Origin of the sequence: Vogesella indigofera, from assembly GCF_003633895.1 — a bacterium.
Lineage (GTDB): Bacteria > Pseudomonadota > Gammaproteobacteria > Burkholderiales > Chromobacteriaceae > Vogesella > Vogesella indigofera.
In genome coordinates, this window is the sequence record NZ_RBID01000011.1 from 335,721 (window position 1) to 393,391 (window position 57,671).

The 57,671-nt window shown below is 59.8% G+C and carries 41 protein-coding genes and 4 pseudogenes (2 of these 45 cut by a window edge); 20 read left to right on the forward strand and 25 right to left on the reverse strand.

Translation table 11 applies throughout. The features are described from left to right. The 7 genes from C8E02_RS03920 to prpB all read right to left on the reverse strand — a co-directional run. Window positions 1–288, reverse strand: the 5' portion of a protein-coding gene (locus tag C8E02_RS03920; protein ID WP_120809725.1) for a substrate-binding periplasmic protein. 435 nt of this gene lie to the left of the window's left edge; only the first 288 of its 723 coding nucleotides appear in the window; the start codon lies at window positions 286–288; the stop codon falls past the left edge of the window. Between the two features lie 207 nt (window positions 289–495). Further along, on the reverse strand, window positions 496–1,683 hold the full coding sequence (gene prpF / locus C8E02_RS03925) for a 2-methylaconitate cis-trans isomerase PrpF (protein WP_120809726.1): 1,188 nt from the start codon (window positions 1,681–1,683) through the stop codon (window positions 496–498). Between the two features lie 8 nt (window positions 1,684–1,691). Then, the gene (locus C8E02_RS03930) at window positions 1,692–2,093 is read right to left on the reverse strand and encodes a GFA family protein (protein WP_120809727.1); all 402 of its coding nucleotides are present in this window, start codon (window positions 2,091–2,093) and stop codon (window positions 1,692–1,694) included. A gap of 57 nt (window positions 2,094–2,150) precedes the next feature. Next, on the reverse strand, window positions 2,151–4,751 hold the full coding sequence (gene acnD / locus C8E02_RS03935; RefSeq protein ID WP_120809728.1) for a Fe/S-dependent 2-methylisocitrate dehydratase AcnD: 2,601 nt from the start codon (window positions 4,749–4,751) through the stop codon (window positions 2,151–2,153). A gap of 113 nt (window positions 4,752–4,864) precedes the next feature. Further along, a complete protein-coding gene (gene prpC / locus C8E02_RS03940) occupies window positions 4,865–6,016 on the reverse strand; it encodes a bifunctional 2-methylcitrate synthase/citrate synthase (protein ID WP_047966283.1) in 1,152 nt (383 codons plus the stop codon). 49 nt (window positions 6,017–6,065) lie between these two features. Next, window positions 6,066–6,392: a cupin domain-containing protein gene (locus tag C8E02_RS03945; protein WP_120809729.1), complete on the reverse strand. Its 327-nt coding sequence runs from the start codon at window positions 6,390–6,392 to the stop codon at window positions 6,066–6,068. A gap of 32 nt (window positions 6,393–6,424) precedes the next feature. Continuing rightward, window positions 6,425–7,297, reverse strand: coding sequence for a methylisocitrate lyase (gene prpB / locus C8E02_RS03950; protein ID WP_047966281.1), 873 nt, complete (start codon window positions 7,295–7,297; stop codon window positions 6,425–6,427). A gap of 266 nt (window positions 7,298–7,563) precedes the next feature. Here prpB and rpoE point away from each other — a divergent pair, with 266 nt between their 5' ends. From rpoE to nagZ, 16 genes are all read left to right on the forward strand, one after another. Beyond that, complete coding sequence (gene rpoE, locus C8E02_RS03955; protein ID WP_047966280.1) at window positions 7,564–8,163, forward strand: RNA polymerase sigma factor RpoE; 600 nt, start codon at window positions 7,564–7,566, stop codon at window positions 8,161–8,163. Between the two features lie 7 nt (window positions 8,164–8,170). After that, window positions 8,171–8,668: a sigma-E factor negative regulatory protein gene (locus tag C8E02_RS03960; RefSeq protein WP_120809730.1), complete on the forward strand. Its 498-nt coding sequence runs from the start codon at window positions 8,171–8,173 to the stop codon at window positions 8,666–8,668. Continuing rightward, window positions 8,668–9,615: a MucB/RseB C-terminal domain-containing protein gene (locus C8E02_RS03965; protein WP_120809731.1), complete on the forward strand. Its 948-nt coding sequence runs from the start codon at window positions 8,668–8,670 to the stop codon at window positions 9,613–9,615. The genes C8E02_RS03960 and C8E02_RS03965 overlap by 1 nt, the downstream gene beginning before the upstream one ends. A gap of 2 nt (window positions 9,616–9,617) precedes the next feature. After that, on the forward strand, window positions 9,618–10,091 hold the full coding sequence (locus C8E02_RS03970; protein ID WP_120809732.1) for a SoxR reducing system RseC family protein: 474 nt from the start codon (window positions 9,618–9,620) through the stop codon (window positions 10,089–10,091). Further along, window positions 10,073–11,488 carry a DegQ family serine endoprotease gene (locus C8E02_RS03975; RefSeq protein WP_120809733.1) on the forward strand — a complete coding sequence of 472 codons (1,416 nt, stop codon included), beginning with the start codon at window positions 10,073–10,075 and terminating at the stop codon, window positions 11,486–11,488. The genes C8E02_RS03970 and C8E02_RS03975 overlap by 19 nt, the downstream gene beginning before the upstream one ends. Next, window positions 11,485–11,739: a glutaredoxin family protein gene (locus C8E02_RS03980; RefSeq protein WP_047966275.1), complete on the forward strand. Its 255-nt coding sequence runs from the start codon at window positions 11,485–11,487 to the stop codon at window positions 11,737–11,739. The genes C8E02_RS03975 and C8E02_RS03980 overlap by 4 nt, the downstream gene beginning before the upstream one ends. Before the next feature lie 63 nt (window positions 11,740–11,802). Then, window positions 11,803–13,596: a translation elongation factor 4 gene (gene lepA / locus C8E02_RS03985; protein WP_047966274.1), complete on the forward strand. Its 1,794-nt coding sequence runs from the start codon at window positions 11,803–11,805 to the stop codon at window positions 13,594–13,596. Beyond that, window positions 13,597–14,559, forward strand: coding sequence for a signal peptidase I (gene lepB, locus C8E02_RS03990; RefSeq protein WP_047966273.1), 963 nt, complete (start codon window positions 13,597–13,599; stop codon window positions 14,557–14,559). A 20-nt stretch (window positions 14,560–14,579) separates the two neighbouring features. Continuing rightward, window positions 14,580–14,948, forward strand: coding sequence for a DUF4845 domain-containing protein (locus C8E02_RS03995; RefSeq protein WP_047966272.1), 369 nt, complete (start codon window positions 14,580–14,582; stop codon window positions 14,946–14,948). A gap of 5 nt (window positions 14,949–14,953) precedes the next feature. Continuing rightward, window positions 14,954–15,658 carry a ribonuclease III gene (gene rnc, locus C8E02_RS04000; protein WP_053068071.1) on the forward strand — a complete coding sequence of 235 codons (705 nt, stop codon included), beginning with the start codon at window positions 14,954–14,956 and terminating at the stop codon, window positions 15,656–15,658. Window positions 15,659–15,661: 3 nt separating this feature from the next. Next, entirely contained in the window at window positions 15,662–16,552 is an 891-nt protein-coding gene (era, locus tag C8E02_RS04005; protein WP_047966271.1) for a GTPase Era, read from the forward strand. Between the two features lie 21 nt (window positions 16,553–16,573). Next, window positions 16,574–16,930 carry an antibiotic biosynthesis monooxygenase family protein gene (locus C8E02_RS17595; protein ID WP_120809735.1) on the forward strand — a complete coding sequence of 119 codons (357 nt, stop codon included), beginning with the start codon at window positions 16,574–16,576 and terminating at the stop codon, window positions 16,928–16,930. After that, the gene (gene recO, locus C8E02_RS04015) at window positions 16,911–17,639 is read left to right on the forward strand and encodes a DNA repair protein RecO (RefSeq protein ID WP_245961057.1); all 729 of its coding nucleotides are present in this window, start codon (window positions 16,911–16,913) and stop codon (window positions 17,637–17,639) included. The genes C8E02_RS17595 and recO overlap by 20 nt, the downstream gene beginning before the upstream one ends. A 25-nt stretch (window positions 17,640–17,664) precedes the next feature. Further along, window positions 17,665–18,399, forward strand: a complete 735-nt coding sequence (pdxJ, locus tag C8E02_RS04020) for a pyridoxine 5'-phosphate synthase (protein WP_120809737.1) — start codon at window positions 17,665–17,667, stop codon at window positions 18,397–18,399. Next, window positions 18,399–18,794: a holo-ACP synthase gene (gene acpS / locus C8E02_RS04025; protein WP_047966267.1), complete on the forward strand. Its 396-nt coding sequence runs from the start codon at window positions 18,399–18,401 to the stop codon at window positions 18,792–18,794. The genes pdxJ and acpS overlap by 1 nt, the downstream gene beginning before the upstream one ends. Before the next feature lie 13 nt (window positions 18,795–18,807). After that, complete coding sequence (nagZ, locus tag C8E02_RS04030) at window positions 18,808–19,896, forward strand: beta-N-acetylhexosaminidase (RefSeq protein ID WP_170152093.1); 1,089 nt, start codon at window positions 18,808–18,810, stop codon at window positions 19,894–19,896. Between the two features lie 120 nt (window positions 19,897–20,016). On the opposite strand, the gene C8E02_RS04035 is transcribed toward nagZ, so the two are convergent. The 5 genes and pseudogenes from C8E02_RS04035 to dinG form a co-directional block, all read right to left on the reverse strand. Continuing rightward, complete coding sequence (locus C8E02_RS04035; protein ID WP_120809739.1) at window positions 20,017–21,684, reverse strand: SulP family inorganic anion transporter; 1,668 nt, start codon at window positions 21,682–21,684, stop codon at window positions 20,017–20,019. Window positions 21,685–21,798: 114 nt separating this feature from the next. Next, a complete protein-coding gene (locus C8E02_RS04040) occupies window positions 21,799–23,265 on the reverse strand; it encodes a hypothetical protein (RefSeq protein WP_147424428.1) in 1,467 nt (488 codons plus the stop codon). A gap of 176 nt (window positions 23,266–23,441) precedes the next feature. Further along, the gene (gene map, locus C8E02_RS04045) at window positions 23,442–24,239 is read right to left on the reverse strand and encodes a type I methionyl aminopeptidase (protein WP_047966263.1); all 798 of its coding nucleotides are present in this window, start codon (window positions 24,237–24,239) and stop codon (window positions 23,442–23,444) included. Between the two features lie 118 nt (window positions 24,240–24,357). Next, a pseudogene (locus C8E02_RS04050) lies at window positions 24,358–24,645 on the reverse strand (DUF3579 domain-containing protein); the annotation flags it as partial. Between the two features lie 180 nt (window positions 24,646–24,825). Further along, a complete protein-coding gene (gene dinG, locus C8E02_RS04055) occupies window positions 24,826–26,958 on the reverse strand; it encodes an ATP-dependent DNA helicase DinG (RefSeq protein ID WP_120809741.1) in 2,133 nt (710 codons plus the stop codon). A gap of 142 nt (window positions 26,959–27,100) precedes the next feature. Between dinG and C8E02_RS04060 the strand changes: the two genes are divergently transcribed. The 3 genes from C8E02_RS04060 to C8E02_RS04070 all read left to right on the forward strand — a co-directional run bounded on the left by C8E02_RS04060 (window position 27,101) and on the right by C8E02_RS04070 (window position 31,553). Then, a complete protein-coding gene (locus C8E02_RS04060; protein ID WP_120809742.1) occupies window positions 27,101–29,068 on the forward strand; it encodes an aminotransferase class I/II-fold pyridoxal phosphate-dependent enzyme in 1,968 nt (655 codons plus the stop codon). Between the two features lie 303 nt (window positions 29,069–29,371). Further along, on the forward strand, window positions 29,372–30,295 hold the full coding sequence (gene argF, locus C8E02_RS04065; protein ID WP_047966259.1) for an ornithine carbamoyltransferase: 924 nt from the start codon (window positions 29,372–29,374) through the stop codon (window positions 30,293–30,295). A 37-nt stretch (window positions 30,296–30,332) separates the two neighbouring features. Further along, window positions 30,333–31,553, forward strand: coding sequence for an argininosuccinate synthase (locus tag C8E02_RS04070; RefSeq protein ID WP_047966258.1), 1,221 nt, complete (start codon window positions 30,333–30,335; stop codon window positions 31,551–31,553). Window positions 31,554–32,005: 452 nt separating this feature from the next. Here the strand turns inward: C8E02_RS04070 and C8E02_RS04075 are convergent, their stop codons facing one another. The 3 genes and pseudogenes from C8E02_RS04075 to C8E02_RS04085 all read right to left on the reverse strand — a co-directional run bounded on the left by C8E02_RS04075 (window position 32,006) and on the right by C8E02_RS04085 (window position 35,530). Continuing rightward, window positions 32,006–33,439, reverse strand: coding sequence for an IS1182 family transposase (locus C8E02_RS04075; RefSeq protein ID WP_120809743.1), 1,434 nt, complete (start codon window positions 33,437–33,439; stop codon window positions 32,006–32,008). A gap of 588 nt (window positions 33,440–34,027) precedes the next feature. Then, window positions 34,028–34,932: pseudogene (locus C8E02_RS04080) on the reverse strand (IS3 family transposase); the annotation flags it as partial. A 388-nt stretch (window positions 34,933–35,320) separates the two neighbouring features. Then, on the reverse strand, window positions 35,321–35,530 hold the full coding sequence (locus C8E02_RS04085) for a hypothetical protein (protein ID WP_147424429.1): 210 nt from the start codon (window positions 35,528–35,530) through the stop codon (window positions 35,321–35,323). 417 nt (window positions 35,531–35,947) lie between these two features. Between C8E02_RS04085 and C8E02_RS04090 the strand changes: the two genes are divergently transcribed. Then, window positions 35,948–43,603: a CHC2 zinc finger domain-containing protein gene (locus tag C8E02_RS04090; RefSeq protein ID WP_170152094.1), complete on the forward strand. Its 7,656-nt coding sequence runs from the start codon at window positions 35,948–35,950 to the stop codon at window positions 43,601–43,603. 293 nt (window positions 43,604–43,896) lie between these two features. Here the strand turns inward: C8E02_RS04090 and avs1c are convergent, their stop codons facing one another. From avs1c to msrB, 10 genes and pseudogenes are all read right to left on the reverse strand, one after another. Next, a complete protein-coding gene (avs1c, locus tag C8E02_RS17820) occupies window positions 43,897–44,166 on the reverse strand; it encodes an AVAST type 1 anti-phage system protein Avs1c (RefSeq protein ID WP_120809746.1) in 270 nt (89 codons plus the stop codon). A 3-nt stretch (window positions 44,167–44,169) separates the two neighbouring features. Continuing rightward, window positions 44,170–49,299 (reverse strand): annotated as a pseudogene (gene avs1b, locus C8E02_RS04100) (AVAST type 1 anti-phage system protease Avs1b); the annotation flags it as partial. Window positions 49,300–49,612: 313 nt separating this feature from the next. Beyond that, entirely contained in the window at window positions 49,613–49,963 is a 351-nt protein-coding gene (locus tag C8E02_RS04105) for a S1 family peptidase (RefSeq protein ID WP_120809748.1), read from the reverse strand. A gap of 8 nt (window positions 49,964–49,971) precedes the next feature. Beyond that, window positions 49,972–51,144, reverse strand: a complete 1,173-nt coding sequence (avs1a, locus tag C8E02_RS04110; RefSeq protein WP_120809749.1) for an AVAST type 1 anti-phage system MBL fold metallo-hydrolase Avs1a — start codon at window positions 51,142–51,144, stop codon at window positions 49,972–49,974. Window positions 51,145–51,206: 62 nt separating this feature from the next. Then, window positions 51,207–52,547 carry a helix-turn-helix domain-containing protein gene (locus C8E02_RS04115; protein WP_245961058.1) on the reverse strand — a complete coding sequence of 447 codons (1,341 nt, stop codon included), beginning with the start codon at window positions 52,545–52,547 and terminating at the stop codon, window positions 51,207–51,209. A 186-nt stretch (window positions 52,548–52,733) separates the two neighbouring features. Beyond that, window positions 52,734–53,114, reverse strand: a pseudogene (locus C8E02_RS17825) (TniQ family protein); the annotation flags it as partial. Between the two features lie 50 nt (window positions 53,115–53,164). Next, on the reverse strand, window positions 53,165–54,133 hold the full coding sequence (locus C8E02_RS04120) for a TniB family NTP-binding protein (protein WP_170152095.1): 969 nt from the start codon (window positions 54,131–54,133) through the stop codon (window positions 53,165–53,167). Beyond that, on the reverse strand, window positions 54,126–55,580 hold the full coding sequence (locus C8E02_RS04125; RefSeq protein ID WP_170152096.1) for a Mu transposase C-terminal domain-containing protein: 1,455 nt from the start codon (window positions 55,578–55,580) through the stop codon (window positions 54,126–54,128). Before C8E02_RS04125 ends, C8E02_RS04120 begins: the two co-directional genes overlap by 8 nt. Window positions 55,581–55,933: 353 nt before the next feature. Then, the gene (locus C8E02_RS17145) at window positions 55,934–56,611 is read right to left on the reverse strand and encodes a hypothetical protein (protein WP_147424430.1); all 678 of its coding nucleotides are present in this window, start codon (window positions 56,609–56,611) and stop codon (window positions 55,934–55,936) included. A 783-nt stretch (window positions 56,612–57,394) separates the two neighbouring features. Further along, a protein-coding gene (gene msrB, locus C8E02_RS04135; RefSeq protein ID WP_120809754.1) for a peptide-methionine (R)-S-oxide reductase MsrB crosses the window boundary here: on the reverse strand, window positions 57,395–57,671 show its 3' portion. It continues 137 nt past the right edge of the window; the window shows 277 of its 414 coding nt (coding positions 138–414); the start codon falls outside the window, past its right edge — the gene reads right to left on this strand; its stop codon occupies window positions 57,395–57,397.

Here is a 57,671-nt window from a genome sequence, read left to right on the forward strand (position 1 = left end):
GCCGGGCAGCCACTCGGGCAGGTACAGGCACACCAGGTCGGCATCGCCGTTTTGCAGGCTGCTGCTGATCCGCTTGCGCGGCAATACCCGGAAACTGGCCTGCTTGCCCAGTTCGCTGGCCAGCGCCTGGCCCAGGTCAAGATGAATGCCGGCCAGCAGTGTGGCGCCTTGCAGGCTGGCCAGTGGCATCTCGGTGCTGTCATCGAGCAGGATCACCAGTTTGCCGGGGCTGGCGAGGGCCAGTGGTGCGGCCAGCAGCCAGCCGGCCATCCGTAGATGTTTTTTCATGGGTAATCGCTGCGGTTGTGCGCTGAGGTGCCGAATCTAACACGCCTGAATGGGCGCGAGAATGCTGCTGGCGTGCTATCCGCCAGTGGTCGTCGTGAACAAGACAGAGGCCGGCTCACTTGTGGGTGAGCCGGCCTGTTTCGGTCGTGCACTATCGGCAAGGTTGGCCGCAACGGTGTGGCCCGGGGCGTGACGGCTTGCCGCTGCTTACAGGATGTCGCCGGGCACGCGTACCCAGCCTTCCATCAGGATGCGGGCGCTGCGGCTCATGATGGCCTTGGTCACTTTCCATTGCCCGTTTTCCTGCACCGCTTCTGCGCCCACGCGCAGGGTGCCGGACGGATGGCCAAAGCGCACCGCGCTGCGTTCGCCGCCACCGGCCGCCAGGTTCACCAGCGTGCCGGGAATGGCGGCGGCGGTGCCGATGGCCACCGCGCAGGTACCCATCATCGCGTGGTGCAGCTTGCCCATGGACAGCGCGCGCACCAGCAGGTCGATGTCGGCGGCCTGAATCTGTTTGCCGCTGGAGGCGGTGTAGTCGGCCGGCGGTGCCACGAAGGCAATTTTTGGCGTGTGCTGGCGGGTGGCGGCTTCTTCCGCGGTCTTGATCAGGCCCATGCGCAGCGCGCCGGCCACGCGGATGGCCTCGAAGCGGGCCAGCGCCGCTGGGTCGCTGTTGATGGCCTCGCGCAGCTCGGTGCCGGTATAGCCGATATCGGCCGCGTTGACGAACACGGTGGGAATGCCGGCGCTGATCATGGTGGCCTTGAAGATACCGACGCCGGGGACTTCCAGCTCGTCCACCAGTTTGCCGGTGGGGAACATGGCGCTGCCGTCGTCGCCGTCATCCGACGGATCCATGAACTCCAGCACGATCTCGGCGGCCGGGAAGGTGACACCGTCCAGTTCGAAATCACCGGTTTCCTGTACCTGGCCATTGGTCACTGGCACGTGGGCGATGATGGTTTTCCGGATATTGGCCTGCCAGATGCGTACCACACACACGCCGTTGTCCGGAATGCGTGCCGGGTCCACCAGGCCTGCGTGGATGGCGAAGGCGCCGGCAGCGGTGGACAGGTTGCCGCAGTTGCCGCTCCAGTCGACGAAGGCCTTGTCGATGGCGACCTGGCCGTACAGGTAGTCGACGTCGTGATCGGGCTGGGTGCTTTTGGACAGGATCACGCACTTGCTGGTGCTGGAGGTGGCGCCGCCCATGCCGTCGATGTGGGCGGAGTAGGGGTCGGGGCTGCCGATCACGCGCATGAACAGCGCATCGCGCGCCGGGCCAGGCTGCTGGCAGCTGGCGGGCAGGTCCTGCAGGCGGAAGAACACGCCCTTGCTGGTGCCACCGCGGATGTAGGTAGCGGCAATGCGGGCTTGAGCTTGATGAGTCATGACTATCCTCAAAGGTGGGCAAACACCGCCGGCGGCCGATCCCAGTGCTCGTCACGACCATCCACATAGGTGATGGGGGCTTGTGCCAGTTCTGTGTCGCTGACATCGTCGAGGCAACCCAGATTGACGCCATACATGAGGCCGGTCGGGGTCTCGGTGCCGATGCCGAAGCAACGCACGCCACAGTGTTTGCAGAAGTAATGCTGATTTTTCCGGGTATTGAACAGGTACTGGGTCAGCTCGGCTTGCCCGGTCAGCAGGCGGAACTGCCCGGCCCGGGCGATGGCGGGCCAGAAGCGGGTGCGTCGGCAGATTGAACAGTTGCAACGGTAGGTGGGTTGGCTCAGGTCGAGGTCTGCTTCAAAGGTGACCGCCCCACAATGGCAACTGCCATGATAGGTCTTTTCCATATTGCCTGTTCCCGGTTACGTGGCAGGCACCACTGGACGGTGCCTGCCGCTTGATGCTCAAGCCGGCTGGCCGGCCAGGAAATCCTGGGCGAAGCGCTGCAGTACGCCGCCGGCCTGGTAGACGCGCACTTCGGCGGCGGTGTCCAGACGGCAGGTCATCGGCACCGCCACGCGCTCGCCGTTTTGGCGGTGGATCACCAGCGTCAGGTCGCCGCGCGGCGCGATGTCGCCTTGCACGTCGTAGGTTTCGCTGCCGTCGAGATTCAGCGTCTTGCGGTTGATGCCGGGTTTGAACTCCAGCGGCAGCACGCCCATGCCCACTAGATTGGTGCGGTGGATGCGCTCGAAACCCTCGGCGGCAATCGCCTCCACCCCGGCCAGACGCACGCCCTTGGCGGCCCAGTCACGCGAGCTGCCCTGGCCGTAGTCGGCACCGGCGACGATGATCAGCGGCTGCTTGCGCTGCATATAGGTCTCGATCGCTTCCCACATCCGCATCACCTGGCCGTCCGGTTCGACGCGGGCCAGCGAACCTTTTTTCACTTCGCCGTTCACCACGGCCATCTCGTTGACCAGCTGCGGGTTGGCGAAGGTGGCGCGCTGCGCGGTGAGGTGATCGCCACGGTGGGTGGCGTAGGAGTTGAAGTCCTCTTCCGGCAGGCCCATTTTTGCCAGGTATTCGCCGGCGGCGCTGTTGGCCAGGATGGCGTTGGACGGGGACAGGTGGTCGGTGGTGATGTTGTCCGGCAGCAGTGCCAGCGGGCGCATGCCGCGCAAGGTGCGCTCACCGGCCAGCGCGCCTTCCCAGTACGGCGGGCGGCGGATGTAGGTGGACTGCGGGCGCCAGTCGTACAGCGGGCTCTTGGCCTGCTCGGCGGTGCCCAGATCGAACATCGGGATGTAGATCTGCTGGAACTGTTCCGGCTTCACGCTGGCGGCGACGATGGCGTCGATCTCCTCGTCGCTCGGCCACAGGTCCTTCAGACGGATTTCGCGGCCGTCGACCACGCCCAGCACGTCACGCTCGATGTCGAAGCGCATGGTGCCGGCGATGGCATAGGCCACCACCAGCGGTGGCGAGGCAAGGAAGGCCTGCTTGGCGTAGGGGTGGATGCGGCCGTCGAAGTTGCGGTTGCCGGACAGCACGGCGGTGGCGTACAGGTCGCGGTCGATGATTTCCTGCTGGATCGCCGGATCCAGCGCGCCGGACATGCCGTTACAGGTGGTGCAGGCGTAGGCGACGATGCCGAAGCCGAGCTGCTCCAGCTCGCCGAGCAGGCCGGCGTCTTCCAGATACAGCTTGGCCACCTTGGAGCCGGGGGCGAACGAGGTCTTCACCCACGGCTTGCGCGTCAGTCCCAGCTGGTTGGCCTTCTTGGCCAGCAGCGCGGCGGCGACCACGTTGCGCGGGTTGCTGGTGTTGGTGCAGCTGGTGATGGCGGCGATGATCACCGCGCCGTCCGGCAGCAGCCCTTGCGCTTCCTGTTCGCGCGCTGCGGCAAGGTTGGCCGCAATGCCGCGCTCGGCCAGCGCCGAGGTCGGCAGGCGCTTGTGCGGATTGGATGGGCCGGCCATGTTGCGCTCCACGCTCGACAGGTCGAATTCCAGCACCCGTTGGTACTGCGCGGTAGCCAGATCGTCGGCCCACAGGCCGGTAAGTCTGGCGTAGTCTTCCACCAGTGCCACCTGTTCCGGTTCGCGGCCGGTGAGCTTCAGGTAGTCGATGGTCTGGCCGTCGATGTAGAACATGGCGGCGGTGGCGCCGTACTCCGGGCACATATTGGAGATGGTGGCGCGGTCGCCGATCGACAGGCTGTCGGCGCCTTCGCCGAAGAACTCCACCCATGCGCCGACCACGCGCTCCTTGCGCAGGAACTCGGTCAGTGCCAGCACGATGTCGGTGGCGGTGATGCCGCTCTGACGCTGGCCGCTGAGCTTGACGCCGACGATGTCCGGCAGGCGCATCATCGACGGATGGCCCAGCATCACGGTTTCGGCTTCCAGGCCGCCGACGCCGATGGCGATTACGCCCAGCGCGTCCACGTGCGGGGTGTGGCTGTCGGTGCCGACGCAGGTGTCGGGGAAGGCGACGCCGTCGCGCGCCTGGATCACCGGAGACATCTTCTCCAGGTTGATCTGGTGCATGATGCCGTTGCCGGCCGGGATCACGTCCACGTTCTTGAACGCGGTGCGCGTCCAGTTGATGAAGTGGAAACGGTCCTCGTTGCGACGGTCTTCGATGGCGCGGTTCTTGGCGAAGGCATCGGGGTCGAAGCCGCCGCACTCCACCGCCAGCGAGTGGTCGACGATCAGCTGCGTCGGCACCACCGGGTTGACCTGCGATGGGTCGCCGCCCTTGTCGGCGATGGCGTCGCGCAGGCCGGCCAGATCCACCAGCGCGGTCTGGCCGAGGATGTCGTGGCACACCACCCGTGCCGGATACCACGGAAAATCCAGGTCCTGGCGGCGTTCGATCAGTTGCGTCAGCGCGTCGGTGAGCAGCGCCGGCTCGCAGCGGCGAACCAGCTGTTCGGCCAGCACGCGGGAAACGTAGGGCAGGGTGGCGTAGGCACCGGGCTTGATGGCATCCACCGCGGCGCGGGTGTCAAAGTAGTCAAGGCGGGTGCCGGGCAGCGGCTTGCGGTATTGGCTATTCATGGCGTGGGCACGAGGGTGAGGTTGGAGATCACCCTGCGGCCAACGTTGGCCGCAGGGCGCCGTTCCTGTTTTATGGTAATCACCAGCCGGTCGCTGCCGGCAGGAGTGACGCGTCAGCGCTGTGCCAGTGGCACGAATTCCTGGTCTTCAGGGCCGATGTAGTTGGCGCTCGGGCGGATGATCTTGCCGTCGATGCGCTGTTCGATCACGTGCGCGCTCCAGCCGCTGGTACGGGCGATCACGAACAGCGGGGTGAACATCGCGGTCGGCACGCCCATCATGTGATAGCTCACTGCGCTGAACCAGTCCAGGTTCGGGAACATCTTCTTGATGTCCCACATCACGCTTTCCAGACGCTCGGCGATGTCGAACATCTTGCTGTCGCCGGCGCTGTTGGACAGCTCGCGCGCCACTTCCTTGATCACCTTGTTGCGCGGGTCGCTGATGGTGTACACCGGGTGGCCGAAGCCGATCACCACTTCCTTGCGCTCGACGCGGGCCTTGATGTCGGCCTCGGCTTCGTCCGGGTTTTCGTAGCGCTTCTGCACTTCGAACGCCACCTCGTTGGCGCCGCCGTGTTTCGGGCCGCGCAGCGCGCCGATGGCGCCGGTGATGGCGCTGTACATGTCGGAGCCGGTGCCGGCGATAACGCGGGCGGTGAAGGTGGAGGCGTTGAACTCGTGCTCGGCGTACAGGTTGAGCGAGGTGTGCATCGCGCGCACCCACTGTGCGGACGGTTTCTGGCCGTGCAGCAGGTGCAGGAAGTGACCGCCGATGGAGTCGTCGTCGGTTTCCACCTCGATGCGCTTGCCGTTGTGGCTGAAGTGGTACCAGTACAGCAGCATCGAACCCAGCGATGCCATCAGGCGGTCGGCGATGTCGCGCGCGCCTGGCACGTTGTGGTCGTCCTTTTCCGGCAGCGTGCAGCCTAGTGCCGACACGCCGCTGCGCATCACGTCCATCGGGTGCGAGGCGGCCGGCAGCGCTTCCAGCACCGCTTTCACCGACGCCGGCAGACCGCGCAGCGATTTCAGCTTCTTCTTGTAGCCGGTGAGTTCGGCCTGGTTCGGCAGCTTGCCGTGTACCAGCAGGTAGGCCACTTCCTCGAATTCGGTGTCGGCGGCCAGATCCAGAATGTCGTAGCCGCGGTAGTGCAGGTCGTTGCCGCTGCGGCCAACGGTGCACAGCTCGGTATTGCCGGCGGCGACGCCGGAGAGTGCGACGGATTTCTTGGCTTTGGGAAGCACTTGGAGTGATTCGGTCATTTCTTCTCTTCTCCTGCTGCTGGTATTGACTGGGTTGTGCGTTATCGAATTATTTTTCGCTGAAAAAAACGGCTAGCCAGACGCTGTCCTGTGCCGGTGTGGTCCAGGCCACGCGGTGACGGCAATGGGCCGGAATCAGCACTGCATCACCGGGCGCCAGCTGCTGGCGGCGGGGCGGGTCGGCGTATGCCAGTTCCGCGGCGCCGGCCAGCAACAGCACCCACTCGTGTTCGTCCTGGTCGTACCAGAAGTCCTCGGGTGAGGCGTGTCCGCGCGACACGATGCGTTCCACGCGAAAACCGGCGCTGCCGGAAAACAGCGTCTGGAACAGCTCTTGCGGCAGGTCGGCCGGAATGTCCGCGAACAGATTGGGCATGGTGTACACCGTCACGCCACTTATTTGGCCGCTTACTTGCCTTGGCTGAACAGGGCGTCCAGCTTCTGCTCGTAGGCGTGGTAATCAAGGTGTTCGTACAGGTCCATCCGCGTCTGCATGGTGTCGACCACGTTCTGCTGCGTGCCGTCGCGGCGGATGGCGCCGTAGACGTTGAGTGCCGCCTGGCTCATGGCGCGGAACGCCGACAGCGGGTACAGCACCAGCCCGACACCGTTGGCGCCCAGCTGTTCGGTGGTGTACAGCGGGGTGGCACCGAATTCGGTGATGTTGGCCAGCACCGGTACCTTCACCGCTTCGGCAAACTGCTTGTACATCGCCAGATCGGTGATCGCCTCCGGGAAGATCATGTCGGCGCCGGCTTCGACGCAGGCCACCGCGCGCTCGATCGCCGCTTCCAGTCCTTCGACCGCCAGCGCGTCGGTGCGCGCCATGATCACCATGCCGTGCTTGCGGGCGTCTACCGCTGCCTTCACGCGGTCGACCATTTCTTCCTGGCTGACGATGGCCTTGTTCGGGCGGTGGCCGCAGCGTTTCTGCTGCACCTGGTCTTCGATGTGCACTGCGGCGGCACCGGCTTTTTCCAGGTTGCGCACGGCGCGGGCGATGTTGAAGGCGCCACCCCAGCCGGTGTCGATGTCCACCAGCAGTGGCAGCTCGGTGACGTCGGTGATGCGGCGCACGTCGATCAGCACGTCTTCCAGCGTGGTGATGCCAAGGTCGGGGATGCCGCAGGAGCAGGCAGCGACACCGCCACCGGACAGGTACAGTGCCTTGAAGCCGCTGTGTTCGGCCAGACGGGCAGCGTAGGCATTGACCGCGCCGACGACTTGCAAGGGTTTTTCGTTGGCAACTGCATCGCGGAAACGTTGGCCGGGTGTCGTCATCGGGTTTCTCCTGTCTTCGGGTTCGGGTGTTAGGTTCTGATGTTTTGTGTTCTGGAGTGGTTGTTCATATTCTAGCAAGTGCTTGGTAAATTGGTAAACGAATTTCTGCGCGCTTTTTTGCTAGATGCGGACAGCTTTGTTATAAGTGCAACGGCTTGTACGGTGAACTTATCCTGAACAAGGCAGGTCACAGTTTCTGTCCTGTGTTGGCCCAGCGTTGGCCACAACAAAAACAAGCAGGACGAATCAGGGAGATAACGGCAACGATGAGTGATCGTGATATCGATCAGCAATTGGTCGAGCGCGCGCAGCGTGGTGAAAAACGCGCGTTCGATCTGTTGGTGGCAAAGTACCAGCGACGGCTTTCCCGCCTGTTGTCACGCTTTATCCGCGATTCGGCGGATATCGAGGATGTGACGCAAGAAGCGTTTGTAAAGGCCTATCGTGCACTGCCTTCGTTTCGCGGTGAAAGTGCGTTTTATACCTGGCTATATCGTATTGGCATCAATACGGCCAAGAACTTTTTGACTTCCGCCGGCCGCCGGCCGGTAATCAGCGCCGAGTTCGAGGACGAGGACGGCGAAAGCCTGGACATGGCCTCGCAGGTGCCGGATTACCACACGCCGGAAGCCGAGATGATGAACCAGCAGATCCTCGCCGCGGTCAATGCCGCGGTAGAGCGGCTGCCGGAAGAGTTGCGCACGGCCATTTCGTTGCGCGAGATGGAAGGTCTCAGCTACGACGAAATTGCCAGTGCCATGAACTGTCCAATCGGTACCGTGCGGTCGCGGATTTTCCGTGCCCGCGAAGCGATCGCGGCAGAGTTGCGTCCCTTGCTGGATACGGCAAAAAACAAAAGATGGTGAACCGATTATGAAACAAAACCTTTCTTCCTTGATGGATGGGGAGCTGGACGATGCGGCTTCCACTCAGTGTATTCGTGCGCTGGATGCTGATCCGGAGTTGAAGGCGGCATGGAATGAATACCATCTGATTGGTGATGCAATTCGCGGCTCTGCGCTGTTGTCGGTCGATGTGCGCGCCGAAGTCGGACAGGCGTTGCAGCAGGAGCCGACGGTGCTGGCGCCCAAGCCCAAGCGCGGTTCGGCATCGGGCCTGATGCGCTACGCCATGGCGGCATCCTTCGCGCTGGCTGGGGTGGTCGGCTGGGCGGTGTGGCAGAGCCAGCCGGAACCGGTGCCGGGCCTGATGGCGCAGGCGGTGTCGACGCCGCAGGGTGGCGCGGTGCAGGTATCGGCCGAGCAGGCGTCCACCCGCAACTCCTATTTGCAGGCTCATCGCGACATGATGGCCGCCGAAGGGCTGGAACGTGTCAATCTGGCGGAACCGGTGTCGGGGGTGGCGCGCTGATGGTCAAGTTTGCCGGTTATCTGTTGCTGGGCATTCCATTGTTGGCGGCCGCGGAGTCGGATTGGGATCTGTTGCAAAAAGCCGCGCAGGCGGGCCGTCACCAGGCGCTGAGCGGTAGCTATACCCATCACGTCGATGACGAGCTGGAAACCTTTCGCCTGTACCGCGCGCAGGAAGGCGGCATGGTGCGAGAGCGGCGCGAGTCGATGGACGGCATGCCGCGCGAGCTGGTGCGCGACGACAACGAGCTGACCTGCTACGCGCCGGACACCAAGGCGCTGAGTGCGGCCAAGGTCAATGCCATCAAGCTGTTTCCGGCGATCCTGCCGGAACGCTCGCAAGACCTGAAGTCGGCCTACGTGCTGAGCCGCGGCAAGCTGGACCGTGTCGCGCGCCGCGATTGCCAGTGGCTGTTGCTGACGCCGAAAGAGGCCAGCCTGCGCTACGGCCTGAAGGTATGCGTGGACCCGGCCAGCGCCTTGCCGCTGAAAACGGTGACCCACGACGCCAAGGGTGCGGTGATTGAGCAGTTTGCCTTCAGCGACCTGACGCTGGGCAACCCGAAAGAGCGCGCCCTGCTGCGGCCACGCTTCAAGTACAGCCTGGCACTGGGTGCCGCGGTCAGCGCGCCGCAGGAAGTGGTGCCGGCCGATTTCGAGATCCGCGGCATGCCGACCGGCTTCCGCCTGTTGCGCTACGCGACCCGCCAGTTGCCGGGACATGATTCCCCGGTGTCACATTTTGTCTATACCGATGGTCTGGCCAAGCTGTCGCTGTTTGTCGAAGCCGGCAAGGGCGAGGCCGATTCGCATCCGGCGGTGATCGGCCCAGGTGGGCTGGGGCTGGCGTCGCGCCGGCTTGGCAACCAGGTGCTGACCGTGGTCGGTGACCTGCCGGAGCAGGGCCTGGAAAATGTGATCAACACCGTGCGCGTAATCAAGAAATAAGCATGCTGGAAACCGAAGCCCAGGTGGTGTCCCTCCATGGCGGCGAAGCCATGGTGCGGCCAACCCCGCATTCCCCGTGCGGGCAGTGCGATCCGGTGCACGGCTGCCGTTCGCTGTCGCTGGCGCGGATGTTTGTGCTGCGCGAGCCGCTGTTCCGCGTGCGCAATCCGTCCGCGGCCGGTGTCGGCGACAAGGTGATCGTCGCCGTGCACGAGCGCGCGCTGCTGGTGTCGACCGCGCTGTTGTACTGCCTGCCCTTGCTGGCGCTGCTGGCGGGGGCGGTGCTGGGGCGGGCGCTGGGTGAGTTGTCGTCGGTGCTCTTGGCTTTTTCCCTGTTTGCCCTGACCTTGTGGTGGGTCAAACGCTATGCCGCAGTCGTGACCACCCGGCAGTTCTTCATGCCCAGCATCGTGCGCCGGGTCGATCCGTCACTGATCATTCAGGAGAAAACAGAAACATGCCGTTCAAGAAACTGATCCTGTGTTCTGCCATGTTGGCCGCATTGGGTGCCACGGCGCCCGCGCTGGCTGCGCCGCAGGTGCTGCCTGACTTTACCCAGCTGGTCGAGCAGCACGGGCGCGCGGTGGTGAATATCCGTACCGTGCAGACAGTGCGTGAGATGGTGCGCCAGATCCCGGAGGGGATGCAGAACGATCCGTTTGCCGAGTTCTTCCGCCGTTTTGCGCCGCCGCAGCTGCGTGAATACCGCACCGGTGGCCTCGGCTCCGGTTTCATCCTGTCGGCCGATGGCTACATCCTGACCAATGCCCACGTGGTGGCCGAGGCGGACGAGATGATCGTCACCCTCAGTGACAAGCGTGAGCTGAAGGCGCGCCTGATCGGCTCCGATGCGCGTACCGATGTCGCGCTGCTGAAGGTCGATGCGGCCAACCTGCCGACGGTAAAACTCGGCAGGTCGGAAAAATTGAAGGTCGGTGAATGGGTGCTGGCAATCGGCTCGCCATTCGGCTTCGAGAGCACGGTGACTTCCGGCATCGTCTCGGCCAAGGGGCGCCAGCTGCCGGACGAGAGCTATGTGCCGTTCATCCAGACCGATGCCGCGATCAATCCCGGTAACTCCGGTGGCCCGCTGTTCAATCTGGACGGCGAGGTGGTCGGTATCAATTCGCAGATCTACAGCCGTTCCGGCGGCTTCATGGGTATTTCCTTCGCCATTCCGATCGATGTCGCGCTGAATGTCGCCGAACAGCTGAAAAAGGACGGCAAGGTTAACCGCAGTCGCCTTGGGGTCAGTATCCAGGAGCTGACGCGCGAACTGGCCGCCTCGTTCGGCCTGAAGGAGGCGCAGGGCGCGCTGATCAATTCGGTGGAGAAGGGCGGTCCGGCGGAGCTGGCCGGCCTGCGTGCCGGCGACGTGGTGCTGAGCGTCAACCGCGACAGTGTGCAGGCCTCGGCCGATCTGCCGCGTCTGATCGGCGCGATCAAGCCGGGCTCGCGCGTGGAGCTGGGCGTGTGGCGTAACCGTGCGCTGTCACGGGTGACGGTGTTGACCGTCGCGCTGCAGGAAGAGGATCCGCGTACCGTCGACCGGGCCTATCACGGCCACCAGCAGCAGGACGGTGACGCGATGAACCGCACCGGCCTGTCGGTGCAGTTGCTGGCGCCGCAGCTGGCGCAGCAGCTGGGCGTCAAGTTCGGCCTGCAGGTGCGCCAGGTCGAGGGGCCGGCGCAACGGGCCGGCATCGTGGTCGGTGACGTGATCATCGGTGTTGCCGGTGCCGAGCTTGCCAGCGTCAAGCAGCTGCAGGATGCCATCGCGGCGACGCCGGCGGGGCAGGCGCTGCCGATGCGGCTGTTGCGACAGGGTAATCCGCTGTTCGTGGCGCTGGTGCCGGAGAAAAAAACGCAATGAGGCAGCTGACACTCTATTTTCGCGAATACTGCAGCCTGTGCCACGACATGCTGGCACAGCTGCAGCCGCTGCAGCAGCAATACGGCTTTGCGCTGGACGTCGTCGATGTCGATGCCGACCCGCTGCTGGAGGAAAAGTACAACGAGCTGGTGCCGGTATTGATGGAAGGGGCGACCGAAATCTGCCACTGGCATCTCGACCTGCCGCGACTGCTTGCACGATTGGCTGCACAGCCAGGCGAAATCGGCTAAAATCCGCGCCAGTGTGAGTTATCAAGGGCACAAACCAGTGCCCTTAATTTTTGCTGGATTCTGATGAAAAATATCCGAAATTTCTCGATCATTGCCCATATTGACCATGGCAAATCGACCTTGGCCGACCGCTTTATCCAGTATTGCGGTGGCTTGGACATGCGTGAAATGAGTGCGCAGGTGCTCGATTCGATGGACATCGAAAAAGAGCGCGGCATTACCATCAAGGCGCAAACCGCCGCGCTGACCTACAAGGCGCGTGATGGCCAGGTCTACAACCTGAACCTGATCGACACCCCGGGACACGTCGACTTCAGCTACGAAGTCAGCCGTTCGCTGTCGGCGTGCGAAGGCGCGCTGCTGGTGGTGGACGCCTCGCAAGGTGTCGAGGCCCAGACCGTGGCCAACTGCTACACCGCCATCGAACTGGGCGTGGAAGTGGTGCCGGTACTGAACAAGATCGACCTGCCGGCGGCCGATCCCGACCGCATTGCGCAGGAAATCGAGGACATCATCGGCATCGAGGCGGTGGACGCGGTGCGTGCCTCGGCCAAATCCGGCATCGGCATCGAGGACATCCTCGAAACCGTGGTCAGCAAGATTCCGCCACCGGAAGGCAATCCGGACGGCCCGCTGAAGGCGCTGATCATCGACTCGTGGTTCGACAACTACGTCGGTGTGGTGATGCTGGTGCGCGTGATTGACGGCCAGCTGAAGCCGAAAGACAAGATCAAGTTCATGGCCACCCAGGCCGAACACCTGTGCGAACAGGTCGGCGTGTTCACGCCGAAGTCGGTGCAGCGCCCGAGCCTGAACGCCGGTGAAGTGGGCTTTGTCATCGCCGGTATCAAGGAACTGAAATCGGCCAAGGTCGGCGACACCATCACCCTGGTGAACAAGCCGGCGGATGCGCCGTTGCCAGGCTTCAAGGAGGTACAGTCGCAGGTGTTTGCCGGCCTGTACCCGGTGGAAAGCCACGACTACGAGTCGCTGCGCGATGCGCTGGAAAAACTGCAGCTGAACGATGCCTCGCTCAAGTACGAGCCGGAAGTGTCGCAGGCGCTGGGCTTCGGCTTCCGTTGCGGCTTCCTCGGCCTGTTGCACCTGGAAATCGTGCAGGAACGTCTCGAACGCGAGTTCGACATGGACCTGATCACCACCGCGCCGACGGTGATCTACGAAGTGGTGATGAAGGACGGCACCATCAGCGAGGTGTCCAACCCGTCGAAGATGCCGGAAGCGGGCAAGTACGAAGAACTGCGCGAGCCGATCATCACTGCCACCATTCTGGTGCCACAGGATTATGTCGGCTCGGTGATGACGCTGTGCAACCAGAAGCGCGGCGTGCAGCGCAATATGCAGTACATGGGCCGTCAGGTGATGCTGACCTATGATCTGCCGATGAACGAAGTGGTGATGGACTTCTTCGACAAGCTGAAGTCCACCAGTCGCGGCTATGCCTCGCTGGACTACGAGTTCAAGGAATTCCAGGCCTCCGATCTGGTGAAGCTGGATGTACTGGTCAACAGCGAAAAAGTCGATGCACTGAGCCTGATCGTGCATCGCGCCACCAGCGTGTACCGCGGTCGCGAGCTGGTGTCGAAGATGCGTGAGCTGATTCCGCGCCAGATGTTCGACATCGCGGTGCAGGCGGCCATCGGCGGCCACATCATCTCCCGTGAAACGGTGAAGGCGCTGCGCAAAAACGTGCTGGCCAAGTGCTACGGTGGCGACATTACCCGTAAGAAAAAGCTGCTGGAAAAGCAGAAGGCCGGTAAGAAGCGGATGAAGCAGGTCGGCAACGTGGAGATTCCACAGGAAGCCTTCCTCGCGATCTTGCAAGTTGGGGACAAATAAATGGGGGCAAACCTGTTCTGGGTATGGATGGTGCTGCTGGCGGTTGGCGTGATGCTGATCGCGTTTGGCGGCAAGCGTGATGACGGTACCCACGCTTCATCCATCGAGTGGGGATATCTGGCGATTCTGGGCGGGGCTTTCGGCCTGCTCTCCGACCACATGAGCTTCACCGCGGTGATGTTGCTGGTGGTGGTGGTGACCGGTGGCGTGTGGCTGTTCGACAAGCTGGTGCTGGCCAAGCGCCGGCAGCCGGGCGTGGTGGTGCCGCACTACATCGACTTCCCGCGCGGCTTCTTCCCGGTGATCGCGGTGGTGTTCCTGCTGCGTGCCTTCGTGGTGGAGCCGTTCCAGATCCCTTCCAGCTCGATGCGCCCGGGACTGGTGGTCGGTGACTTCATCCTGGTCAACAAGTTCGGCTACGGCCTGCGCGTGCCGGTGCTGAACAAGGTGTTTGTGCCGGTCGGCACGGTCGAGCATGGCGACGTGGTGGTGTTTACCTATCCTGAAAACGAGAAGGTCAGCTTCATCAAGCGCGCCATCGGTTTGCCGGGTGACACGGTGGAATATCGCAACAAGCAGCTGTCGGTGAACGGCAAGCCGCTGCCGCGCCTGAGCGTCGGCGAGCACAGCTACCTGGAACAGGGCTTGATGTTGGTGCAGAACCAGCGCTATACCGAAACCCTGGGCAAGGTCAGCTACGATACGCTGGTCATTCCGGAGGCGCCGGTTTATAACCCGGCCGGTGTGCGTTCCTTCGCGCTGCGCGAAAATTGCGAATACCGTGATGACGGCTTCAGCTGCAAGGTGCCGCAGGGACACTATTTCATGATGGGTGACAACCGCGACAACAGCGAAGACAGCCGCTACTGGGGCTTTGTCGAGGACCGCTTGCTGGTGGGCAAGGCGTTCCTGATCTGGCTGAACCTTGGTGATTTCTCGCGTATTGGCAAATCCATCCATTAATCCGGGTGCAGGAGCATGATATGAAGCAGCAACGTGGTTTTTCCCTGTTGGTGGTGCTGGCGCTGGCCATCGTGTTGTCGGTGGTGTTGCTGGCCTTCTTCAAGCTGCTGCCGGTGTATACCGAATATTTTGCGATCAAGAAGACGATCGACGAAATGGTGGTGACCCCGGGTAAAACCGAAGGTGAATTGCGCCGCGAATTCAGGGATCGCACCACGGTGCACGGCATTGTCTCGATCAAGCCGGAAGACCTGCTGATCCTGACGACACCGACCGCGGTCGGCATCGGCGTGCGTTATCGCCGCGAAGTGCCCCTGGTCGACCATCTCGGCCTGATCCTTTCTTTTGAACATGAGGCAGGTACCCCTGTCCTGGAATCGAATCCCTAAACATAGTGAATCAGTCTGATCAACGTTTCCGGCGCCTGTGTACGGCGCTGGATTATTCTTTTAGCCGCTTCGAATTGCTGCGTCAGGCGGTAACCCATCGCAGCTTTGGCGCGCCGAACAACGAACGTTTCGAGTTCGTTGGCGACAGCATTCTCAACTACACCGTCGCCAAGATGCTGTTCGATCACTTTCCGAAACTGTCGGAGGGCGAGCTGTCGCGCTTGCGGGCCAACCTGGTGAACCAGAGCACGCTGGCCGAGATCGCGCAGCAGCTGAAGCTGGGCGACTACCTGTACCTGGGCGAGGGCGAGCTGAAGAGCGGCGGTTTCAACCGGCCGTCGATCCTGGCCGATGCGGTGGAGGCTATCTTTGCCGCGATCAGCTTCGATACCGACTTCATGGCGGCGGAGCGTGTAGTGCGCCGCCTGTACCAGGAGCGCGTGGTCGCCATCGACCCCAGCAAGCATGCCAAGGATGCCAAGACACGGCTGCAGGAGGCGCTGCAGGCGCGCCGCTTGTCGCTGCCGCGCTACAGCATCCTGTCGCAGAGCGGCGAAGCGCACGAGCAGAGCTTCCGCGTGCAGTGCGATCTGGCCGAGCTGAGCATCATTACCACCGGTGACGGCATCAGCCGTCGCGGGGCAGAGCAGCAGGCGGCCGACGCTGCGCTGCTGCTGCTTGAACAACACTTTGCCGCAGGCAAGAAATAAGCCATGACCGATACCGATTTCCGCTGTGGCTTTGTCGCCATCGTTGGCCGCCCCAATGTGGGCAAATCCACGCTGATGAACCATCTCATCGGCCAGAAGATCAGCATTACCTCGAAAAAGGCGCAGACCACGCGCCACCGCGTCAACGGCATCCATACCGAGCCGAATGCGCAGTTCGTGTTCGTCGATACCCCCGGCTTCCAGACCTTTCACAAGGGCGCGCTCAATGCCACGCTGAACCAGTCGGTGAAGGACACCCTGGGCAGCGTCGATTGCGTGCTGTTCGTGCTGGAGGCGATGCGGCTGTCCAATGCCGACCGCGAGGTGATGGCGTTGCTGCCGAAGAACACGCCGGTGATCTTGGTGCTGAACAAGGTCGACAAGGCCAAGGACAGCCTGATGCTGAACGCCTTCATCCAGCAGGTGCGCGAGGAGTTCGAGTTTGCCGATGCCGAAGTGGTCAGTGCCAAGCACGGCCAGCGCCTGGCCGAGCTGCTGGACAAGGTGCGCCCGCACCTGCCGGCCTCGGTGCCGCTGTACCCGGAAGACATGATCACCGACAAGAGCCAGCGCTTCCTCGCCGCCGAGATCGTGCGCGAGAAGCTGTTCCGCTACCTGGGTGAAGAGCTGCCGTACGAGATGAACGTGGAAGTCGAGGCGTTCGAGGTCGACGGTCACATGTTCCGCATCCACGTCGCCATTCTGGTGGACAAGGAAGGGCAGAAGCCGATCGTGATCGGCCGTGGTGGCGAGAAACTGAAGAAGATTTCCACCGAGGCCCGTCTCGACATGGAGCAGCTGTTTGACTGCAAGGTGTTCCTCGAGGTGTGGGTGAAGGTGAAATCCGGCTGGGCCGACGACGTGCGCTTCCTGCGCGATTTCGGCCTGAACTGAGACTGAGCAAAGGTTGGCCGCATGTTTGCCCGTACCCCGACACCGCCCTACTGGGCGGTGATTTTTAGCAGCCAGCGCAGCGCTGTCGAACAGGGCTACGCCGACATGGGCGAGCGCATGGTCGAGCTGGCGGCCGAGCAGCCCGGCTTTCTCGGCGTGGAAAGCGTGCGCGATGCCGACGGTTTCGGCATCACCGTGTCGTACTGGGACAGCGAGGCGGCCATCGCGGCGTGGAAGGCCAATAGCGAGCACCAGCTGGCGCAGCGGCAGGGTTTTGTGCAGTGGTACGCCGGCTTCGAGCTGCGCGTGGCGCAGGTTGGCCGCGTGCACAGCTGGCGCAAGCCGCAGGCAGGGACGGATGCAGCAGAGCAGGGTTGATCGCCAGCCGGCCTACGTGCTGCATACTCAGCCCTACCGCGAGACCAGTCTGCTGGTGGAAGTGCTGACCCGCGATTACGGCCGTTTCACGCTGGTGGCGCGCGGTGCGCGGCGGCCGCGTTCCGACTTGCGCGGGCTGTTGCTGCCGTTCCAGCCTTTACAGCTGGCTTGGTTCGGCAAGGGTGAATTGCGCACCCTGCACACCGCCGACTGGCGCGGTGGCGTACCGCAGTTTGCCGGTGCGCGGCTGGTGACCGGTTTCTATCTCAACGAGCTGGTGCTGCGCCTGGCGGCGCGCGACGACCCGTCGCCGGCGCTGTTCAAGCTGTACGATCGCGCGGTGCGCAGCCTGGTCGATCATGCGCTGACCGCCACCGTGCTGCGCCGCTTCGAGCTGGCGCTGCTGGAAGAGCTGGGCTACGCGCCGGCGCTGACGCAGGATCATCTGGCGCAGGCCATCGCACCGCAGGCGCGCTACCTGTGCCGCTTCGGCGCCGCGCCGGAGCTGACCGACGGCGAACAGGCGCCACGCGGTGCGGCCAACGTCAGCGGTGCCACCTTGGTGGCGCTGGCCGCCGCCGATTTCGAGCAGCCGCAAACCCGGCGTGAAGCGCGCCTGCTGTTGCGGCTGTTGCTGGATGAATTGCTGGGCCCGGAGCCGTTGGCTTCGCGCGAATTGCTGACGACCCTCTACGCGCTGTCCGACTGACGGCGCGCCTTGCCGGAGATACAGAATGATTTTGCTAGGTGTGAACATCGATCATGTGGCGACGCTGCGCCAGGCGCGCGGTACCCGTTTCCCCAGCCCGATCGAAGCGGCGCTGGTGGCCGAATCCAGCGGTGCCGACCTGATCACGCTGCATCTGCGTGAAGACCGTCGCCATATCCAGGACCATGATGTCGACACCATGCGCCGCGTGATCAAGACACGCATGAACCTGGAAATGGCGCTGACCGACGAGATGCTGGCCAACGCGCTGCGCGTGCAGCCGGAAGACGTGTGCCTGGTGCCGGAAAAGCGCGAGGAAGTGACCACCGAGGGCGGCCTCGACGTGATCCGCTACTTTGACCAGGTGCGCGACTTCACCCGCCAGCTGACGGCTGCCGGCAGCCGGGTGTCGATCTTCATCGATCCTGACCGCGAGCAGATCCAGGCCGCGTTCGATGCCGGTGCCCGTGTCATCGAGCTGCACACCGGCGCCTACGCCCACGCCGATTTCAAGCATGACGAGCAGCAGGCCGAGCTGGCACGCATCCGCGAGGCGGCGGTATTCGGCAGCCATCTCGGCATGGTGGTCAACGCCGGTCACGGCCTCAACTACCACAACGTGAAACCGATCGCTGCGATTGCGGAGATCGCCGAGCTGAACATCGGTCACGCGCTGGTCAGCCACGCGCTGTTTGTCGGCTTTGCTGAGGCGGTGCGCCAGATGAAGGCCTTGATGATCGAAGGTCGTCAGGGTCTGTAATGATTTACGGCATCGGCACCGACATGGCGCGCATCGAGCGCTTCGATGCGCTGCTGGCACGGCATGGTCTGCGTTGCGGCCAACGTTTGCTGGCCGAGTCCGAGCGGGCCGAACTGGCGCAGGCGAAACAGCCGGCGCGCTTTCTCGCCAAGCGCTTCGCCGCCAAGGAAGCGCTGGGCAAGGCGCTGGGTACCGGCGTGCGCGCGCCGGTGCTGCTGACCGCGATTGCCGTGGTGCACGATGCGCTGGGCAAGCCGATGTTTGCCTTTTCCGATCCGCTGCAGGCTTTCCTGCACCAGCGTGGCATCTGCGCGGTGCACCTGTCGATCAGCGATGAACAACAACACGCGTTCGCTTTCGTGGTCTGCGAAAGCGCGCTTGCGGCCAACCCTTGATGGCGTCTACTTCATGAACAAGCTTCCCCTGCAATTGCCTCGCGGCCCGGTGATGATCGACGTCGCGGCCTTTACCCTGACCGCTGCCGAGCGCGAGCGGCTGTGCCACCCGCTGGTCGGCGGCGTGATCCTGTTCCGTCGCAATTTCCAGAACATCGAGCAGCTCAAGGCGCTGACCGCCGAGATCCGCGCGCTGCGCGAACCGCAGCTGCTGATCGCCGTCGATCACGAAGGCGGCCGCGTGCAGCGCTTCATCGACGGTTTCACCCGCCTGCCGCCGATGCGGGGGCTGGGCGAGGCGTGGGATGTCAACGCCGACAAGGCGGCGGAGTTGACGCGCCAGGTCGGCTACGTGCTGGCCGCCGAGCTGCGTGCCTGCGGCATCGACCTCAGCTTCACCCCGGTGCTGGATCTGGACTGGGGGCAGTGCGCGGTGATCGGCAACCGCAGCTTCCACCGTGACCCGCAAGTGGTGGCCGCGCTGGCGCTGGCGTTGCAGCAGGGCCTGGCCGGCGGTGGCATGGCCACCTGCGGCAAGCATTTCCCCGGTCACGGTTTCGTCGAGGGCGACAGTCATCACGTGATCCCGGTTGATGAGCGCTCGCTGGCGCAACTGCAGGCCGACGATCTGCAACCGTTTGCGCAGCTGGCGGCGGCAGGCATGGCCTCGGTGATGCCGGCGCACGTGGTCTATCCGGCGGTGGATGCGCAGCCGGCTGGTTTTTCCAAAGTCTGGTTGCAGGACATCCTGCGCGGCGAGCTGGGCTTCGATGGCGTGATCTTCTCCGACGACCTGACCATGGAAGGCGCCGCCGGGGTCGGCAATATCGTCGAGCGTGCCCGTGCCGCCTTCGACGCCGGCTGCGACATGGCGCTGGTGTGCAACCGTCCCGATCTGGCCGACCAGCTGCTGGCCGAGCTGGCCGATCCGCAGCTGCCAGGGTTGGCCGCACGGTTGCAGAAAATGGCCGGGCGGGGCGCGCAGGCGGACTGGCAGGCGCTGCTGGCTACCGACAGCTTCGCGCAGGCGCGCGCGGCGGTGATGCAGCTGAGCATGCCCAAGGATGCGCTGGCCGGGCCGGCGGTGGGCGAGGCCTGCTGAGTCGGGACGGGGTTAACCCGTTCGCGGTATGCGACAAGGGCAGCCGGCTGGCTGCCCTTTTTCGCGTCCGCGCCGCAAGGCGCTCGGCATACGGTGAGTCATTAAGCCATCGCGGTAGGCTCAGGCCCACACCACGCCGGCGGTGAGCACTTCTTCCGCGTGCTGCAGCGCGGTGGTCAGATCGGGCTGGATGTTGCGGTTGCCCATCTCGCGGGCGAGACGCGCCTGTTTCAGCATCTGCATCACCTCGGTGCCGGCGCCGCACAGGATCAGGGTGCGCCCCTGCGCCTTCAGGTGCCGGTTCAGCGCCGACAGCGCCAGCAGGCCGGTGGTGTCCAGCATCACCAGCCGGTGCAGTTGCAGGATGATCACCCGCGCCTCGGGATGGGCGTTGGCGATGGCCTCGATGCGGTCGGTGGCGCCGAAGAATAACGCGCCCTCGATGCGGTAGGCGATGCAGCCGTCGGGGATGTGCTTGCCGGCGATGGAGTGGCGTTCGTACAGCTGCTGATGTTCGGCTTTCAGCTCCTGCACGCTGGTGCTGCCGGCCATGCGCTGGATGAAGAACACCGCCGCCATCATCAGCCCGATCTGCACCGCGATGGTGAGGTCGAAGATGACCGTCAGCGCGAAGGTCACCACCAGCACCAGCGTGTCGCGCTTCGGAAACTGTGCCGCCTTGCGGATGTCCCAGTCGCCCATCTTGATGGCGACCGCGATCAGGATGGCGGCCAGCACCGCCAGCGGGATGTAGGCCGCCAGCGGCGCCGCGATCAGGATCACCAGCAGCAGGAACAGCGCATGCACGATGCCGGACACCGGCGTCTTGCCGCCGTTGTTGATGTTGGTGGCGGTGCGGGCGATGGCGCCGGTGGCGGGAATGCCGCCGAAGAACGGCACCACCATGTTGGCGATGCCCTGCGCGATCAGCTCCTGGTTGGCGTCGTGCTTGTCACCGGTCAGGTTGTCGGCGACCACGGCACACAGCAGCGACTCAATGGCGCCGAGCAGCGCGATGGTGAAGGCCGGGGCCAGCAGGTCGGACAGGTGTTCCGGGTCGAAGGCCAGGCCGTGCAGCTCGGGTAGCCCTTGCGGAATGCCGCCGAACTTGCTGCCGATGGTGGCCAGCGGCAGCGAGAACAGGCTGACGGTCAGTGTGGCCAGCACCAGCGCCACGAACGGCCCCGGCAGCGTCCGGTTCAGTGATTTCGGCCACAGCAGGATCAGCAGCAGTGAGGCGGCGGAGACGGCCAGCGTCAGCGGGTCGAACTGATTGATGGTGTGGCGCAGGAGGTCGACGACGGCGAAAAAGCCGCTGGGCATGCTGCCGATCGGCAGACCGAAGAAATCCTTCAGCTGGGTGAGCAGGATCAGCACCGCGATGCCGTTGGTGAAGCCGGTAATCAGCGGCATCGGGAAGAACTTGATCACCTGCCCCAGCCGCAGCAGCCCCATCAGCACCAGCATCGCCCCGGCCATGAAGGTGCAGATGATCAGGTTAGCGATGCCGTATTTGACCACGATGCCGTAGATGATGACGATGAAGGCACCGGTCGGGCCGCTGACCGAGGTCTTGCTGCCACCCAGTAGCGAGGTCAGGAAGCCGGCGATGACGGCGGTAAAGATGCCGGCCTGTGGTGGCACGCCGCTGGCAATGGCAAACGCCATCGCCAGCGGCAGCGCGACGATGCCGACGGTAATGCCGGCCATCAGGTCCTGGCGCAAGGTGGCCTTGTCGTAGCGGCGCAGGGTATGCAGCAGGGCGGGGTGGAAGCGGAGGGTGGCCATGGGGCGCTCTGGGCGACAGTTGGAGAGCTACAGACTAGTAAAATCCCCATTGCTGCTCAAGGGTTTTATGCAAACGCTGCGCCGAAAGCGGCAAGGCCTTGCCGCCGGAATGGCTCAGTGACGTTCGGCGCGGACGTTGATCAGCTGGTAGTAGGCGGTCTGCAGCAGTAGGCGGGTGGCCTTGACCGGCAGCACGCCCTGCGGCTGGTGGATCTCGAACTGGCGCAGCGCCTGGTACGGCTTGCCGTACATCACCAGCACGTCCTGCGGGTTGAGGCGGGCATTGGCAGCCAGCCGGATCGCGTTTTGCACCTGTTCGGTGGCGTAGGTGACCACCGGCTTCACCTGGATCGCTTCCGGGTTCTTGCCGACGATCTCGATGCCGCATTCGGTGTCGCCGCACGGGCTGTGGCGGTTGATCCAGCGCACCACGCCGAGGAAAGGGTCACGGCCGGGACGGCGGATCAGCACCAGTTCGCCACTGCGCAGTGGCATGGTCGGCAGTTGGCCGCGCAGCAGGTAGCCGCTGGCGCTCATATTGCACACCTGCATCTGCGCCACTGGCGGTGGTGTATCGTCGCTGTCGGCTTGCAGTGCCTGCCAGCAGTGGTCGAGGGTGGCGTGCAGCTGCACGAACTCTTCGCTCTTGCTGTGCAGGCGCAGGTAGCGCCGCTGCGGCGGATAGACCAGTTCCTGGCGCAGTTTCAGGATCAGCTGCTGCTCCAGCTGTGCCGCGGCATCCAGTTGCGGGGTGGCCTGGCTTTTTTCTTCCCAGCTCTGCAGCACGCGGTGCACGCCGAGCAGCAGCTGGGCATGCTCCTGCCCCGGTTTGCCGCGGATGCTGCTGTGACGCGGCGCGGCATCGCGCTCCAGGTCGACGATGAAGCCGTTGCCGTCCACTGCCGATGCCAGCGGCAGCAGCTGGGCATGCTTGCCGCCTTCGCGGGCCAGCCGCACCAGGCACTCGATGCGCGCCGGATCCAGCCGGTTGCTGGCGGTGACGCCGAACAGCAGCAGCTGGCGGTACAGTGCGCCGAGGGTATCGTTCTTGCCGGCGGCAGTTTTGCTTTCCCAGCCGCCATCCAGCAGGTAGCGGTACAGGCGGTGGCAATCCTGCCAGAAACCGGGTGGCAGGCTGCTGTAGCCGAGCGCATGGGTGCGCAGCACCTCGATGGCACAGGCGAGGCAATCGGCGCAGGCGTCGATCTTACTTTTGTTGCTGCTGAAAAAGCCGCTGCGGCCCGCTTCCTGCTGCAGTCCCCGTTTTGCCTGGTGCAGCAGGCTGGTGGCAAGCGCCTGGGCCAGCACCATGGCGAACAATGCCTGCTGCGGCTGCGAAGCATCCAGACGGCGGGCCAGTTCCAGCAGGGCCGGCAGCAGGCTGTCGGCCTGGGCCCGCTGTGCCGGCAGCAGGGACGTGCTGTTGCCGGTTAGTGTGGCATGCAGCTCGCGCAGCAGGGTCTCGGCGGCGGCAAGGGTCTGCCGCGCGCCGTGCTCGCGGGCATGCTCGCCGCTGGCGCGCATCAGGTCGGCAAATTCGACTGCTTCGGCCAGATCGATGGCCATGACGAGGGTCAGCACATTCAACGCACTAGCTTGGGAGGTGGGGAGGGGGCGTGCTCTGGGCGCGCCGGCTGCAGGGCATTGTGCCTGCTTAGTGGCGGAAGAAAAGGGGGACTGGCCGCTTTTTGGCGGGAATGTGCATATTCACGCAAAAGGCCGGACATTCAGTCCGGCCTCGTTAACGCTGCTGCAGTTTATTTCCACACCGGTTTCGGCGGGGTGCCGTCGGAGGTGGTCATGATTTCGTAGCCGGTTTCGGTGACCAGCACGGTGTGTTCCCACTGCGCCGACAGGCTGCGGTCCTTGGTGACCACGGTCCAGCCATCGGCCAGCAGGCGCAGGTGGCGCTTGCCCTGGTTGATCATCGGCTCGATGGTGAAGATCATGCCGGCCTTCAGTTCCATGCCGGTACCCGGCTGGCCGTAGTGCAGCACTTGTGGCTCTTCGTGGAACTTGGTGCCGATGCCATGACCACAGAATTCCTGTACCACGCTGTAGCCGGCGCCTTCGGCATGGCGCTGGATGGCGTTGCCGATGTCACCGAGACGAGCGCCCGGCTTGACCTTCTCGATACCCTTCCACATGCACTCGTAGGTGACCTTGCACAGGCGGCGCGCAAAGTCGCTGACCTGGCCGACGTAGTACATGCGGCTGTTGTCGCCGTGGTAGCCGTCCTTGATCACGGTGATGTCCATGTTGAGGATGTCGCCGCTTTTCAGTGGTTTGTCGTCGGGGATGCCGTGGCAGATCACGTGGTTGATCGAGGTGCAGATCGATTTCGGATACGGAATGCCGCCATCCGGTGCGTAGTTCAGCGGCGCCGGGATGGTGCCCTGCACATTGACCATGTAGTCGTGGCAGAGCTGGTTCAGTTCGTTGGTGGTGACGCCGGGTTTGACGAAGGGCGTAATGTAGTCGAGCACTTCCGCGGCGAGCCGTCCGGCAACGCGCATTTTTTCGATATCTTGCTGGCTTTTGATCAGTGTGGACATGCGTTCATCGCTTGATGGGTTCAAGCCGTCATGATAGCAAACATCACGTTAGCGGACGACCCGCGCCGTCTGCCTGCGTGCTGCCAGCATGTCAGGCCAGAAACTGGTTCGGGTAGATTTCGTCGATCAGGGTGCGGCAATCCACGATGCGCAGATCGTTGTCCTTGGCAAAATCCATCAGGAAGCGGAATACCTGCGGCTGGTTTTTTTCCAGCTTCTTGTCCACTGCGACGCAGCGGACGTTGTCCAGCATCATCGGGCGTACAAACTGGTGATAGGCCAGCTTCTGGTCGTCGCCAAACGACGAGAGGATGCCGGCGAGACGTTCGGCCCAGTCGCTGGGACGGAACGTGCGGCCTTCGGATGTCAGGCCTTGGATAACGATTTCGTATGGATTACAGATCATGGCTTAACCGGGCGCGTTCTTTTGAGTGGGTGTGGTCTCTTGCCCTGTGCTGAATTGTTATGTGGCAGAGCAAACTGTTCTGCGATGTCAGTCACGGTTCGGGTTTACCCTCCATTCTACCGTAAAACCGGGTGGGCATCATCCTGCGCGGTGGCGGCAGGATGGCGGCTTTCCCCAATATCAAATCCGGCGGAATGGTGGCAGGGCGGCCAGCAGGCGTTTGCCATAGTTCTGGCGCACGATGCGGGTGTCAAGAATGGTGACGCGGCCATAGTCCTGTTCGGTACGGATCAGGCGGCCGACGGCCTGGATCAGCTTGATCGACGCCTCCGGCACCGTCAGCTCCACGAACGGGTTGCCGCCGCGTTTTTCGATCCAGCGCGACAGGGTGCGGCCGACCGGATCATCCGGCATCGCGAACGGCAGTTTGGCGATGATGACGTGCACGCAGGCTTCGCCCGGCAGATCCAGCCCCTCGGAGAACGAGTCCAGCCCGAACAGCACGCTGGCGCGGCCGGCCTGCAGTGCGTCGCGGTGGTTCTGCAGCAGCACTGCCTTGGGCAGCTCGCCCTGCATCTGCACCCGTTCGCGCAGGTTGGCCGCAAGCCCTTCCGCCACTTCCTGCATTTGCTTGCGCGAGGTGAATAGCACCAGCGTGCCGACCGCCTCGTTGGGGTCGACCAGCTTGGGTAGCCAGTCGATGATTTCGCGGGTGTGACCGGCTGGGTCTTTCGGGGTGCTGAGCAGTGGCGGCACGTATAGCTCGCCCTGTTCGCTGAAGTTGAACGGCGAATCCAGCGCCACGGTCTGAACCTGCTCCAGCCACTTGAGGCCGGTCTGCGACAGCAGCAGATCGAAGCTGCCCAGCGAGCGCAGCGTGGCCGAGGTCAGCACCGCACCGGCGGCACGGCGCCACAGTGTGGCGGCGAGGCTGCCGGCTGCGCTTACCGGCGAGGCGGAGAACAGGTAGTCGCCCTTGCCGTCGGCGCGGCGGGTCACCCACTTGGCGATCGGCGGCGCGTTTTCTTCCGGCTCCTTCTCGAACAGGTCCCACAGAGCCATCAGCTGTTCGCACTTGCCGACCATGAAGCCGACGTCGGAGCTGGTCTTGTCGATCAGCAGCGTCTCCTGCTGCTTGTCCTTGCGCAGCTGGGCCAGACCGTCACTCATGCCGGTCAGGTTCTTGTACAGCATGCGCGCCGACAGCGCCATGTTGGCCGCAGGAATCTTCATCGACTCCGGCAGCACGCCGTCCTCGACCAGCCACGACGGCTCCAGATTGTCGCTGCTGGCTTCCAGCGACGGCTCGGTCTGCAGCAGCCACAGCCATTCGGTGAGGCTTTCCATGCAGGCCGCTGCCGCCTCGCAGGCGTTGCTGGCCAGCTCCGGCTTGTCGATCAGGCTTTCGACGCGGGTCGCCAGCGGTGTGATCTTGTCCAGCCACGCCATCGCCTGCGCCAGGCTGTGTTCGGCGGCGAACTGGTTGACGGCCTTCTTGGCGAGGTGGTGCGCCTCGTCGATGCAGTAGAAGCTGTTTTCCGGCGCCGGCAGGATCACGCCGCCGCCCATCGCCACGTCGGCTAGCATCAGGTCGTGGTTGGCGACCACGATGTCGACGGTTTCCAGCGTTTCGCGCGCCAGATAAAACGGGCACTCCGGACGGTTGGGGCAGCCGGCTTTCAGGCAGCCGTGGCGGTCGTTGGTGACACGGCGCCACAGCTCGTCATTGATCATTTCCGGCCAGCTGTCGCGGTCGCCGTTCCACTTGCGGTAGTAGAAGGCGTCGGCCAGCTGACGCAGCGCCTCGATCTCGCCCTGTTCGGGCTTGCGCTCCCACAGCGCCAGCGCCGGGTCCTGCGCGATCAGCTCGCCCTGCGCGTTGTCGGCGGTGAGCTGGTACAGGCGGTACGGGCACAGGTAACGGCCGCGGCCCTTGGCCAGTGCAAAGGTGGCCGGCAGGCCGCTTTTTTCGATGGCGAACGGCAGGTCGCGGTTGACCAGCTGTTCCTGCAGCGCGATGGTGGCGCTGGTGACCACCAGCTTCTTGCCGCGCGACTTGGCCATCACGCCGCCGGCCAGCAGGTAGGCCAGGCTCTTGCCGACGCCGGTCGGGCCTTCGATCACGGCGATGCTCTCGCCGTTGCGCTCCGGCGCGTCGTCGCTGTCCTCGGCCTTGCTCAGGGTGCTGCCAAAGGCGTTGGCGACGGTGGCCAGCATTTGTCGCTGGGCGGCGCGCGGGCGGAAGCCCGGCAGGTTGTCGGCAATGGCGCGATAGTACTCGCGCAGGGAATCTTTTTCGGCGTCGGTCAGCATCCGCGCATTGTAGCGGATTGGCCGCCCGCCTGCTTTGCCGCGTCGCCGGCGTGGTCGTCTGGCATCACTGCTGCACGCCGCTTAGCAGCTTGTCATCGGGGCAGCTAGACTGGGAACACGGCCTGCGCCGCAGGAGGAAACCATGACACCAGTAAGCCGGGTTCTGATCGTCAGCAACGACGCCCGCTGGCAGGCCAGCGTGCTGGCGGGGCTGAACGCCGCCGCCGCCAAACTGCACAATTCGCTGGGCCTGTGTTTCGCCAGCGTTGCCCGCAGCAGCGATGCGCTGGCGCAGGTGGCGCACGACGGCGAATTGCAGTTCGTGCTGCTGGACAAGGGTATGAAGGAGCAGGGGCTGACGCAGCCGGCGGTGGAGCTGGCCAACCAGATTTCCGCGCTACGGCCGGAGTTGTCGCTGTACATCCTGCTGCAGGACGACGACGAGAAGGTGCTGATGGAGACGCTGGCCAGCCACGCGGTGGATGGTTACTTCTACCGCGACGAGCAGGATTTTCACGGCTGGTTCCGCATTCTTGCCGCCGAGCTGGCGGAGAAGTCGGCGACGCCGTTCTACGACCGCCTCAAGCTGTACGTCAGCATGGCCAAGGACTCGTGGCATACCCCAGGCCACTCCGGCGGCGACTCGTTCAAGAACAGCCCGTGGGTCGGCGATTTCTACGATTTCGTCGGCGAGGAAATGCTGCGCGCCGACCTGTCGGTGTCGGTGCCGATGCTGGATTCGCTGCTGCACCCGACCGGGGTGATCGCCGACGCGCAAACGTTGGCCGCAAAGGCGTTTGGCGCGCGCAAGACCTATTTCGCCACCAACGGCACCTCCACCTCCAACAAGGTGATTTTCCAGACGCTATTGGCGCCGGGCGACAAGCTGCTGCTGGACCGCAACTGTCACAAATCGGTGCACCACGGCGTGATCCTGTCCGGCGCGCTGCCGCTGTATCTCGACTCCTCGGTCAACCGCCACTACGGCATTTTCGGGCCGGTGCCCAAAACGGTAATTTTCGACGCCATTGCGACCAACCCTGACGCGCGGGTGCTAATCCTGACCTCCTGCACCTACGACGGCCTGCGCTACGACCTGCCGCCCATCATCGCCGCCGCTCACGCCGCCGGCATCAAGGTGGTGGTCGACGAGGCCTGGTACGGTCACGCCCGGTTTCACCACGCGCTGCGGCCAACGGCGCTGGAATCCGGCGCCGACTATGTCACGCAAAGCACGCACAAGGTGCTGTCGGCGTTCTCGCAGGCGAGCATGATCCACGTCAACGACCCGGCTTTCGACGAGCACCTGTTCCGCGAAAACTTCAATATGCACGCCTCGACCAGCCCGCAGTACAACCTGATCGCCAGTCTCGACGTAGCGCGCAAGCAGGCGGTGACAGAGGGCTTCCGCCTGCTCGATCGCGCGCTGAAGCTGGCGCAGGAGTTGCGGCAGAAGATCAACTCCACCGGCGCCTTCCGCGTGCTGGAGCTGGAAGACCTGCTGCCGCAGAGCGTGTGCGGTGACGGCATCCGGCTGGACCCGACCAAGCTGACGGTGGACATCTCGCAAGCCGGCTACAGTGCCGACGAGTTGCAGCGCGCGCTGTTCGAGCGCTTCAACATCCAGTTCGAGAAATCCACCTTCAATACCATCACCCTGTTGCTGACGGTGGGCACCACGCGCAGCAAGGTGTCGCGACTGTTCGATGCGCTGCTGCGACTGGCCAAGGAGCAGCGCCCGCCGCGACTACTGGGGCGGATGCCGGAGATCCCCGGCTTTACCCACCTGGCCTGCCTGCCACGCGATGCCTTCTATGAAACGGGCGAACGCCTGCCGCTGTTCGACGACGAGGGGCGGGCCAATCCGCAGCTGACCGGTCGCGTCTGTTGCGACCAGATCGTGCCCTATCCGCCGGGCATTCCGGTGCTGGTGCCGGGGCAGGTGATCGACGATGGCATCATCGCCTATCTGGCGCGGCTGTTGAAAACGCAGAAGCGCATCGAGATGCATGGTCTGGACGAGGAGGGCGGCGAGTACCGGGTGCGGGTGCTGACGGCGGCGGAACTGGCGGCGTTGCCGGGACAGGCTAGTGCAGTGGCGCGGGAATGAGCGCCCGCGCCGTCGTGTTGATTATGCTAAACACCGGAAAATGCCTAGCACGATGATTCATATCGGTTTTTTTGAAAAATTGCGTGCGGACGCTGGCGCGTAAATGCCACACAGACTTGTCACCAGATTGGATTTCGGATACATATAACCATGTCGCAATTCTGTAAAACATGAAATGTACATGGGCAGATATTGCGACAATCCGAGCCAGGCAACGCCAGTTTGCGTGTAGTAATGTGCCACTGCGCATGAAAACGCCACGTTTTCACGCTGCCGTGGCATTCATTTTTTCCGGAATTCAACATGACCAAAACCAGACATTTTTTACAATTCAGTGACCTGACAGCCGAAGAGTGCCAGCACATCTTCCACCGAGCACAGGTTCTGAAGCGACGACATGTCTCTGGCGAGCTGTACCGTCCGCTGCTGGGCAAGGTCATGACCATGATTTTCGAGAAGAATTCCACGCGCACCCGCGTGTCGTTCGAGGCCGGCATGTCACAGCTGGGCGGCCACGCCATGTTCCTCGACGGCAAGAGCTCGCAGATCGGCCGCGGCGAACCGGTGGAAGACACCGCGCGCGTGCTGTCGCGCATGAGCGACATCATCATGATCCGCACCTTCGAGCAGAACATGGTGGAAACGCTGGCCGCCAACTCGCGCGTGCCGGTGATCAACGGCCTGACCAACGAATACCATCCGTGCCAGATTCTGGCTGACATCCTGACCTATATTGAACACCGTGGTGACATCCGCGGCAAAACCGTGGCCTGGATCGGCGATGGCAACAACATGAGCCGCACCTGGCTGCAGGCGGCCAAGCTGCTGGGTTTCAAGCTGCAGATCGCCACCCCGGCCGGTTACGAGCTGACGGTGCTGGATGGCCAAGACTACGGCGCGGACTGCTTCGCGGCGTCGCACGACCCGCTGGCCGCCGCGCGCGGCGCCGATCTGGTGACCACCGACGTGTTCACCAGCATGGGCTACGAGGGCGAGGCCGAGGCGCGCCGCCAGGCATTTGACGGTTTCATGGTCACCAGCGAGCTGATGGCCGCGGCCAACCCTGACGCGCTGTTCATGCACTGCCTGCCGGCGCACCGCGGCGAAGAGGTGGCTGCTGCTGTCATTGACGGCCCGCAAAGCGTAGTATGGGACGAGGCAGAAAACCGCATGCACGCACAAAAAGCCCTGATTGAATACTTGATGCTGGGTCGTATTGACGACTGATCCGGCGGCAACCCAAGCGTATCTGAAAGAGAAAACGATGTCTGATATCAACAAAGTCGTACTTGCCTATTCCGGCGGCCTCGATACTTCGGTGATCCTGAAGTGGCTGCAAGACACCTACCAGTGCGAAGTGGTGACCTTCACCGCCGACCTGGGCCAGGGCGAAGAACTGGAACCGGCACGCCAGAAGGCGCTGCAGTTCGGCATCAAGCCGGAAAACATCTTCATCGACGACCTGCGCGAAGAATTCGTGCGCGACTTCGTGTTCCCGATGTTCCGTGCCAACACCGTGTACGAAGGCGAGTACCTGCTGGGTACCTCCATCGCCCGTCCGCTGATCGCCAAGCGCCAGATCGAGATCGCCAACCTGACCGGTGCCGACGCGGTATCGCACGGCGCGACCGGCAAAGGTAACGACCAGGTGCGTTTCGAGCTGGGCTACTACGGCCTGAAGCCGGACGTGAAAGTGATCGCGCCGTGGCGCGAGTGGGACCTGCTGTCCCGCGAAAAACTGCTGGCCTACGCCGAGAAGAACGGCATTCCGGTCGACATGAAGCACAAGAACGGTGGCGCGCCTTACTCGATGGACGCCAACCTGCTGCACATCTCTTTCGAAGGCCGTCACCTGGAAAACCCGTCGGCCGAGGCCGAGGAATCGATGTGGCGCTGGAGCGTGTCGCCGGAAGCGGCACCGGATGCACCGGAATACCTGGACGTCGAATTCGAGCGCGGCGATATCGTGGCGCTGAACGGCGTGCGCCTGAAGGCGCACGAAGTGCTGGCCAAGCTGAACGAGCTGGGCGGCAAGCACGGCATCGGCCGTCTTGATCTGGTGGAAAACCGCTACGTCGGCATGAAGTCGCGCGGCTGCTACGAAACCCCGGGCGGCACCATCATCCTCAAGGCGCACCGCGCCATCGAGTCGATCACCCTGGACCGCGAAGTGGCGCACCTGAAGGACGACCTGATGCCACGCTACGCCAGTATGATCTACAACGGCTACTGGTGGGCGCCGGAGCGCAAGGCGCTGCAGACCCTGATCGACTACACCCAGCAGAGCGTCAACGGCTGGGTGCGTCTGAAGCTGTACAAGGGCAACGTGATCGTGGTCAGCCGCGATTCGAAGACCAACTCGCTGTTCGACATGAACATCGCAACCTTCGACGACGACGGCGGTGCCTACAACCAGGCCGACGCCGGCGGCTTCATCAAGCTGAACGCACTGCGCATGCGCATTGCCGGCCGCATGAACAAGTAAGCCGGACTGATTTGGCTCATGAAACCGCACCTCTTCGGGTGCGGTTTTTTATTGCCGCTTTTATAATCTGCGGCCAACCTTACCGATCCGTATGCAGGGGGACAGCATGATCTGTGTACCAGCTTTTTTTACTCAAAGAAATTACATTTCAGCTTAAGACATATGGCTTTATTGGAGCGGGAGGGGGTAGGCTGTTTGTGTTTAACAAATAAGCAGGGGCAGTGCGTAGTGCTACCTTTCCAAGCCTCAAACACGTCAGGTGCCCATGCCTGCAACCGACCGCTTCGGTCGACGATTGGCCCCCTCCCCATGGTGGACATGGCTGCAGATCGGCGAGGCTGTGTGGAAACGCAGCACCGGTTAATGCCAAAGTGGTTCGCACCACCTCTTGCCGGGTTATCCAGTTCGGTCTCAGTGCGAACAAGGCTATTTAGATGAGTAAAAGGCTCCCTTCAGGCCTTTACTGCCGCCATTAACCCTGCAAATCCTATGATCTTCATGACTCGCTTCAAGTTGTAGGCAAGTACGTGCAAGCTCATCTCGGTGCTGACATGTTCCGGGGTACGTGTCAGGAAGTGCGTCGCCCCCATCCAGTCTTTCAATGTCCCGAAGGGATGCTCCACAGTCTGCCGCCGTAGTTTCATCGCACCAGGCTGGATATCCAGTCGCCTTTGCATGGCTTCCAATGTGGCTTCGTGCTCCCATCGATTGACACGTCGATAATCACTTGGCGTACACTTTTCTTTGATCGGGCAACGCGGGCAGTCTGAGCCCCAGTAACGATTGATCTGCAGGCCAGACTTAATCCGGGCAAATCGCCATTTCAAGCGACTGCCTGCCGGGCAGACGTATTCGCCAGCGACCGGATCAAACACGAAGTCCTCTTTGTCGAAGCGCCCTTCGGCCTTCGCGCCAGAGGTCATCGGTTTTGATACCAGCGCAGTAATGCCGGCCTCTTCACACTTTTGAATTTCTTCGCCTTTAAAGTAGCCACGATCTGCAATGGCTTGCATGCCCAAGACATCCAGTGCCGACTGCGCTTGTATGGCCATTTTGGCCAGTTGGCTGCGATCACTGCCGCTATTGGTAACTTCATGGGTAACGATGAGATGGTGCCGGGTATCGACAGCGGTCTGCACGTTATATCCCACCAGTCCACGGTTGGTACTGGTTGCCATGGCGCGGGAGTCTGGGTCGGTCAAAGAAATCTGCGCAGAGGGCTCTTGCTCTAACTGCGCCTGGATCTGCTGCAGTCTTTCCATGCTCTTTTTCAGAGTGGCCATCTTTTGCTGAATTCGCGTGGTTCGCGCTTCCGCTATCTCTGAAGGCTGGCGATCTGCGGTTTCCAGTGCACTGAGATAACGCGCAATGCAGTGATCAATTTCCTGCATCCGCTTCTCCAGTTTGCCACGCGTGAAGTTGCGGTCGTGAGCATTTACCGCCTTGAACTTGCTGCCATCAATGGCGACGACAGCGTGCGTGAATAGCTTCAGCTCCCAGCACAGCACAACGAACTGCTTGCAGACATTGCAGATACCGGTGCCATTGTCTCGTCGAAAGTCGGCAAGCGTTTTAAAGTCGGGTGCAAGCCGTCCCAGTAGCCACATCAGCTCAATGCTGTGCAGAGCCTCCCGTTCGAGGCGGCGACTGGATGGAGTCCGGTTGAGGTAACCGTAGATGTACAGCTTGAGCAAGATGGCTGGATGGTAAGACGGCCGCCCCGTGGCTTTGGGATCGACGCCGGCAAAGCCAAGCCCGCGCAGATCGAGTTGCTCGACAAAGGCATCCACGATGCGCACCGGGTTGTCTTCACCGACATAGTCATCAAGCAGCACTGGCAAAAGTGCGGCCTGCGACCTATTCTTTCCTTGAACGAACCGTGTCATTGCGCAACCCTCGGCATGCCATTAGGAACATCATAGACACGAAGACGTTTTCACACGGCCTCCGGCCAAAACAGCCATTCAGACACCAAGTGAACAATGACTGGTTGTTGCTACCAAGTGGTCATTCAATGCCCTGTGACTACGAGCCTATGGAGTGGTGTTAACTCCAACTCCAGCTATCCCGCTATTGGGGGAAAAATTTGACCTACCCTTGTCGATTACCAATTCCCATACTGTCTTTATGACCTGCGTATCGGTCACCCACGTCAAGAATTCGATCAGGATGGTGTTATGAGAGACTCATGGTGCAAACCGGTTCGGGTTCGAACCGGCAATATCGTTAGCGGTGGGGCTGCCCGCAATGTGCGGATTGCCGCGTTGGGGGGCATGGGTGAGATTATTGAAGAAGTTGCCAGATCGGCCGTCGAGCAGGGGTTGGCTCGTGCCGATACAGCGGTTCGCAAGCGACTTCTTCGCGTGGTCAGCGGTGCGAGAAGTATGCCTGCAGATGCCGATTCCCCCATAGCCCCGGTTAGCCGGGGTTTATATTTGGTTCTTATATGAACGCGCCCCGTCTTGCTAGGTAAGATGGGCCTTCAGGAAGTCCTGCCAGTCGTAACTACTGGACTGACTCCCTTGGTCGGAATGCACCAGCACCTCCTGCTTGGGCTGACGTCGCCATACCGCCATCAACAAGGCATTCAGCACCAGTTCCCTATCGATGCGTGATTGCATCGACCAGCCAATCACCTGTCGCGAGAACAGGTCGAGCACCACGGCCAGATATAGCCATCCTTCATGCGTGCGGATGTACGTGATGTCAGTCACCCAGGCTTTATTCGGTGTATCCACGGTGAACTGGCGCTGCAGGTGGTTCGGCGCCACCACCGCGGGCCTGCCACGGTAATGCCCAGGACGGCGGTGATAGCCGGTTTGTGAGCGCAGGCCCTCCCGTTTCATCAAACGTGCCACATGATGTTTACCACAGCGTTCGCCCAATGCCTGCAGGTCGTCATGCACCTTGCGGTAGCCATAGATACAACCACTCTCCAGCCAGGCCTGTTTGATTTGCCCCAACAAGCGCTGGTCTTCGCTGGCGCGAAGTGAATGCGGGGAAGCTTTCCAGGCGTAGTAGCCACTGGGGTGCACAGACATGACGCGACATAGACGTCGAACAGGAAACTGCTGCTCATGAGTCCGGATGAAGGCATGCCTTACCCGGACTCCTTGGCAAAGTATGCGGCGGCCTTTTTTAGGATGTCGCGCTCCTCGGTCATCCGTTTCAGCTCTGCCTTGAGACGGCGGATTTCAGCTTGCTTGTCAGCAGATTCGGCCGGTTTCGCGCGCTTGGGGTCGTAGCGTTTCAGTCATTGATACAGGCTTTGGGCAGATACGCCGAGACGGCTGGCGACTTCGGCGACGGGATAGCCACGTTCGGTAACCTGTTTAACGGCTTCAATCTTGAACTCTTCGGGGAAACGCTGCCTGCTCATGACACCTCCTTGTAGGGCCTAGTGTGAGGCTCACGAGGTATCTAGGAAAGGATGGGCGATTCAATGATACCTATTGGAATGTAATTTATTGAATGCATCTGTTGGTTCACATGAAAGACTTGCTTAAATATCCGCGAAAAAATGCGATTTATAGGGCTTTGTTGTTATTTCGCAACGTCGTCATGAAAAATTAGTCATCAATGCCATGTCGTTGGTTGGGGTCACGCAATCGGCATGGTTTTTTCTTTGAAATCAATGAGGTGGCTATCTGTTGCAAGCAGATAAAAAACAGGGCCGCTCAGTGATCTGCCCTGTTTTGGTGCAGTTTTCAGTTTTATGTGCTGAACTTTCAGTAACTATGAGTCCCTACAGTTGTAGGGAGGCAAAGTTAGTGAAAACCTCCTGCCTTGCCAGGTAAGGCTTTTTTCATTTTTGTGTGCTTGTAACGTAGCTGAAGAGGCGCAGAGTTCCTGAAAAAATCTGACTTTTCTGCGAAGTTGTTGAACAGAATCTGAGGAATTAGCTCCACTTGGTGGATGCGACCGTTTCCCTTGGCTGTGGCAGGCACGTTGTCACTTTTCTTCTGCAGTTCCTGCATGTACCTCATACAGTAGACCTCTTGGGGCAAAGCCGTGCCTGCCGTCCGGCAAAATTTTCTGGAGTTCGGCCGAAGAGGTCTTCCACTCCATCTGCCTTGAATGTCCGTTCAGGGCTACATTCCGGTCATTTCCCCTGCGCCATAGCCGAAAGGCGGAGTTCTGATTTGGGAGCGCGCACTCTCGACCCGATGCAGCCCTTCGTCACTGCAACGGAGCAACGACAGCAATCTGAAAGGAACAGTCACCCATTGCAGCAGCTTATGCTCTGTTACAGTCGTTCAAAATGCTCTAGCAATGGTGTATTTTCTGATGAAAGTACTATGGCATGATGGGGTCAAGGTTGTATTGAATCTGGGACAATCCAGACGGCTTGTTAAGATATGCCCACAAGGTCGAAGAAATTGGGAGGAAGAAACGTGGATCGGTTTGACATTGGTGAGGTACTTGCGAAGTCGCCTTTAGATGAAGTAGTACGGCGCCTCGGCATCGAGACCGAGAGGCGGGGAAACCAACTCAGTGCAATCTGCCCATTTCACCAAGACACTCGACCGTCGCTGCGTTTTTTTCCAGCGGACAGCAGATCTCCCGAGCATTTTCATTGTTTTGCGTGTGGCGCACACGGCCATGCGATCGACTTAGTTAAGCAAGTCCAAAGTGTAGATTTCTTGCCGGCGGTGCAATGGCTTTCGCAGAGCTTTGGCATCAAAGACATCCGGCGACAGCCAAAGAATCAGCCAGATCGCAAAGGCGCCATCGAAGGCGCACAGGCATTCGCGCTTCGGATATTTGATGAGCACCACGATACACAACGATTCCGGACTTGGTGCGAAGAGCGAGCCTTCGAGGCTGATTTCCTGTACCGCCAGGGGGTGCGCTGTGTGCCTCACTCGGTTCTCGTGCAAGAGTTGGCGTCGAGAAGCACAGGCGAGCGTGTTGAGCTGATCGATGGCCTGCTTGCTCTCGGCCTGATTAAGCGCTTGCAACAAGCATCCCATTCGGATCAGTACAAGCTTAGCTTTCCAGATCAATTCCAATTGCAGTTCCAAGACTACTTCCACGACGGGCGTGTTTTGATCCCGATCTATGGTGGTGCCGCAAAGCGACCGGAACTGGTTGGCTTCGCGGGACGGGCACTGCTGGCTGTGCCGCCAGAAGGAGTCCCCAAATACTTGTTAAGCCCAGGGTTTCAAAAAGCCAAATACCTGTTCAATGCGCCGAGTGCCTTTTCGTCAGCAACGGGGGAACTGAGGGACGGCGACACTGCAACGTTATATCTCGTGGAGGGCTTCCTAGATGCCCTACGCCTGCAGGCGTTAGGCTTGAACGCAGTGGCGCTTATGGGCACCTCACTCAGCAATGGGCAGTTAGAGCTGCTGAAGCACTTCGTTGATGGCCTGCCACAGGGCAAGGCTGAGTTTGTACTTAGCATCTTCCTCGACAACGATAAAGCTGGGTTTGCAGGGACGGATCGGTTGGTGCGACGCCTGCTGGGTTTGTCCGGAGTTGATCTGCGCTGGATTGGCCTTGATGGCTATACCAACCGTCCGCTTGGCAAGGATCCGGACACTTGTCTAAAAGTGCTTTCGAGCCGAGTGGAGGCAACGGACTGGTTGCAGGACTTCAATCGGCCGGCCGAGGCAGCCTTGCTGGTATCCGAATTGGGAGACATTGATGCCTCCGAACTGCCGAACGAACGCTGGGCTGAACTGAATTCCAGTGCTCGGGAGCGGGCGGTGTACAAGACTGCGACGACTATTCGACAGGTTCGTGGCTCGCGGCCTTTACAGGGCGTGATTCAGCGACTGAAGGCTACAGAAGAGAGTTGGGCTACCGAACTTTGTGAATTGCTGGGTACCGTTGAAGGAACACAGCGGAATCGGAGTTCCGTGTTGTTTCTCCAGGGCTTGGAAGAGCGCCTCTCTCATGCCCGAAATTTGGCGTATCACGGATCGCGCCGTGGCGAGCTCCCATGCGATGAAGAATCTTGGCTGACTTTGGATTTGAGTGCGCGCCTGTTTGATCGCATTGCCCAACAACGATTGGCAGAGCGTGGCTGGATCCAAGCCGCCCCATATGATGCAGTCCACCTGCCGCGCAAGCTTACGGCTAATACTACGGTACTGGATGACCCGCGTCGCAAGGTTATGCCACACCCGGCCGATTTGCACTTGCAACAGTTGCTGCTGAATGAACTGCTGACGCAGCGGCACGACTTGCTGAGTGTCGAAGGCAAGACCTTCTCGGAATGGATTCCTGCTGTTCGCTGGTTTTCTGCCACCCGCAAAGTCGAAGTGACTGGGCCGTTTGACGACCTCCCCGCTGCAGAAGGGGAGGAGACCACATTGAGTTTTGGCTACCAAGTAGATATGGATGTGCTGGAGGGCAGCAAGACCCCGTCAGACCAAGGCATGTTCAGGCCCTACGGGCAGTGTTGGCGCGACTTCATGAGCAGTTTGAGCAGGCAGTGCCACGCTATCGGCGGTCGAGTGCATGTGCTTCGACTGGACGCCCAGCGCTACTACGACTCCATTCAGCGTTATGTGGTACGCGATGCACTACTGGACTCGATCAAAGGGGCTTTGACGGGAACCGGGGCGGGCATCTTCGGCCCACTACTTGGCCGGAGCGAAACAGCTAGCACGCAGGAGGTCGCAGAGGCTCTGGTCGACAAGGTTTGTAACTTCCTCTTTGGCCACCAATACCGGCCCCCAAATACAAGAGCTGTCGGCTCTAGTCTGGATGCGATTGGGATTCCGCAGGGTCCGGTTCTATCTGCATATATTGGTACCATCGCCTTGTTCCCGGTGGATGCTGCGGCGCGCAGGTTCATGCGTCGCAACGTCCGACCGGGGCAGGATGGTATGAACCTGCCCCGCGTGGGCTATGCCCGTTATGTGGACGACATCGTGCTGTTCGCAGACAGCGAAGCGCTGCTGGCCGAGTTACAAGAGGTCCTCCAGACCGAGTCAGCTAAGTTGTCTATCTCACTGATAAACAAGGGCGAACGCATTAGATCCGGCACGCCAGAGCAGGTGATGCACCAGCTCAATGAGGGACGCAGTCTGGCAGCTTCGGTGCCGGCTTGGGAACCACCATTCGTTGGCGATGGTGAGTCTGGATGGGGTCTCGGCGGCGATCTGCCAGACGTAGACCGGCAATGCGCTTTGAAAATGCTGCGACATCCCGCACTGATGGACGAGCCGAAATTGATTCAGGAGCAGGTCAGGCAAGCCATGCAGGCTCCTGACCTCCGTCCAAACGATCTGGGCCTGTGCGCCCGATGGTTGTGGTGGCAGGTGGCCACTGAACTGTCCAACGAATCTCCGCAAAACGACCCAAGCTCGGCTTGGAGTCGCTACTGGCAGTTGTGGCGACATGTTTGCGAGGGGCACGACTGGGCCGGGGAGTTCGAACGAAGGGGCTACGCACAGCTATACGCTGTGGAAGGCCTGGACAAATTACTCGATTCCAACCCTTGGATGGAGAATGAACAAACCCATAGCGAAGTACCGCAGAAACGGGCAATTCGTATTGGGCTTGCGAAGCTGGTCATCTCGGCGGGGTTCTTCTCGGAGGTGCAACCTTCTGAGAATAACGTGCATGTCCAGCGGCGCGCGCGTCTTGTGGCCGGTAAGGCGCGGCAGCTTTCCGGCGGGCTGTCGACCACTCTACTAAGTCAGCCACAAGACACGCAGCCGGTTACGACGATCGAGTGGTTGTGCATGGCTGCTGAATTGGTACGTGCGGCCCCTGTCGATATTGCTGGCGCTGAAGGTACGCCCCCGATTCTAGCGCCCATCAAGAATCGGGTTGCTCTTGGCACCGTGGATGCTGTGGCATCGCAGGTCTGCGAAGTGCTACGGCTTGCGGATACTCAGGATGGGAAGCTTGGTGACGTATTACCCAACCCAGTGCAGGATGACGTAGCGCGGCTAGCACTTGGTTTGGTGATAGATAACGCGACCCCCAATCAGCGGCTGGCTGTTCTGACCAAGTTCCCGGGACTGCTGAGTATCCGCAGTAACGGTGACGAGCTTTCCTTGGTTCAGCGTTTACCTATCACGGAGATAACGTCACTGTGGGCCTTGGGTGAGCCGCAAAACGGGGCTCGATATCTCTACCGGTTCTCCTTGCCCCCTTCGCCCCTTGCGTCTCGAGACCTGGCCTGCGTTGAACTTGCGAGCGATGGCATGCCAGAGGCCAGGTTGGAGGCATTGAGCTTCGAATCTACGTCGCTCGGCCCCCAATCGTGCCCTCACCAATTGGTAAGAGAGAAGAGCATTGAAAGTGTTTCATGGGCGAAGTTTGACTTGGATTCATCGCCCAATTTGAGTCGGACTGAACTGGCGGTTCGCCTGTACGTCGCGCTAGTGGCCATGCAGCGGAAGGACACAAGCGATGCTGATCTAATGTACGTTCCTTTTGCACCACAGCTATTCCGATCAGGCGATGCCACGCAGCCAACGCTGCACTTGGTTGCAGAACCTGTGAAGCGCCATACGCTAGGTGTGAGCGCCTGGTACCGGGATTGCGATGGGCGGGTGCGTACGGTTAGTGTTCCACACGTCGGTGCTGACCTATGGCGTGCGGGCTGGGCGGTGGCCGACGCATTGGGCATGGCGGTAGACATGTCAGGAGAAACCGGTCTGCGCGATGAGCAACTGTCGGACAAGACGCCGATCTCGGTTGAGCACTATCTACTCCGTCAGCAGTTGCGCAAGCTGCAGGGTGTTTACTTGTCTGAGGCCCAGACATTGCGCAAAGATGAACAGACCGGCCTGCCGCGCACAGTAATGCGGGCGCTGCAGCTTCTGGGCGAATTCGATGGTCGTGCGGAACCTGACCAGCAAGTGCGACAGTTACTGGTTATGGAGGCGGAAACACGGGCGATGGCCTTGCGTCTACAGCAGCAGGGGGGCGAGAGTTTGCACGCGCTGTTGCATCAGGTGTTTCCAGCCGTGCTGAACAAACTGCCCTTGTGGGCCATCGATTGCTTGGCCCTGCCTAACCAGCCCGCCGAACACCAACCGCTGCGGCCAGATTTGGCACTCATGCTGTCGTTGTGCACGGCCATGGAGGGTTATTGGGGCCAGGGGGGGGCAGCGCATCACCATACAACCACTCCGGCTCTGCGTGCGGCGCTAGCTTTGGCAACAGCGGGAGCAGGGTTGCGTGGGAGCGTTGCCGCGCTATGGGGTCTGACACAGGCGCGTGGTGCCCTGCGGATGCCCGAGCGCCTTGACCTGCCAGCCGCTTGGCCGTTGCCTGATATGGTGCGCACGGATCCGCAGTCGGACTACAAAGCCATGCGCCAATGGCTCATCGAAGGCGATTGGCCAGCGCTGTGCCGCACCAGCCCTTGGCACTGGATGCTCGCGCTGACCGGTCTGTTGGGTGCCAACTTCCCACAGGCTTTTGAACTGCCTCAGTTGCAGCAGGTCTTTACCGCGTTGGCAGCTTGGCAGAGCCAACTAAGCGCTGAGGACGGCGCCTCCGTATGGCCTTATGATGGGCTGCCAGTACTGGATCCGCAGCAGTGGGCGACATTTCTCGACGCATTGCCTCTGGCGATCAGGCAAATCGACGATTTGCTTGGCATGCGGGTGGCCCCCTGTACTGCCCCACGGTATCGCCGCAACCCCCATACCGGCGAGTTCACCGATGCCAGCAATCAAGATTGGCTGCTTGGCAAGTCGCAGTTCACAGGACTAGGTGCTGTTGACCGCATTGCACGGCGTACCACCGGCGGACGCATTCTAAACGTCTGGACAGAGACCCGGAGAAAGGCTGACGATGAGCTACTGGCAGTGCATACGCTGGATCGAAAGCTGGGGGCCTGGTTGGAACGCGCCGATCACCCCGAGACAGCGTACGACGGCACGGGCGCTCCTGTGGCCATGCCCTCGGAGAAGCCTGCTGGCGAAATCGTCGAGCAGGTATTGGCTACCTTTGTGCCGGATGTCGCTGAGTCTGCCTCAGACCTAGCCCAAAGCTCTACTGACGAACTGACGGAGAAGCCTACTGGCAAAATCGGTGAGCAGATATTGGCTCCCTCTGTGCCGGATGTCGCCGAGCCTGCCCCAGACCTTGCCCAAAGCGCTGCTGACGAACCGACGGAGAGGCCTGCTGGCGAAATCGTCGAGCAGGTAATGGCTCCCTCTGTGGCGGATGTCTCCGAGTCTGCCCCAGATCTTGCCCAAAGCTCTACTGAAAAACCGACGATGCAGCCTGTGGCTGAGATGGACGGCGGAGCCAATATTGAGTACAGCAAGGATGTTGATCGCTTGGCGGAGCACCTGGACATTTCACAGAAGCAGTCCCGAAAGAGTCGTGCTGATCACAAGAATTCGAAGGCCCATTTCCGCGTTGCATTGTTCCAATGGCAGGTCGAGGACACCTATACACATCCTCTGAGCGAAGTCGGTTTGCGAGGCCTGCCCATTGGTGAAGGGGCTAAGGCCGAACTGCGTGGAATGGTCGCTGCCAATGGTGACCTCTCGGTCGCTGACAAGGCCGCCAAACGGGGTGAGGAGCACCAATGGACCAACAACGTGAAGGTCATGTCCTGGCATGAGCACAGACGCCGGACATTGATACGTCAGGCATTGAATGCTTGCAAGGATCTTGGCGTGCAATTGCTTGTGTTGCCGGAGGTCTCGGTTCGGAGAGACACGGTTGAGTGGCTCGAAGGCGTACTGAAAGACTTTGAAGGGTTGGCGGTACTGGCGGGTACCTATCGCCACTTTTCCACCAGAGCGGAAGACCGCGACCACCTTCGCGCACCGCTGACGTTGCTCTGGCGGCCCGAGACCGAAATGGCCAAGGCGCTTGGGCTTGGGAATGAGAACACGACATTCAAGTTCGAACGCGGCAAGAAGTATCGTGCGGTGGCTGCTAATGAGTTGTTCCGGCCCGATTTGAGTCAGCTCTCTCCGCTCTACACAGAAGTGAAGCTGATGGAGGAGGTCAAGAGGGAACTCAACCGTCGAGGACGAAGCATGCTTGGGCCAGATCAACTGCCTGAGCTGGCTCATGCACTGGTGCATTTGTCGCCACCCCTGCGCTATTGTATGGAACTGATTTGCTCGGAGCTCTTTCTGCTGACCAGTCCGGCCAATTTTGAACCACTGAGGAAAGAGGTGAACATGCTCTTGCAGCGGTTCCCTTCGTACTCTGAGGATACGAAGAAATTGATTCGGGATGACATCGAGGCGGTCGGTGAGCTGCTGACTGTTGCCCAGAGAAACCGGGAGCGGCGTTCGGTGCTTCTGGTCCCTGCATTTACGAGCCGCAGTAACGACTATTGGCACGCAGGGCAGGCCAGTGTGTTGGCTTCCGGCACGGCCACTGTGTTCTGTAACGCTGCCCACAAGAACAGTGCTGGTGGGAGCTGCTTCATTGGCATTAATTCAGTGAGTCGCTCGTCGGAGACCGCAGGGATTGTTAACTCTTTGACGCCTTATCACGGCTGGCAAAAGGGCATCCTGCAGGCGAACTCTGAAGGGGCGCTTTCGAAGCATGATCAGGCGCTTGTGGTCGTAGATATTGATCCAGTACATGTGGTGAGTGGTAAACCGAGGCCACAGCTGTTACCAGAGCCCATGTCCTTGGTGGCCTATCTGCCAGTGATCGAACTGATGGACAAGGACCAAACCGCTGATGGTGTAGTGCGTGCATTGGAGGCGGAACTTGAGGATCCAGGCATGGGGGGTAAAGCCAGGGAGCTGCTTGCGGCAACGGGCTTCCATGCGCATGACAAGTTTTACAGGGCTTACCAGACGCTTCTCAATGAAAAAGGGTCTGACATCAGCAAAGCGCACGGCGCAAAGGCGTTGGATGATTTTGTGAAGTTCTTCGCAGACCCGGATGCGTTGCGCAAGCGTTTCTTAGCTTGGCAAGATGAACGACATCAGCAGCCGAGTCTCGTGTCCGGAAGCCTGCAGTTGGAGCCGGCATGGCTCGATTTCTTGGTTGCGGATATGACATGCATCGATCAGATGGCCAAAGTGAGGGTGCCGCCATGGAAGGAGAACTTGGGAATAGGTGGGCCTTCTCTAGCGAGTGACTCGTGATCAAGGTGCTGAATTAGCTGTGGACTGTCTACAGGAGCTGGGGTAGTCCACTACTCTGCAGACCGGCAGATTTGGGTGATCTGCCTGCCATGGGAAGCACCGCAGTTCGTTGACCAAAGCAGACGCTCACAGATGGGGATCATGTCGTCTGCATTGTACAAAAAACCGGACATGCCCAGCTCTAGCAGTAGCTATGAGCGATACCCCTAAGACTGTGAGTCTAGTAGCTTGGGCAACTCGGTTTATTTCAAAGGGTCGAGGAGTCCTAGTGACGTCAGGCGCGGATAGTGACTTCAGCTCTCGCTTTCACGTTCAAGATTCCTCAGCATCTTACCCATATCGGTAGTGTGCATCTGATGCATCATATTCGTGTTCAGCCTAGTCGATTCATCAATGCTGAGCATATCGATTCGGCCACTAGGTAAGAGTCTTACATTCAACATCCCTTCCATACCATGAGGGTCTGCCTTGCCGGCGAGCAGCAGCTCACGTACGAGGTTGATTCGTTCTTCGAACTCTTCCCGCGTAACGGGCGTTTGCATGGATGTTATGTTTGGTAGCATGGGCTATTCATATTTGTCTATTACAGCTCGGGGTTGTCCGTTGATTCGCAGAATCCATAGCATCTGCCACCCAGGGGGGAGGTTTAATGCCTCACGTCGAATAACGAGCATCGATGCTTCATGACGACGGCTAACCCCTGGTGTTCTCACAGTGCTTCCGTCCCTCCAGTGATACCCATAAGTCATAGAGTTTGGTGCGCGTATCAGGCCCAGGAACTGCGGAGTCGCGATGGCAGGTGTAAGTATTCCAAAGTGGGCGAATTTAGCCTTGACGCGACCGCAGACCGCCATGCGATCGCCCGGCCCAGGATGAGGTAGCTCCGTCGACCAAAAAGTTCCATTTGACCCCCTCGGAATGTCCCGTTGCCCTGGGGGAATTAGGTGCGACGTTAGGTCTACCTTACCCACTTCCCCATTCAATTCAAGGGTGCACTGAACGTCCAAGTACACGAGCTCTTCGTTTGCGGGGATGTAGCTCGATTCCGCACCCGTCGATATCGAACGAATCAGGCCTGCAATCAGTCGTCTTCCATCAGTAGGTTCGACTAGGGAAGTCGGGTTGTACGCCCGGAGAACAGCTTCAACCTTAGAAAGCTGGTCAATCGATACTAGAGGGAAAAGGGCTACGTTTAGCGCATAGCGAACCCTTGTGGCCCAACGGCCGGGAACCACGATCAGCTCACGGAACCCTTTAGCCATCAACGCTTCCAGCTGCTGCACATCAGATATGGGGTGTGGTGCGCATGAATCCTGAAGTACGGACTCAAACTTTTGCTGGGCTGATTCGCTTAAGACGCCAAGGCCCACCAGCTCTCCCCAGACATCGTGCAAGCTTGGCGGTAAATAGTTTGGAGGCGGGCTGTTCGTTTTCAGGGCCACAGAACCTACGTCAGCGACAGCCTTGGTGCGTAGCACTTTGACTGCGTCGAGGGCCGAGGTAACCCCGTTCTTGCCCGCTCGTTCTGCTATCCGGAGAAGTGTTGCAAACCTACCTGCATGCAGGCACGTCCGCATCACCGTATCGAGATCGAGAAAAGGAGCGATCCGTTCCCACAATGTGGCAGGACTCTCTCGCGACAATATATCCAGCGATGCGGCAGCGATGTCTGCGCGATTACCACTATCCATCGAAACAGCGAGCTGAGTCAGTTTCTCAACCCAGACATCGCTGGAGCGAAGTAACCAGAGCACCATTGCAGCGGCCGTATCTCGACGTTCCCAGCTTGGATGATCAAGCGCCCAAAGCAGGAGCTCCAAGAGAGCAGCGGACGCACTGACAGGTGGCGTCGTACCGATGTATGAGAAACCCTCGGAAGGGGCCGCCCCCACCAGCTCACGGACATGATCCATAGAGACCGAAAGCAGTTGTGCTCGTTGGCTGGCGTCGAGCTTGGGCCCGATTAAGTGGATGAGGTGGTATGCGACTGTCCAGCGTTGGACGTTCTGCTCATCGAGCGCCAACGAACCATACAGCCGCGCTAGCTCATCGGCCGACACCACATTTTCCCGAATAAGTAGATCGGCCTCATTGGCCGAGTGGTTTCCAGTCCAGATGGACCATCCGCCGTTCTGTAGCGCTCTGAGAGCCAAGACGGCCTTTTCGACGACAGCTGAGGAGTTTCGGCGCTTGGCTTGCCTTCGGGCTTCTTCGAGAGCCTGGTTGGCCTCTTTGACCGAAATCCCGGAGCCAAATGTACCAGGCATGATTGCCTGGTCCCGGATGCTCTCCTTGTCATCGGTAGCATCGGTGGCTTCAGGCTTTTGTGTGCGGGCTGCAACTTCATCGCGCAGTCCGAACCTGGAAGTGAGCTGCTCAAATTGCGTCGGCGTGAAAGAAGCACGATATAGATCTAACGTCCCCGAGAGTTCCTTGCCCAAAGACGTAGGTAATGCCTTTACCAACCCATGGAAGAGGAGCCATGCTCGCTCGGAGTTCATGGTCTGAGTGATCCGACCAACTCTTTGGATTGCCCAAGCAAGATCCGTTTCGTTGTGTGATATCTCTTGGATGAGTCCTGCGTACGCGGGCCCCCAATCTCTAAGGTACCGGTCGTCTCCATGCTGGTAGACTTCTAGAAGAGACCATCGCACCCTCCAATCCGCCTGGGCCCCAGCATGCTCAAGCAGCCCTAGCAATGACGCTTGCTCTTCCAGCGCTCCGCCTGGATAGCGCATGCCAACGAGAGGTGCTACGCGATCAAGGTTTCCATCAGATGCCTGCTTGCGCATTTCTTCGATAGTACCGCATGCTTGGTGCTGAAAGTAGCACACGGCGTCGGCATACAGACCGCGTCGGCACAGCTCCCCAATGAAGGTTCCCTTGTCCGCTCGGACGTATCGCTGAAACGTCATTTCCCCACTGGCACGCTCCAAGTAGGCCGCAATTTGTGATAGAGCCTCTGGAGCAACGCTTGCATCCGCTGGCAGCGCAGCAAGCACGCTAGACATCACAGCGAACTGGTCTTCTTTGTACCAGCTAGGTCCCATCGAGACAGAGAGGACTGACTGATAAGTAGCGAGTGCCTCGTCTGGAGCTTCCATGCGAGAGAAAAGTGGAACCATGTATAGCAGCTCTGGGACGAGCTCATGTCTGTTTTCCACATTCTCTCTGACGTAGTCTCTCCAGCGAAGGAGCAGAGAAAACACCGCATCGGCGACATTTCCGGAGACTCCCGCGTCAATGAGCGTCCCGACTACTACCTTCAAGGTGCGTCGGAAACCTTCGTTGTACAAACCTAGCTGTCCATCAAACGATTGCTCGATAACTTCGAGAAAGTTGGCGACCTCCTCTGGCATACAGTCTAGATAGAGGTTGACAAGGTACCCGTACAGCAACGGGAGGATATTCTCAGGGATGAAATAGGCTTCCTGCCAATCGACGCGTGACGACAGTGCAAGATCAAAGCATGGCAGCAGTTCGTTTTTGAGGTATTCCATCGCCGCTATGAGTGCGGCCTGATCCCCAGAAGCCCTCGCGCGGCGTGCCGCACCGTCTATCCATGCAACGGCTTGAGCCAAAGTCGCCAGAGACTCTTCCCAGTCGTATGGTTCGGGCGCTCGCGGCGTGGGCTTGGTCTGGAGGCTTTGTAAGAAATAGGAGGCTCGGAGTCGCTCATAGGCCGCCTCAAACTCTTGAGCGTCAGGAAGTGCCCGGTTCTTTGTGAACAGCGGAGGAGTCTCTGCTTCCCAGGTCACTCCGTTGGAATAGGCCTCGACCAAGCTGACCGTAGCTCCTACCTCAATCAGTAGGTCCACGACGGCGAAGCTCTTCTCTTCGAGCTCGACTGAGTCGTCAAGTTTGCTGGCGATATCTGCAAGCAGGATGTCGATCTTGTCTTTCGGAAGGCGAACTCTGTAGTCCCATGCATGCATCTGCGCATGAGCAAGAACAGAGATGAGCAAGAGCACCTGAACCTTGTTGGGCGTACCCGTAGGGATCGGCCGTTGAGAGAGGGGCTTGTAGGAATGATCCAAGCAAAGATCATGCCCCATCATGTGGCCGACAAGGTCGCTCCAAAACCTCAACCCAGCATCGCGCGGAACATTGCTCTGTGCTCCGATGATAAGGCGAGCTACATGCTGGAGGAAGCGGTCTATCGACTGGTCAACTCCGGCATGGCTCGCTAAACCATAACCCTGGAGTTTGATTGCTGCAGCATTCAGAAAATCACTAACTCTTACTCCATCACGTGTGAACACTGAATGAAGCATCTGGTCAACCTTCTGAAGCACCCCAAGGGCTTCCTCTCGGCTTCCCGCTTCGATGAGCTTTCTAACGATTGCAAACGCCTCATCAGGACCCACGATGAGGTGTCCGTAGCGAAGGATGTGCCTCAGAGCTTGTTCCGTTTTTCCTAAAGAGATGAGAGCCTCAGCCACCAGGCTGGCAGATTGTGCGAAGAGGGTGTCGTAGCGGAATTTCAACCGCTGGGACAGGAGCAGAAGCCGAACAATATCTGTTGCTGTGCCTAGGTGAGTTGCCGCCTTGAGTGTCTCCTCGATGTCACCCAAGAGAATATCTGGCTCCGCGCCGAGGAGAACGGATCGGTCTACCCATTGTTGCTGGCACTCGTGTATTGAGGCTTCCTGCCTCTGAGCATCAGCAAGAAGGCCGTGGAATACCCGGTTAAGAGTCCCATAGTCGCTGCTGGCCGGTTGCAGACTGAAGTCGTAAAGCCGACCATGAACCCATTCGCCCAGTGTTGTCGTCTTGTGGACCACAAAGTCCGAGAACGACGAGTGATACACCTCCGTCGTGTCTGGCGTCGACAGCAGGTGGCGGATTCGGGTAAGGGTCGTAACGAAGGCCGCTGACTCTGATGGGGTCAACATGGACGTCAGGTTGGCCGTTGGTATCCCCCAGCGAAGTCGCGCAATGATGCCGAGTAGGTTGATGGCGTTGCTGTCTGTAAGCAGCTGCGCCCAGATGGTCTCGTAGTAGTCTTCAATGGACCCGCTAAATGGCGGCAGCATCTCCAGTTCGTCCTCACTAGCACCGCTGTTGACGAGGTCGACGAGATAGCGCAAATAGAGAGGATGGCCCTTTGCACGGTCGCAAAGAGCGGATACCAAGGTCGGGGTAACTTTGTCAGCCTCAAGGGATGACGCGCAGAGGCGGTATTGACTATCTTCATCCAACGCTGGGAGGGTTATTCTCCCTGCTCCTTGAAGGATGCCACCGAGCTTGTCTGCGATAGCATCCAAGCCGGCCCCGACCACCACGACCTCTAGTCCTTGCGGAATGCTTGGTGGCAAGAGGCCAATGAAGCGCTGCAAGGCATCGCCGCCAACAGCAGCTGCCTCATTGATCCCGTCAATGAAAAGTAGCCCTACCTTGCCGACGTTCGAGCAACGTTGCGCAAGATTTTGAAGAGCCTGGTGCGTTGCCTGGATGAGTTGCGCGTAAGTGAGCTGCATCAGTCGAGCCGGTTTACCCGTGGCTCTTACCGACTGCAAGGAGGTCAACCAGTCTACGAAAACCTCTGGTTGTGCCTGGAAAGCCGGAGTGGAGCCGCGACTGCGTTCGGAGAGGGCATAGACACCAAGCACTTCCACTTGCTTGGACTCCGGCGAGAAGCCTCTGCAATACGTGGACTTGCCGATGCCGTGAGCACCATCCAGGAACAGGTATCCCCCCCCGTCTTGCCTATGCTCGACTCAAAAAGCTCATCAAAGGCAGGTCGCGATGCGAACGGCGAGGTGTGCTCTTCTGAGGTGGGTGCTTCGATGAACACTCCGTTGGTAGTAAGGAGTTGGCGCAGTTGCATCATGCTCACCGCCCCAATGGCGTTGTCAACGCTTATGCGGAGCATCCCCTGGCAGCCGCTGGTAGTCATGAGAGCAGAGCCGGACATCCCTCGGTAGTCAGTCAGTATTGACTCGGGGCTGACTGAGAGATCGAGGTCAACACCGTTGACCAGCTCGTTCAAAGTCTGCTGTACCGTTCCTAGAAGGACCTGACCAAGCTGCAGCTTGACGACTGGGTATCCAAACGCAAACCATCGCTCGCCTGGTCGGGGGGGGCGATGTTGAGCGGTACGGGCTCGATCATCGAGCACTCTTGAAGCTTCAACAAGCAAACATCAAGGTCGACATCAAACGCGGCCAAGATTGCGGACTGTTTCGAAGCGGATTCTCCGATCCCGAAACTGATGTTTACACTGGTTCCTTCCGCGGTCTCTTTGCCAAGACAGTGGTAGGTCGTAAGTACGTACTCTGGAGATACCACCCATCCTGTGCCAGAGTCCTTCTCGCTCAGCACTTGGCACGTTGCCAGTTTCACTTCTTCTTCAGTCATCGTTTCCCCTAGATGTGGATCCAGTCGTTTTGAACGACGTCCACGCTAAACTTTGCTCCCGACCTTGACACGTGCGCCCGAAGACGAGTCGATGTGGGGGTCTCGTAGTTGAAGTAAATCTTCCGCTCGAAGTTAGCTGGCCTATCGACAATCTCGGCAAGGACCTCAAAGTCAGGATGTCCATGGCGCGAGCCATCCGACGAGATGAGGTAAACAGGAGCATCGATAAGGGCAAGAAGCTCCACGTTGGTGTTGTGGAGGCTGCCGTGATGGGATACCTTGACAGCATCGAACATTACCGGATCTGTACCGCTCTGGTGCTGCTTCACCTGCTCTACTACATCCGCAGCCCAAGCATCTCCCAAGAAGAGCGCCTTTTTGCCACCCACTCTGACGATTACGGCAATCGAGCTTCCATTTGTGGGGGAGGTGTCGGCCACGAACGCTTCTTCTAAGCTTCGAACGCAGCTGGCCGATATCGTCTTGGCGACTGCTGGTGCAGACTGCCGCGTCGAAGCGCACAACATCTCGTAGGCATCCTCAGCCAGTTCGCAGAGCTGTCCAGCCCCCTTGTAAGAGAGTTTGCGCATCTCATGGATCCACCAAGCGCGCAGCTCCTCTAGGCGAGGAACCGTAGGGCCAATTAATAGGATCTGAGCACCGCTCGATAACACATGCGGTACCTGCTTGGCCGTCATGCACGTCGTGCCATCGCCTGAGTTCCACAAGTACCCGTATTGCTTCAGAAGCCTAGCCAAGGAGCTTCCCTGTTTTGCACTAATCGGGTTCGCAGCAGGCTCAAAACCCTGGGGCAGCAGAAAGCCTCGCCTCTGTATCGCCTCGAGGACTTGGTGGTCGGATGCACTGCCGGAAGGACTATGCGAAGCCGGAAGCGATCGAAGGCTGTTGTGCCAGACTTCATTAATTTCAACGATGCTGCGCGCCCCCGACGTCCCATTCGATGAGATGAACTCGATAACCCCACCGATGTGATCGGCATCAATGTGGGTACAAATGAGTAAGTCTAGCTGGCCACCTGTCTGGGAAAGTCGTGTTAGATCCGGTGCAATGTACTCGTTGAATGTACTCGCATAGCCTGCATCGATGAGGATGAGGGAGCCTGAAGCGTCAATAAGAAAGGCGTCGCCATTTTTGCAGGGGTACATCTTCAATCTCAGCATGCAAAGAGTCGGCCATGTTGTCGTTTAAGGATGTATTATACTTATGCCCTTGTTCTTGAGTATCAAAAATGTCCCCGTAGTGGTGTTATTGGGCCGGGTGAGTTTGGGATGTCCTCCAGCCGAAAAACATATCCTTCAGAGCCATCCAGAGTGGGGCCGCAAATCGGTGGGATACCTCTGCTTAGAAGAGCACTGGAGGCGGCATGCTCAGACAGCCCGAGCAAGCGACCAAGATTCCTGCCCCACACATAGTCGCGAGTGAAACGTTCTAGATCGTCTAACCGGACGCCGGTTATTTTTTTGTTTTCATAACCGAACGGTTCCATGTGTGTGGATACATGCCCGGTGTTTACCAAGTGGTAAAACAGGTTCTTATTCATGCCAATGTGGCGAGCCGCCTCCGGGATGGTGAAAAAACCACGAGACAGTCGATACTTCTGGTGCCACGCCTTGAATGTTTCGCGTGAGATAAGTAGGGCGCGTAGCCCACTATCAGCAGGAGATCGACCTAGCACCTGTAGCTCACCGGAGCACAATGCCTGGGTGACTGCCAGAAACGCATCATCCCCTTGCATCCACCGTTTGGTGATTTCCCAGAAGGAAACTAGCTGTGCGCATTCTGGTGTTGCACTGACGCTGCCGTGACTCAACTGCTCTAGGAATGTGTTGATGTCGGCATGGTGGAATAGCCATTGCCGAGAGTTGACTACAGCACCAGTCTCCTTGCTCACCGCTTTGAGAAGACCATGTTCGGTTAGTAGACGGATACGCTTCTGAGTTACGCGAAGTAGTGATTCCACCTGCGCGAGGTTGAGCAATCCATGTTTCTGTCGGGAAAACAGCTCCACTGAGACTCTCTCGACCAGCCAGTTTGTTTTTCCATGGGCTCCAATGGTTTGACAGCCTTTTAGCGCTCCGACTGCGATGAGGTGATGTAGCGTTCTGATGGGTATTTTCAAGACCTTGGCCGCTTCGGTGGCGCTCATAATGGGATGCGCTGCACGCAGCTCTGGCTTCAGGATCAGCTTGTCTTGCCAGCGGGTATGGACATAGCACTCAAACTCTTGGCGCAGGAACTGTAGGTCGGGATGAACCAGCAGCTTTGCCAAGGCCTGATGCAGTTGGCGCAGGTAAACCCGTAGTGATGCCGTTTGTCCCTCGACCGGATGGGTGTACTCGTTGAGCAATTGGTGAAAGTGATGGGGCCAATTGTTCAGTACGTGCATTGCCATAGACAAGAAGGGCAGAATCACGCTCATTTGGCCGTGGTTAGGGATTTTCTGGGGCTTGATTCCGGGACGATGCAGCGCATAAGCACCAAATAACCAGAGCAGGTCGCACAGCTGGGGGAGGTGTAGCGGTTCCAGCAAAGGAAAAGTCCCAGTTGCACGTGTCTGGGGCATGTTGCTTTGTCCGGTGGCGAGGTGAAATGCAGCAGACAGCTGTGAAGCAATCCCCAAGAGTTGTGACGTAGCCGGGGCTGTAGGACTTCGGCACAGATCTGCACCGCAGGGACAATGGAACATGGAGCCGCGGTACCAGGGCACGAGTATGCCGCAGCCTAGACAGTGCTCATGGAGTAGTATTTTATGCAGCGGGCAGGCGATCTGTAGGGCCAGCATCCATTCGGTTTTCCAGATGCCTTGCTGCCGCAAGCACAGAGGGCACCATCGGCGGTGGCCGTGATTCCAGTAGGTTACTTTCAACCCAAGGCGCCAGTTTGGTACTGGGCCAAGTGCAGCCGGAGCAGGGCCTCCGAGTAGACTAAGCTCTTGCGGACCATGTCCTGTTAGTAAGGCAAGATTGTCCACACTGGTAGATAGCGTTCCGCACTTGGTCAGAATGGCTGATAGCCATTTCATGTGCCGAAACCCGTTGGCTTCGCCCAGTCTGAGGCAGTACCCAAGCGTGCTCTCTGTGTCAGTGGGCTTGGGATGCACGACCAATATGGGTGTGGTGAAGGTATTCATGGCGGCGTGAGGGAAAGGGCCTTCCAATATGGAAGGCCCGTGACTTGAAGTTACGCTGTAGCAGCAGGGGGGCTGTTGCGCGTAAACCGGGTCGGTTCGAACGGCTCACCGGCCTGGTCCAGGCGTCGAAACACGAAGTCCGTATTGAACGGGTTCAGCTCGTTAATACCGTCTGCCCACACATAGCGTGTGAAAGACTGTTCGAGCCGGTGTTCATCCATCTCTGTAGTGCCGGTGCGGATCATCAGTTCCAGCGCACCGAGAACGACCTTCGACACGTAGCCGAGTAAGCCATTGCTGGCGTAGTGCATGCGCCGCACGCGTTCCCACTCCGCTAGGCCCCATAACGATCTGCCCTGATTGATTTGTGTATCCCAGGCATGCAGCACGTCACGGAACAGAGCCTTTTCCTTGGCCGAGGAGAAACCGATCGGTGTCAATGTCACTCGAGCCGCGAAGCGGCGTCGTAGCTGCTCGTTGGAGCGGAGGATCAGTTCACACTCTGGTAGCCCCGATAGCACTGTCGGAATCCCGGCCGTATCGATCAGAGTCTTGAGCCACTCTGTCACCTCGTCGAAGACCTTGCGCCCGGAGTCGACAAAATGGTGAAACTCATCAAGCATCAACATCTCGGTCCGGCAACCTCGCAGCAGCTGCACCACTTGGTTGGTTTTCTCTTGAGCACTGCCGCGCATCTGCAGCCCTGCACCCAGCGCAATCAGAATGGCCTCGGCCAACCCGCGTACTGTCGGGCTGGCCGGTGTGCGGACGTAGACAATGGGAAGATACCGGCCTTCGTCGACCAACTCGGCGGGGTGTTGGCTGCTGAAGGTTTGTAGCGCCGACGTTTTGCCCGCACCGGACGCACCGACCAGCAGTAGATGCCGCGGGGCGGCACCATCCAGTCCCAAACGATGGAAGTCATTCAGGCGAGTGAGTGCATCGGCAAACTGCGGGTGAAGGATTTGAATCTGCTCGGCTCGGCGCAGATCAGTGAGGTGATAAAGTAGGTTACTCATGGCCATCCTCCTGTGTACTGGCACCCGCAATGAGTGTTGGGAGTGTTGTTGGCTGGATGGTGCCTTCCGGCGGAGCCCAATCTTCAGCGGTTTCAACTGCTTGAGTAGAACGCCTTGTCACCTCCGCCGAATTGCTGCCACGTGAACGCGCAGCCTTCTTGCGATCCGACAGCTTTTTGCTCTGCACCAATTGACCTACTACATCCTGCATGTGCACCTTGGCTTTGGCCAAGGCTAGAGGGTCGGAGGTTTTGCGGCCTTCGTTGCGTAGCGCTTTCTGTATCAGCCTGTGTTGATACAGAGCTAACCCGTCAGCGTACTCGGGCGTCAGACATGGGACAGGTATTGGTGCCTTGGTCGAGGGGTGAAGTATGGTGATAGACCCTAAGTTTTCAGGGTCATAGCGCAGATGTACCAGGAGCCGGTCGCCGAGTTGTTTCCGGATTACTAGCAGTTCCTCACAGTTGTAACGTAGGCCATGAAGTTCAATGCCGGCATGACCGAGAACGCGCTCCGCTTGCTGCGATAGGATGAGATTAAGGCGCTCCGTAGGAATCGTACGGGGTGGTGCCAGCTCTGCACTGGCTTTCCAGGCGGAGTACGGCGTTTGCTTGATGCTGCGGTGATAACTCTGCGCATACACATCGATGACCCATATGTGCAGGGCGTGCACCAGTTCAGACATTGTGACGACCCCTTCCTTCAGTGGGTCGTAACCATATCGATCGAACCAGTTGGCAAAACTGGTGCTTGGCAGCAGATGTGCAAATTGCTCGGTGAGCGAGCGGAGTGAGCGTTCGACCATCGGCTTGAACCAGGGGGTACGTGGTGGGCAGAACTGGTAGTGAATACCTAACTCGAAAGTCGCACGCAACAGGTCCTTTGCATGGAACTCAAGGCCATTGTCGACTACAGCCAGCATAGGTATTCCAGCGCATGGCCATTCGTTGACAATATCTGGGTACCGCTCCCGCACATAGCCCTTCGGCTCGATGGCATGCTTCAGACATCGGAGCACGGCATCAATGCTTGGTGGTGAAAATGAGATATAGAAGCCCGGGATCATCCGGCTGTTACAGTCAATCATCCAGCTCACATACGGCCGGCCCAGTACCAACTGAGTCTCCTCATCGCAAACGAACAGGTCGAGCGGCGTGTGATCGATTTCTACGCGTTCGAGAATATAGCTGGCCGCGGGGCTGATGCCGCTGTGGCGGTATTTTTTGCGAGTGTACTCACGGCCATAGCGAGCTAGGTCTACGTCGTAGCAGGGTAGCGATCGGATATACCTCCGCACGGTTGAGTAGTCAGGGAAGGGTAGTTTTTCAGTCCTCTGTGCATTTGCTCGGGATATTTCGATCAGTAGTGCGTCGTGGACGGCGCGGATGGGGTTCCGTTGTTTAGTCAGGTAAACGCGGTCGGTGACTGCCGCCAGCAGTTCTTGCACTTCGAGAGGTAGCCGAGGTGAGCGCCCGCCACGGCGATCCGTTCGAGGTATCAGCGCCCGCAGGTCTCCTTGGGCATGTAGTAGCTGCTGATGCCAGCGATAGAGGGAGCTCGCGGATGGCGGCGTGGGGTCGCCAAGGCTTAGCGCGACAGAGCTGGCTAGCTCGCTTAGATAAGGTCGTGTGTAGTTACGAGTCGTAGGGTCGCGTTGTTCCAGTGCGTACAGATATGCGCGGCGGCGGAGCGCCTCATTCTGCGTCGCCTCGGGATAGGCATCGAGGGGAAGAGTATCAAGAAAGCTCGGAGTAGTTGCGGGGGAGAGACTCCCCCGCTCAGTAGCAGGGAGTCTCATGGTTAGATCCTCCTCAGGATAGATGCATTAGTAATCAGACGATTACGAAAGTCGACCAGCACAAGCCCTTTGGCAATAGCTGCTAGCACAATTGGACGCCCAAGCTGGTTTGCAGCTACCTCCAGCGAGAGATGACTAGATGCGGACAAGTTTTTTTGCAGCCATGCATTTGCTGAACGGGTAACTTCTAGGTGGCGGTGGCGCTCGAGCAGAGGGATGTTTTGTTGGAGTACACGTGTTCGTAGGTGCTCCTCAGTGAGTACTGCAAACATCCCCCCTGCTTGTTCAACCAAATTTCCAACCTCTTTGTAACGAGCCTGGTTGGTAGGGGTGTGTGCTTCTTTGCCGTATTTGATTTCTACAAGGGCACGACGACCGTCGTGCAGATGCAACAGGTAGTCGGGACGGTAGCGCCTCAGCTCTTCTTCCAAAATAAACTCGATGACACTAGGTTCTGAGATGATTGTTGTGACCTCAGGAGCGAGTTCAAAAAGTCTCAGGGCATCACGTGCCAAGGCGGATTCGAATTGAATCGATTGCCCGTCTAAGCCTTTGTTGGACTGGAAAAGCCCCCTGTATGATCGTCCGTAGATGTGGAGGGCATCGCGAGATGAGCTGGTTGATTCGAGTGCATGCCGGGCGCTGACGCTGACCTGGTCAGAAGATATAAGGATGTTCATCTAAGTCTCCCCTCGGGGACATGAGGGTGCAACTACCCCTCTCTGTTCCGAGATTCTCAAAAATTGGTGTTGAGGAGGCTTGACGGAAAGCTGCGGGAGGTCAGATACTGAACTTGCTTACAGCAGTATCGTGTGGATTCCACACATGCAGGGTGTCCGTTGGCGCGGGCGCCCTGTTTTCACATCTAGCCTAATGCCAAATGAATATTTTCCGATTGATTTTTGATATTTGTGTTTGTATCTCCCTGTTGTGAAATTAACCCGTCCGACTGAGGTCAGCGACCCGGTTATCGCTGTTCAAAATGAGTAGCGGTCAACCTAGAGATCGTTGTGCTGTCCTTCCTAATGCTCTACGACAGTAGCGCTTGCTTAGATTTTAGACCGTCAAACGTAAAATTATCGTAAATGGTGTCATGGTGGCATGGCAAGTCCATGCATTTGGAATTGTCGTGTGTTCCTGAGTAGCCCAATTCCCATGATTAGATGCCACAGAGAATGAAAACAACAGTTGTCCGCTGGAAATACGGCAGTTACCCCCTGATTTCCAGCGCACCAATTTACAAAAATCGTGATATAGAGAGCGTATTTATTTCTGAGTAAAATTTGATTTTTATTCCATTTGATTTGCAAAAAAATGGCTAAAAATAATGTTAGAGCGTGTTGTTATTTTGCAAAAAAAGACCGCTATCGAGTTAATTTCGACTAATCAAAAAACAAAAGGCCCGCCAAGAATGGCAGGCCTTTTCACTAACTATGCTCAGAGTTTTCAGTTAATCTGCTCCCCTACAACAGTTCGGCCTGCTCGTTGGCGATGAAGTACAGCGCCACGGAATTGATGCAGAAACGCTCGCCGCTTGGAGGCGGGCCGTCATCAAAGACATGGCCGAGGTGGGCGTCGCAGCGGTTGCAGCGCACCTCGGTGCGGATCATGCCGTGGCTGGTGTCGCGGATGCGGCGGATGCTGCCCTTGACCGCTTCTTCCCAGAAGCTGGGCCAGCCGCAGCCGGCGTCGAATTTGGTGGTGGATTCGAACAGCAGCGCGTCGCAGCACACGCAGTGG

Coding starts and splice junctions, on each gene's coding strand:
- acnD (WP_120809728.1), bottom strand. CDS start 4,751: ATGAATAGCCAATACCGCAAGCCGCTGCCCGGCACCCGCCTTGACTAC.
- C8E02_RS04060 (WP_120809742.1), top strand. CDS start 27,101: ATGACACCAGTAAGCCGGGTTCTGATCGTCAGCAACGACGCCCGCTGG.
- C8E02_RS04070 (WP_047966258.1), top strand. CDS start 30,333: ATGTCTGATATCAACAAAGTCGTACTTGCCTATTCCGGCGGCCTCGAT.
- era (WP_047966271.1), top strand. CDS start 15,662: ATGACCGATACCGATTTCCGCTGTGGCTTTGTCGCCATCGTTGGCCGC.
- C8E02_RS04075 (WP_120809743.1), bottom strand. CDS start 33,439: ATGACACGGTTCGTTCAAGGAAAGAATAGGTCGCAGGCCGCACTTTTG.
- C8E02_RS17595 (WP_120809735.1), top strand. CDS start 16,574: ATGTTTGCCCGTACCCCGACACCGCCCTACTGGGCGGTGATTTTTAGC.
- C8E02_RS04105 (WP_120809748.1), bottom strand. CDS start 49,963: ATGACTGAAGAAGAAGTGAAACTGGCAACGTGCCAAGTGCTGAGCGAG.
- prpB (WP_047966281.1), bottom strand. CDS start 7,297: ATGACGACACCCGGCCAACGTTTCCGCGATGCAGTTGCCAACGAAAAA.
- C8E02_RS04085 (WP_147424429.1), bottom strand. CDS start 35,530: ATGCAGGAACTGCAGAAGAAAAGTGACAACGTGCCTGCCACAGCCAAG.
- C8E02_RS03930 (WP_120809727.1), bottom strand. CDS start 2,093: ATGGAAAAGACCTATCATGGCAGTTGCCATTGTGGGGCGGTCACCTTT.
- rpoE (WP_047966280.1), top strand. CDS start 7,564: ATGAGTGATCGTGATATCGATCAGCAATTGGTCGAGCGCGCGCAGCGT.
- nagZ (WP_170152093.1), top strand. CDS start 18,808: ATGAACAAGCTTCCCCTGCAATTGCCTCGCGGCCCGGTGATGATCGAC.
- C8E02_RS03975 (WP_120809733.1), top strand. CDS start 10,073: ATGCCGTTCAAGAAACTGATCCTGTGTTCTGCCATGTTGGCCGCATTG.
- C8E02_RS03965 (WP_120809731.1), top strand. CDS start 8,668: ATGGTCAAGTTTGCCGGTTATCTGTTGCTGGGCATTCCATTGTTGGCG.
- acpS (WP_047966267.1), top strand. CDS start 18,399: ATGATTTACGGCATCGGCACCGACATGGCGCGCATCGAGCGCTTCGAT.
- C8E02_RS03995 (WP_047966272.1), top strand. CDS start 14,580: ATGAAGCAGCAACGTGGTTTTTCCCTGTTGGTGGTGCTGGCGCTGGCC.
- C8E02_RS04035 (WP_120809739.1), bottom strand. CDS start 21,684: ATGGCCACCCTCCGCTTCCACCCCGCCCTGCTGCATACCCTGCGCCGC.
- dinG (WP_120809741.1), bottom strand. CDS start 26,958: ATGCTGACCGACGCCGAAAAAGATTCCCTGCGCGAGTACTATCGCGCC.
- lepA (WP_047966274.1), top strand. CDS start 11,803: ATGAAAAATATCCGAAATTTCTCGATCATTGCCCATATTGACCATGGC.
- C8E02_RS17145 (WP_147424430.1), bottom strand. CDS start 56,611: ATGAACATCCTTATATCTTCTGACCAGGTCAGCGTCAGCGCCCGGCAT.
- C8E02_RS03960 (WP_120809730.1), top strand. CDS start 8,171: ATGAAACAAAACCTTTCTTCCTTGATGGATGGGGAGCTGGACGATGCG.
- recO (WP_245961057.1), top strand. CDS start 16,911: ATGCAGCAGAGCAGGGTTGATCGCCAGCCGGCCTACGTGCTGCATACT.
- argF (WP_047966259.1), top strand. CDS start 29,372: ATGACCAAAACCAGACATTTTTTACAATTCAGTGACCTGACAGCCGAA.
- prpF (WP_120809726.1), bottom strand. CDS start 1,683: ATGACTCATCAAGCTCAAGCCCGCATTGCCGCTACCTACATCCGCGGT.
- lepB (WP_047966273.1), top strand. CDS start 13,597: ATGGGGGCAAACCTGTTCTGGGTATGGATGGTGCTGCTGGCGGTTGGC.
- C8E02_RS03970 (WP_120809732.1), top strand. CDS start 9,618: ATGCTGGAAACCGAAGCCCAGGTGGTGTCCCTCCATGGCGGCGAAGCC.
- avs1c (WP_120809746.1), bottom strand. CDS start 44,166: ATGCTACCAAACATAACATCCATGCAAACGCCCGTTACGCGGGAAGAG.
- C8E02_RS04120 (WP_170152095.1), bottom strand. CDS start 54,133: ATGAGTAACCTACTTTATCACCTCACTGATCTGCGCCGAGCCGAGCAG.
- map (WP_047966263.1), bottom strand. CDS start 24,239: ATGTCCACACTGATCAAAAGCCAGCAAGATATCGAAAAAATGCGCGTT.
- C8E02_RS04115 (WP_245961058.1), bottom strand. CDS start 52,547: ATGCCCCAGACACGTGCAACTGGGACTTTTCCTTTGCTGGAACCGCTA.
- avs1a (WP_120809749.1), bottom strand. CDS start 51,144: ATGCTGAGATTGAAGATGTACCCCTGCAAAAATGGCGACGCCTTTCTT.
- pdxJ (WP_120809737.1), top strand. CDS start 17,665: ATGATTTTGCTAGGTGTGAACATCGATCATGTGGCGACGCTGCGCCAG.
- C8E02_RS03945 (WP_120809729.1), bottom strand. CDS start 6,392: ATGCCCAATCTGTTCGCGGACATTCCGGCCGACCTGCCGCAAGAGCTG.
- C8E02_RS03980 (WP_047966275.1), top strand. CDS start 11,485: ATGAGGCAGCTGACACTCTATTTTCGCGAATACTGCAGCCTGTGCCAC.
- prpC (WP_047966283.1), bottom strand. CDS start 6,016: ATGACCGAATCACTCCAAGTGCTTCCCAAAGCCAAGAAATCCGTCGCA.